The 55,055-nt window shown below is 66.6% G+C and carries 60 protein-coding genes, 1 tRNA gene, 2 pseudogenes and 1 riboswitch (1 of these 64 cut by a window edge); of the genes and pseudogenes, 36 read left to right on the top strand and 27 right to left on the bottom strand.

The annotated features are described in order from the left end of the window. The 6 genes from NS3_RS01340 to NS3_RS01320 all read left to right on the top strand — a co-directional run. A protein-coding gene (locus NS3_RS01340; protein WP_157101096.1) for a TY-Chap domain-containing protein crosses the window boundary here: on the top strand, positions 1 to 218 show its 3' portion. The gene continues 211 nt to the left of window position 1, outside the view; only the last 218 of its 429 coding nucleotides appear in the window; its start codon lies beyond the left edge, outside the window; its stop codon occupies positions 216 to 218. 24 nt (positions 219 to 242) lie between these two features. Then, entirely contained in the window at positions 243 to 1,061 is an 819-nt protein-coding gene (locus tag NS3_RS01335) for a hypothetical protein (RefSeq protein WP_067852416.1), read from the top strand. A 175-nt stretch (positions 1,062 to 1,236) separates the two neighbouring features. Beyond that, positions 1,237 to 1,935, top strand: a complete 699-nt coding sequence (locus NS3_RS01330) for a hypothetical protein (RefSeq protein WP_067852414.1) — start codon at positions 1,237 to 1,239, stop codon at positions 1,933 to 1,935. Positions 1,936 to 2,087: 152 nt separating this feature from the next. Next, complete coding sequence (locus NS3_RS30685; RefSeq protein ID WP_507762075.1) at positions 2,088 to 2,225, top strand: DUF6301 family protein; 138 nt, start codon at positions 2,088 to 2,090, stop codon at positions 2,223 to 2,225. Next, positions 2,218 to 2,898 (top strand): DUF5753 domain-containing protein, encoded by a 681-nt coding sequence (locus NS3_RS01325; RefSeq protein ID WP_157101095.1) that lies wholly within the window; start codon positions 2,218 to 2,220, stop codon positions 2,896 to 2,898. The genes NS3_RS30685 and NS3_RS01325 overlap by 8 nt, the downstream gene beginning before the upstream one ends. Next, on the top strand, positions 2,888 to 3,094 hold the full coding sequence (locus tag NS3_RS01320; RefSeq protein ID WP_067852410.1) for a DUF397 domain-containing protein: 207 nt from the start codon (positions 2,888 to 2,890) through the stop codon (positions 3,092 to 3,094). The genes NS3_RS01325 and NS3_RS01320 overlap by 11 nt, the downstream gene beginning before the upstream one ends. A gap of 104 nt (positions 3,095 to 3,198) precedes the next feature. On the opposite strand, the gene NS3_RS01315 is transcribed toward NS3_RS01320, so the two are convergent. Together NS3_RS01315 and NS3_RS01310 are read right to left on the bottom strand one after the other, a co-directional pair. Next, the gene (locus NS3_RS01315) at positions 3,199 to 4,284 is read right to left on the bottom strand and encodes a glycoside hydrolase family 183 protein (protein WP_067852408.1); all 1,086 of its coding nucleotides are present in this window, start codon (positions 4,282 to 4,284) and stop codon (positions 3,199 to 3,201) included. A 246-nt stretch (positions 4,285 to 4,530) separates the two neighbouring features. Further along, a complete protein-coding gene (locus NS3_RS01310; protein WP_084494937.1) occupies positions 4,531 to 5,085 on the bottom strand; it encodes a hypothetical protein in 555 nt (184 codons plus the stop codon). Between the two features lie 27 nt (positions 5,086 to 5,112). Between NS3_RS01310 and NS3_RS28190 the strand changes: the two genes are divergently transcribed. The 7 genes and pseudogenes from NS3_RS28190 (at position 5,113) to NS3_RS01280 (ending at position 10,720) form a co-directional block, all read left to right on the top strand. Next, positions 5,113 to 5,334 carry a FitA-like ribbon-helix-helix domain-containing protein gene (locus tag NS3_RS28190; RefSeq protein WP_084494936.1) on the top strand — a complete coding sequence of 74 codons (222 nt, stop codon included), beginning with the start codon at positions 5,113 to 5,115 and terminating at the stop codon, positions 5,332 to 5,334. Then, positions 5,331 to 5,741: a type II toxin-antitoxin system VapC family toxin gene (locus NS3_RS01305; RefSeq protein WP_067852404.1), complete on the top strand. Its 411-nt coding sequence runs from the start codon at positions 5,331 to 5,333 to the stop codon at positions 5,739 to 5,741. The genes NS3_RS28190 and NS3_RS01305 overlap by 4 nt, the downstream gene beginning before the upstream one ends. After that, positions 5,741 to 6,064 (top strand): type VII secretion target, encoded by a 324-nt coding sequence (locus NS3_RS01300; protein ID WP_067852402.1) that lies wholly within the window; start codon positions 5,741 to 5,743, stop codon positions 6,062 to 6,064. The genes NS3_RS01305 and NS3_RS01300 overlap by 1 nt, the downstream gene beginning before the upstream one ends. A gap of 51 nt (positions 6,065 to 6,115) precedes the next feature. Then, a riboswitch (cobalamin riboswitch) is annotated at positions 6,116 to 6,263 on the top strand. Positions 6,264 to 6,400: 137 nt separating this feature from the next. After that, a complete protein-coding gene (locus NS3_RS01295) occupies positions 6,401 to 7,312 on the top strand; it encodes an ABC transporter substrate-binding protein (protein ID WP_067852775.1) in 912 nt (303 codons plus the stop codon). Beyond that, on the top strand, positions 7,309 to 8,334 hold the full coding sequence (locus NS3_RS01290; protein ID WP_067852400.1) for a FecCD family ABC transporter permease: 1,026 nt from the start codon (positions 7,309 to 7,311) through the stop codon (positions 8,332 to 8,334). Before NS3_RS01295 ends, NS3_RS01290 begins: the two co-directional genes overlap by 4 nt. Next, a pseudogene (locus tag NS3_RS01285) lies at positions 8,331 to 9,116 on the top strand (ABC transporter ATP-binding protein); the annotation flags it as partial. The gene NS3_RS01290 and the pseudogene NS3_RS01285, both read left to right, overlap by 4 nt. A 263-nt stretch (positions 9,117 to 9,379) precedes the next feature. Further along, complete coding sequence (locus NS3_RS01280) at positions 9,380 to 10,720, top strand: bifunctional adenosylcobinamide kinase/adenosylcobinamide-phosphate guanylyltransferase (protein WP_067852398.1); 1,341 nt, start codon at positions 9,380 to 9,382, stop codon at positions 10,718 to 10,720. Positions 10,721 to 10,978: 258 nt separating this feature from the next. On the opposite strand, the gene NS3_RS01275 is transcribed toward NS3_RS01280, so the two are convergent. Beyond that, positions 10,979 to 11,734, bottom strand: a complete 756-nt coding sequence (locus tag NS3_RS01275) for an Rpn family recombination-promoting nuclease/putative transposase (protein WP_169811577.1) — start codon at positions 11,732 to 11,734, stop codon at positions 10,979 to 10,981. 101 nt (positions 11,735 to 11,835) lie between these two features. Beyond that, on the bottom strand, positions 11,836 to 13,659 hold the full coding sequence (locus NS3_RS01270; RefSeq protein ID WP_067852394.1) for an acyl-CoA dehydrogenase: 1,824 nt from the start codon (positions 13,657 to 13,659) through the stop codon (positions 11,836 to 11,838). A gap of 254 nt (positions 13,660 to 13,913) precedes the next feature. On the opposite strand from NS3_RS01270, the gene NS3_RS01265 reads away from it, so the two are divergent. After that, positions 13,914 to 14,516 (top strand): alpha/beta hydrolase family protein, encoded by a 603-nt coding sequence (locus tag NS3_RS01265; protein ID WP_067852392.1) that lies wholly within the window; start codon positions 13,914 to 13,916, stop codon positions 14,514 to 14,516. A gap of 3 nt (positions 14,517 to 14,519) precedes the next feature. Here NS3_RS01265 and NS3_RS01260 read toward each other — a convergent pair whose 3' ends face one another. After that, positions 14,520 to 15,170 (bottom strand): class I SAM-dependent methyltransferase, encoded by a 651-nt coding sequence (locus NS3_RS01260; protein ID WP_067852390.1) that lies wholly within the window; start codon positions 15,168 to 15,170, stop codon positions 14,520 to 14,522. A gap of 61 nt (positions 15,171 to 15,231) precedes the next feature. Further along, positions 15,232 to 16,338, bottom strand: coding sequence for a glycoside hydrolase family 183 protein (locus tag NS3_RS01255; protein WP_067852388.1), 1,107 nt, complete (start codon positions 16,336 to 16,338; stop codon positions 15,232 to 15,234). Positions 16,339 to 16,667: 329 nt separating this feature from the next. Here NS3_RS01255 and NS3_RS01250 point away from each other — a divergent pair, with 329 nt between their 5' ends. Genes NS3_RS01250 through NS3_RS01240 form a run of 3 tightly spaced genes read left to right on the top strand, consistent with a single transcriptional unit; the run spans position 16,668 to position 19,613 of the window. Next, complete coding sequence (locus tag NS3_RS01250) at positions 16,668 to 18,197, top strand: TLP1 C-terminal extension domain-containing protein (RefSeq protein ID WP_067852386.1); 1,530 nt, start codon at positions 16,668 to 16,670, stop codon at positions 18,195 to 18,197. Next, positions 18,194 to 18,958, top strand: coding sequence for a crotonase/enoyl-CoA hydratase family protein (locus tag NS3_RS01245; protein ID WP_067852384.1), 765 nt, complete (start codon positions 18,194 to 18,196; stop codon positions 18,956 to 18,958). The genes NS3_RS01250 and NS3_RS01245 overlap by 4 nt, the downstream gene beginning before the upstream one ends. Positions 18,959 to 18,977: 19 nt before the next feature. Further along, positions 18,978 to 19,613, top strand: coding sequence for a TetR/AcrR family transcriptional regulator (locus tag NS3_RS01240; RefSeq protein ID WP_067852382.1), 636 nt, complete (start codon positions 18,978 to 18,980; stop codon positions 19,611 to 19,613). A 77-nt stretch (positions 19,614 to 19,690) separates the two neighbouring features. On the opposite strand, the gene NS3_RS01235 is transcribed toward NS3_RS01240, so the two are convergent. Further along, positions 19,691 to 20,068 (bottom strand): DUF4267 domain-containing protein, encoded by a 378-nt coding sequence (locus NS3_RS01235; RefSeq protein ID WP_067852380.1) that lies wholly within the window; start codon positions 20,066 to 20,068, stop codon positions 19,691 to 19,693. Between the two features lie 107 nt (positions 20,069 to 20,175). Between NS3_RS01235 and NS3_RS01230 the strand changes: the two genes are divergently transcribed. After that, positions 20,176 to 20,751 carry a TetR/AcrR family transcriptional regulator gene (locus NS3_RS01230; RefSeq protein WP_067852378.1) on the top strand — a complete coding sequence of 192 codons (576 nt, stop codon included), beginning with the start codon at positions 20,176 to 20,178 and terminating at the stop codon, positions 20,749 to 20,751. Positions 20,752 to 20,773: 22 nt separating this feature from the next. Here NS3_RS01230 and NS3_RS01225 read toward each other — a convergent pair whose 3' ends face one another. Next, positions 20,774 to 21,580 carry an alpha/beta fold hydrolase gene (locus NS3_RS01225; RefSeq protein WP_067852376.1) on the bottom strand — a complete coding sequence of 269 codons (807 nt, stop codon included), beginning with the start codon at positions 21,578 to 21,580 and terminating at the stop codon, positions 20,774 to 20,776. Positions 21,581 to 21,682: 102 nt separating this feature from the next. On the opposite strand from NS3_RS01225, the gene NS3_RS01220 reads away from it, so the two are divergent. Further along, positions 21,683 to 21,916, top strand: coding sequence for a hypothetical protein (locus tag NS3_RS01220; protein ID WP_067852374.1), 234 nt, complete (start codon positions 21,683 to 21,685; stop codon positions 21,914 to 21,916). Then, positions 21,903 to 22,199 (top strand): type II toxin-antitoxin system PemK/MazF family toxin, encoded by a 297-nt coding sequence (locus tag NS3_RS01215; protein ID WP_067852372.1) that lies wholly within the window; start codon positions 21,903 to 21,905, stop codon positions 22,197 to 22,199. Before NS3_RS01220 ends, NS3_RS01215 begins: the two co-directional genes overlap by 14 nt. On the opposite strand, the gene NS3_RS01210 is transcribed toward NS3_RS01215, so the two are convergent. Beyond that, positions 22,196 to 22,498, bottom strand: coding sequence for a DUF1905 domain-containing protein (locus NS3_RS01210; protein ID WP_067852370.1), 303 nt, complete (start codon positions 22,496 to 22,498; stop codon positions 22,196 to 22,198). The two genes, NS3_RS01215 and NS3_RS01210, sit on opposite strands and share 4 nt — an antisense overlap. Positions 22,499 to 22,612: 114 nt before the next feature. Between NS3_RS01210 and NS3_RS01205 the strand changes: the two genes are divergently transcribed. Continuing rightward, entirely contained in the window at positions 22,613 to 23,047 is a 435-nt protein-coding gene (locus NS3_RS01205; protein WP_067852773.1) for a helix-turn-helix domain-containing protein, read from the top strand. 114 nt (positions 23,048 to 23,161) lie between these two features. Here NS3_RS01205 and NS3_RS01200 read toward each other — a convergent pair whose 3' ends face one another. From NS3_RS01200 to NS3_RS01190, 3 genes are all read right to left on the bottom strand, one after another. Then, positions 23,162 to 24,595, bottom strand: coding sequence for a phytoene desaturase family protein (locus NS3_RS01200; RefSeq protein WP_067852368.1), 1,434 nt, complete (start codon positions 24,593 to 24,595; stop codon positions 23,162 to 23,164). 28 nt (positions 24,596 to 24,623) lie between these two features. After that, positions 24,624 to 26,480 carry a DUF3556 domain-containing protein gene (locus NS3_RS01195; protein WP_084494932.1) on the bottom strand — a complete coding sequence of 619 codons (1,857 nt, stop codon included), beginning with the start codon at positions 26,478 to 26,480 and terminating at the stop codon, positions 24,624 to 24,626. Positions 26,481 to 26,606: 126 nt separating this feature from the next. Next, a complete protein-coding gene (locus NS3_RS01190) occupies positions 26,607 to 28,130 on the bottom strand; it encodes a class I adenylate-forming enzyme family protein (RefSeq protein WP_067852366.1) in 1,524 nt (507 codons plus the stop codon). Positions 28,131 to 28,300: 170 nt separating this feature from the next. On the opposite strand from NS3_RS01190, the gene NS3_RS01185 reads away from it, so the two are divergent. After that, positions 28,301 to 29,527, top strand: a complete 1,227-nt coding sequence (locus tag NS3_RS01185) for a PucR family transcriptional regulator (protein WP_067852364.1) — start codon at positions 28,301 to 28,303, stop codon at positions 29,525 to 29,527. A gap of 85 nt (positions 29,528 to 29,612) precedes the next feature. Here the strand turns inward: NS3_RS01185 and NS3_RS01180 are convergent, their stop codons facing one another. The 4 genes from NS3_RS01180 to NS3_RS28775 all read right to left on the bottom strand — a co-directional run bounded on the left by NS3_RS01180 (position 29,613) and on the right by NS3_RS28775 (position 31,413). Further along, positions 29,613 to 30,104 carry an SRPBCC family protein gene (locus NS3_RS01180; protein ID WP_067852362.1) on the bottom strand — a complete coding sequence of 164 codons (492 nt, stop codon included), beginning with the start codon at positions 30,102 to 30,104 and terminating at the stop codon, positions 29,613 to 29,615. Positions 30,105 to 30,334: 230 nt separating this feature from the next. Then, a complete protein-coding gene (locus NS3_RS01175; protein ID WP_157101094.1) occupies positions 30,335 to 30,739 on the bottom strand; it encodes a hypothetical protein in 405 nt (134 codons plus the stop codon). Between the two features lie 57 nt (positions 30,740 to 30,796). Further along, positions 30,797 to 31,033 (bottom strand): hypothetical protein, encoded by a 237-nt coding sequence (locus NS3_RS01170; protein ID WP_067852358.1) that lies wholly within the window; start codon positions 31,031 to 31,033, stop codon positions 30,797 to 30,799. 56 nt (positions 31,034 to 31,089) lie between these two features. After that, positions 31,090 to 31,413 carry a hypothetical protein gene (locus NS3_RS28775; RefSeq protein ID WP_157101093.1) on the bottom strand — a complete coding sequence of 108 codons (324 nt, stop codon included), beginning with the start codon at positions 31,411 to 31,413 and terminating at the stop codon, positions 31,090 to 31,092. A 203-nt stretch (positions 31,414 to 31,616) separates the two neighbouring features. On the opposite strand from NS3_RS28775, the gene NS3_RS01165 reads away from it, so the two are divergent. Further along, positions 31,617 to 31,916: a hypothetical protein gene (locus NS3_RS01165; protein WP_067852356.1), complete on the top strand. Its 300-nt coding sequence runs from the start codon at positions 31,617 to 31,619 to the stop codon at positions 31,914 to 31,916. Here NS3_RS01165 and NS3_RS29875 read toward each other — a convergent pair. Next, entirely contained in the window at positions 31,913 to 32,248 is a 336-nt protein-coding gene (locus tag NS3_RS29875) for a transposase (protein ID WP_245649397.1), read from the bottom strand. The two genes, NS3_RS01165 and NS3_RS29875, sit on opposite strands and share 4 nt — an antisense overlap. A gap of 2 nt (positions 32,249 to 32,250) precedes the next feature. Between NS3_RS29875 and NS3_RS29870 the strand changes: the two genes are divergently transcribed. Continuing rightward, positions 32,251 to 32,673 carry a hypothetical protein gene (locus tag NS3_RS29870; protein ID WP_067852354.1) on the top strand — a complete coding sequence of 141 codons (423 nt, stop codon included), beginning with the start codon at positions 32,251 to 32,253 and terminating at the stop codon, positions 32,671 to 32,673. Here the strand turns inward: NS3_RS29870 and NS3_RS29865 are convergent. The 3 genes and pseudogenes from NS3_RS29865 to NS3_RS01145 all read right to left on the bottom strand — a co-directional run. Beyond that, positions 32,661 to 33,047 (bottom strand): annotated as a pseudogene (locus NS3_RS29865) (hypothetical protein); the annotation flags it as partial. The gene NS3_RS29870 and the pseudogene NS3_RS29865 overlap by 13 nt on opposite strands. 267 nt (positions 33,048 to 33,314) lie before the next feature. Further along, on the bottom strand, positions 33,315 to 33,632 hold the full coding sequence (locus NS3_RS01150; RefSeq protein WP_067852350.1) for a hypothetical protein: 318 nt from the start codon (positions 33,630 to 33,632) through the stop codon (positions 33,315 to 33,317). Between the two features lie 11 nt (positions 33,633 to 33,643). Further along, entirely contained in the window at positions 33,644 to 33,868 is a 225-nt protein-coding gene (locus tag NS3_RS01145; protein ID WP_067852348.1) for a hypothetical protein, read from the bottom strand. 923 nt (positions 33,869 to 34,791) lie between these two features. On the opposite strand from NS3_RS01145, the gene NS3_RS01135 reads away from it, so the two are divergent. Continuing rightward, complete coding sequence (locus NS3_RS01135) at positions 34,792 to 35,490, top strand: helix-turn-helix domain-containing protein (RefSeq protein WP_157101092.1); 699 nt, start codon at positions 34,792 to 34,794, stop codon at positions 35,488 to 35,490. Positions 35,491 to 35,623: 133 nt separating this feature from the next. Continuing rightward, positions 35,624 to 36,742, top strand: coding sequence for an alpha/beta hydrolase (locus NS3_RS01130; protein ID WP_067852342.1), 1,119 nt, complete (start codon positions 35,624 to 35,626; stop codon positions 36,740 to 36,742). A gap of 35 nt (positions 36,743 to 36,777) precedes the next feature. Here the strand turns inward: NS3_RS01130 and NS3_RS01125 are convergent, their stop codons facing one another. Beyond that, the gene (locus tag NS3_RS01125; RefSeq protein ID WP_067852340.1) at positions 36,778 to 37,338 is read right to left on the bottom strand and encodes a TetR/AcrR family transcriptional regulator; all 561 of its coding nucleotides are present in this window, start codon (positions 37,336 to 37,338) and stop codon (positions 36,778 to 36,780) included. A gap of 103 nt (positions 37,339 to 37,441) precedes the next feature. Here NS3_RS01125 and NS3_RS01120 point away from each other — a divergent pair, with 103 nt between their 5' ends. Next, the gene (locus NS3_RS01120; protein ID WP_067852339.1) at positions 37,442 to 38,239 is read left to right on the top strand and encodes an SDR family NAD(P)-dependent oxidoreductase; all 798 of its coding nucleotides are present in this window, start codon (positions 37,442 to 37,444) and stop codon (positions 38,237 to 38,239) included. 776 nt (positions 38,240 to 39,015) lie between these two features. Here NS3_RS01120 and NS3_RS28180 read toward each other — a convergent pair. Next, positions 39,016 to 39,639, bottom strand: coding sequence for a DUF4276 family protein (locus NS3_RS28180; protein WP_084494931.1), 624 nt, complete (start codon positions 39,637 to 39,639; stop codon positions 39,016 to 39,018). A 2-nt stretch (positions 39,640 to 39,641) separates the two neighbouring features. Next, positions 39,642 to 40,937, bottom strand: coding sequence for an AAA family ATPase (locus NS3_RS28175; RefSeq protein ID WP_169811576.1), 1,296 nt, complete (start codon positions 40,935 to 40,937; stop codon positions 39,642 to 39,644). Between the two features lie 396 nt (positions 40,938 to 41,333). Between NS3_RS28175 and NS3_RS01110 the strand changes: the two genes are divergently transcribed. The 4 genes from NS3_RS01110 to NS3_RS01095 are packed head-to-tail and all read left to right on the top strand — an operon-like array spanning position 41,334 to position 45,009. Then, positions 41,334 to 41,960 carry a hypothetical protein gene (locus NS3_RS01110; protein ID WP_157101091.1) on the top strand — a complete coding sequence of 209 codons (627 nt, stop codon included), beginning with the start codon at positions 41,334 to 41,336 and terminating at the stop codon, positions 41,958 to 41,960. Next, positions 41,957 to 43,666, top strand: a complete 1,710-nt coding sequence (locus NS3_RS01105) for a replication initiator (protein ID WP_067852336.1) — start codon at positions 41,957 to 41,959, stop codon at positions 43,664 to 43,666. The genes NS3_RS01110 and NS3_RS01105 overlap by 4 nt, the downstream gene beginning before the upstream one ends. A 9-nt stretch (positions 43,667 to 43,675) precedes the next feature. Then, positions 43,676 to 43,882: a helix-turn-helix domain-containing protein gene (locus NS3_RS01100; protein WP_084494929.1), complete on the top strand. Its 207-nt coding sequence runs from the start codon at positions 43,676 to 43,678 to the stop codon at positions 43,880 to 43,882. A gap of 23 nt (positions 43,883 to 43,905) precedes the next feature. Further along, complete coding sequence (locus tag NS3_RS01095) at positions 43,906 to 45,009, top strand: tyrosine-type recombinase/integrase (protein ID WP_245649395.1); 1,104 nt, start codon at positions 43,906 to 43,908, stop codon at positions 45,007 to 45,009. A gap of 84 nt (positions 45,010 to 45,093) precedes the next feature. Here NS3_RS01095 and NS3_RS01090 read toward each other — a convergent pair. Beyond that, positions 45,094 to 45,164: transfer RNA gene (locus NS3_RS01090), tRNA-Gly, on the bottom strand. Between the two features lie 141 nt (positions 45,165 to 45,305). Beyond that, complete coding sequence (locus tag NS3_RS01085) at positions 45,306 to 46,562, bottom strand: PucR family transcriptional regulator (protein WP_067852332.1); 1,257 nt, start codon at positions 46,560 to 46,562, stop codon at positions 45,306 to 45,308. Between the two features lie 550 nt (positions 46,563 to 47,112). On the opposite strand from NS3_RS01085, the gene NS3_RS01080 reads away from it, so the two are divergent. Then, a complete protein-coding gene (locus NS3_RS01080) occupies positions 47,113 to 47,997 on the top strand; it encodes an esterase/lipase family protein (RefSeq protein WP_307608707.1) in 885 nt (294 codons plus the stop codon). Continuing rightward, positions 47,994 to 49,313: a lipase family protein gene (locus NS3_RS01075; RefSeq protein WP_245649394.1), complete on the top strand. Its 1,320-nt coding sequence runs from the start codon at positions 47,994 to 47,996 to the stop codon at positions 49,311 to 49,313. Before NS3_RS01080 ends, NS3_RS01075 begins: the two co-directional genes overlap by 4 nt. Here the strand turns inward: NS3_RS01075 and NS3_RS01070 are convergent. Together NS3_RS01070 and NS3_RS01065 are read right to left on the bottom strand one after the other, a co-directional pair. After that, positions 49,294 to 50,100: a phosphatase PAP2 family protein gene (locus NS3_RS01070; protein ID WP_067852327.1), complete on the bottom strand. Its 807-nt coding sequence runs from the start codon at positions 50,098 to 50,100 to the stop codon at positions 49,294 to 49,296. The two genes, NS3_RS01075 and NS3_RS01070, sit on opposite strands and share 20 nt — an antisense overlap. Before the next feature lie 55 nt (positions 50,101 to 50,155). Next, positions 50,156 to 50,929 (bottom strand): SDR family NAD(P)-dependent oxidoreductase, encoded by a 774-nt coding sequence (locus NS3_RS01065; RefSeq protein ID WP_067852325.1) that lies wholly within the window; start codon positions 50,927 to 50,929, stop codon positions 50,156 to 50,158. 100 nt (positions 50,930 to 51,029) lie between these two features. Here NS3_RS01065 and dcd point away from each other — a divergent pair, with 100 nt between their 5' ends. From dcd to NS3_RS01050, 3 genes are all read left to right on the top strand, one after another. Continuing rightward, positions 51,030 to 51,632, top strand: coding sequence for a dCTP deaminase (dcd, locus tag NS3_RS01060; RefSeq protein ID WP_067852323.1), 603 nt, complete (start codon positions 51,030 to 51,032; stop codon positions 51,630 to 51,632). 395 nt (positions 51,633 to 52,027) lie between these two features. Further along, the gene (locus tag NS3_RS01055) at positions 52,028 to 53,368 is read left to right on the top strand and encodes a helix-turn-helix domain-containing protein (protein WP_169811574.1); all 1,341 of its coding nucleotides are present in this window, start codon (positions 52,028 to 52,030) and stop codon (positions 53,366 to 53,368) included. A 50-nt stretch (positions 53,369 to 53,418) separates the two neighbouring features. After that, positions 53,419 to 54,672, top strand: coding sequence for a pyridoxal phosphate-dependent aminotransferase (locus NS3_RS01050; RefSeq protein ID WP_067852314.1), 1,254 nt, complete (start codon positions 53,419 to 53,421; stop codon positions 54,670 to 54,672). Positions 54,673 to 55,055: the final 383 nt, after the last annotated feature.

Raw genomic sequence — 55,055 nt, 5'->3', positions numbered from 1 at the left:
TGCTGGCCGACGGATGGACTCCTGCAGTGGAAGGCGGTTCGCCGAACTGGCACCGCGAACTCGGCTGGCCCGTTCGGTATCGCGAGTATGAACAGCTTGCCGATCTGGTCGTCGGCGCCTTGCACGGAGCGCTAGGCATCGGCAGCCCGAGCGAAATGTCGGTCGAGTCCTGGGTGAACTTCTCTGAAGAGGGATTCGACGACAGCGCTTTGCGTTGATGTCGGAAGAATCGAATGTGATCAGTGAGCCTTTTTCGGAGGAATTGTCAAAACCTGTGGTTCGGTCTGTTTCAGGCGACCTCCGTTTCGGTGGTGGCGGTCGGGTCGGGTGAGGATGCGGGGGTGAGCTCGCGGGGGCGTTCGATGGTCGCTGAGTTATCGGATGTAATGCGGGCCAGGGGATACGCGCCGACCAGTCCGCTGGTTGTCGACATTTCCGACGACGCCGTGTGGTTCGCAAGCGAGGTAGGAGAGGGTGTCGGTTTCACGCGGTCTGTAATTCGAATCGACATCGGTTGGCTGCCCGACGGTTCAGCGATAGTGAATGGTGAGGTCGCGCTCATGTCCGACGAGGTCGCTGAGGTGCTTCGAGCGGTACCGCAGACGGCTGAATTGCGTGGGGCGGGTGCGGATTACAAGTTCCATAGAATAGTAGATGGACAGCCGTTCATCGATTTCCCAGATGCTGAAGCGAGGGATCGGGCGCCGCGGGTGACTCGTGCGGAAGATGTCGCTATTGCCGCCGACTGGCTTATGCGCAAGACTGCGGGTCCCGCAGTAGACTGGTTGGCCGACCGTGATTCCATCACGAAATTGGTAGAGGTCGCGCGGACGCCGCTTTCCGGAGGCGTGTCTGTGCGGGTCGATCCGATGCGGTTTCGCGCTATCGTGGTGTTGTGCATCCTCAACGGGAGCTTCAAGGAGGCGGCCGCTCTGATGGCGGAACACCTGCGCCGCGATTACAGCCAGGTGAGTATGGAGTCTCGGGAGCGTGCGGCTGCTTTTGATGTCTACTTGCATCAATCGTTTCCTGCCTACGCTGCTCACGAGCGAATTCATTGAGTGGACTGGCATCTTGCCGCGAACACGTTCCATAGCTGTGACTCGATTGACCGTGCAGATAGCTATAATGTGATCGACACATAGGCCGATCGGCGTGCAAGGAAAGGTGACTCGATCCGTTTTTATGGTTGCGTCTTGGTGTAAGTATCGAATTGTCAAAAGGGATCTCGCGAAAATGGGTCAGGGACAAGACCAAAACTTAATTCGGCTGATTGTCGATGCGCTGTCTTCAGGCATTTCGGACGTCGGATTTGCCGTCGAAGAAATGGTTGATGGTCGAGATGGAATATGGTTCTATCGCGAGATGGATGCGTTTCCCTCGGCGAAGCAACGTATCTCGGCGCATATCGCCTCGCGTCGTGACGGGGGAGTAGCGATCCGCGGCCATGCCTATCTGGCTTCGGCGGCGATCGGCCAGGTCGCGGTTGGACTTCCTATAGACGCGCAGTTGGACGACGACCACGCGTTCATCGACTGCGTCGACCTCGTTGGATTCGGCACTTTGGCGCGACCGCGAGATTACTCGCTCGTCTTTCCGGTGCCCGATGAGTCCGGGTTCGATAGCGGTGTTGGGAAGTTCATGCAGTATGTCATAGGGCCGGTATCGACTTGGTTTTCTGAACGCGATTCGATCGACAGACTCATCGAGTTGGCCAGGACACCGACATCGGGTGTGACGCCGGAAAACATCCGTCCTGATCGACTCAGGGGAACGGTCATCATGTGTCTGGTGGAAGGGCGCCCGGACGACGCTGCCGCACTCATGCACTGGTACCTCGGCCGCGAACACTTCAATGTGGCGGATTCGCTCGAGCGGGCGCGAGCTTTCAACGCCGCTCTTGCAGAAAATTTTCCCCACTACGCGCCGATCTGAAGCCGGTAGAGTCAGTATTGCTGCCTGCCGTTGCCCGTCATGATCGGTCTCGTCGGGAATACGCTCACGGCCTGACATATGCTACTTCTATCCGCTGAGTGGGTCTGCGCTATGTCGCCAACTCGTGGGCGACCGCATGACAAGTTGGAGAGATGCAACATCTACGCATGCATACCGGCATCGGTGGTGCGATCCGAACCGCCTGTCTTGCAGCCGAGTTCGACTGGACCTGGCGCGTCGACGATATTCCACGCCTCTGTGATGCTGCGGGGTGGGAAGTGGTTGACTGATCACGGACAAGCGAAGGCCGCGATCGGCTTGGCGGATCAGGCGGCGACCAGGCCGGACATCACTCAGATCGGCGGACTGTTCTCCAATGCGTTCAACATGTACATAGGCATGGAGCGCTCCGCGCGGACACTGGTCACCTACCAGGAGCAGGTTCCGGGACTACTGCAGACCGCCGACTACGCGCGTGCCACATTCGCCGCGTTTCCCGGCTTCAAAGAACCAGAGGACATCGACCGAAGGGTAGATATCCGGCTGGGCAGGCAGGCGATCCTGACCCGCAAGCTGAGTCCCCTGAAAGCCGAAGTGCTACTTCATGAGTCGGCATTGCATCGCGTAGTCGGCGGCCCGAGCGTGATGGCGGTACAGCTCCGTCATCTGGCGGACTTCGGCACGCGACCCAACATCACGCTCCGGGTGCACCCCTACAGCGCCGGGATGACCTGGGGTTTCCTGCACGGCCACTTCGCGATCCTCGAATTCGCACCAGCGGACAAGGAGCCTCCGGTCGTGTACGTCGAAGGACGCCTGGCGAGCGACCTGTATGTCGAACGACCCGAAGAGGTGCGGCGATACCATGAGGTGGCCGCAGATATCCGGCGTACAGCGCTGGACGAGACAACGACGCGCGACCTGCTGCGGCGGGCAGCAAGGGAGTTCGAAAATGCACGCTGACCTATCCGGAGCGCACTGGTTCAAGTCCAGCTACAGCGATAGTGGTTCACAGTGCGTCGAAGTCGCTTACCTGGACGGTGGCATGGTCGGTGTGCGCGACTCGAAGAACCCCGCTGCGGGGGCATTGGTTTTCACGCCAGGCGAGTGGGACGCGTTCCTCGACGGCGCGCGTGGCGGTGAATTCGACCGTCCCTGAAATGCTCGGCTCGGGATTGCTTGGCTTCAGGCTCGGCGTGGTCGAGCGGGGACGGCGTGTTCGGGGGTTGTGACGTTCAGCCATGCCGGAGCATGGGGGCTTGCTCACAACGGAGTTCGCATGAGCAGCACGTTGTACTGACTGTGCACCGTGAGCAGGAAATACAGATCGTCTCCGGTCTGATACGGGAAGATCATCGGCGCGTAGGCGGTGGGTAGATCGCGGGTGTCCACCAGCACCCGAGGCGCGCTCCACGGACCTTCGGGCGCCGGGGCTGTGTGTAGGACAACCGAATTCGCCGGGTCGGTGGTCAGCATGACGTACTGGCCGAGGTGGTCGTTCCACTGCACCGACAGTTCACCGACATTGCCGACGATCGGCGCGGACGCCTTGGGATCGTTCAGCTTCCACCCGCCGCCGTCCCAGTACTCGTAGGCATCGATGTTCGCGATGTCGGCTTCGCGGACGCGGGAGAGGAAGCCCGGGTTGTCGCGGCCGGCCGGTGTGCCGTAGCGGTAGACGAAGCCGTCGTTCTTCACGAACGCGTTCTGCTGGAAGCGTTCGTGCCCGTCGACATTGGCGCGGCGGGTGGTGGGCAGTTGCACCCAGGTGCGGCCGCCGTCGCCGGAGGAGGCCAGGGTGGAGAAGTTGGTCTCCCACTTGCCGTTATCGCCCCAGTGGCGCACCGACATCATGCTCATGTACTGCACACCGCCCACCGAGATACCGGCGGTGGGGATGAAACTTATCTCGATGCCGGGGATCTTCGGGCTCGGCAGCGGGTTGGGGACCACGCTGTCGAAGTAGATCCCCTCCGAGGGGTCCCTGGTGGTGCTGCAGAACAACACGTTGGACGTCCACGCCCACATGCTGCCCGCCAGCAGATTCGGAAAGCCCAGCCCCGCGCTGTCGCCGAACGCGGTGATCATCCCGCCGCGGCCGTCGTCCCACATGATGCCGAGGTCGGTGCCGAGGACATTGACGGCGTGGGTTTTGTTGGGACTGTCCATCCCGGTCATCTGGAATACGGCCTCGGTGGGGCCGGGCAGCTGCGGCAGGCCGCGCCATCCGTTGAGCACCGGGATCGGGTTGACGTTGTTGGGGTCGGCCACCGCGGGCGCACCCAGCGCGACACAACAGGCGGCGGTGAGCACACCGATCTTGGCGAATGCGGACAGCGATCGTTTCATCCGGACGGTCCCTTCTGGTGGCGCGCGGTCTGCGGGAGTCATTGTGCCCGCATCGGGACCGGATATGGGGTAACCGCCGGGCGGTTGTCCCCAGTCGGTCATGGCTGCCCAGCTCCAAGAGTCGGGATCCGGTTCCGGACAGCTGCGATGGAGAGTCGCCGCTCCGCCGAGTGAGCACATCCGCAGGCATCGACACGGCTCGGACTGCCGGTCGCCACGGTGGCGGTCGGCGTCCGTGGTCAGGTGTCAGTCGGTGAAGATCTCCGCGGCGGTTTCGGCGGTCAGTGCACGGTCGAACCAGCGGGTGAGGGTGTCGGCGTCGGTGCAGCCGCGGATGCGGTCGCGGTCGTTGTCGGTGAGGGCGATGCGGCGGTGTTGGAGGATGCGCACGATGTCCTCCGCGCGTCCTTCCTGACGTCCTTCGTCGCGGATGCGCTGCGAGGTCTGCGAGCGGAAGAAGGAGAGATCCACGGACATCATCTGCCTCCAGGTGTCGGCGGCCGGGCTGGTGCCGAGGCCGAGTTCGGTGAGTTCGGCGACGATGGCGGCGTCTTCGTCGTCGATGCCCCGCAGGGCGGCGGCCAGCGATTTCAGTATCGCACCGATGCTGGGGTGGTGGGCATGGGTGATTGCCGAGAGTGCGGCGAGCGGGACGTCGGTGATCGCTTCGGCGGTGTCGGTGATGACGGGGACATTGTCGGGGCCGAGCACCAGCGGCCGCGCGACGAGGCTCGGCCATTGCCGGGGGCCGATGACGAAAGGTCCGCCTGCCCATCGTTCGGTGGTCTCGTCCTGGCACACGACGAAATCATTGATAGCATTGATTGCATGGCAGGAATCACCATCCGCGACCTGGATCCCGACGTCAAGGAACGCCTCCGTCGCCGAGCTGCGGCGCATGGCCGGAGCATGGAGGCCGAGGCGCGATCGATCCTGTCCGAAGCTGTCAAACCGAAACGGCTACTGCGCGAGCTGTATGAACGCAGTCGTCCGTACGCAGCGGATCTCGACCTTCCGGAGCAGCCCGAGGCCGGAGCCGCGCCGCTGTGATCATCGCCGATACCAATGTGGTGTCGGAGCTGTTCAGACCGACTCCGGAGCCGCGAGTAATCGCGTGGTTGGAGAATTCGTCCGACGTCGCGATCACGACGGTGACGGTTGGCGAAATCTGGGCGGGGATCGAGAACCTCCCGGATGGGCGACGAAAGACCGGTCTACGGGGGCTCGCGGAGGATCTGTTCGACGAATTCGGTTCCGAAGTCGAGTCTTTCGACTTCGAGGCAGCACGTTTCTACGGTCGGATCGTCTCGACACGCCGCCGCCTGGGCTGTCCGATCGGATATGCAGACGCGCAGATAGCCGCCATCTGTGCAGCCAACGGATGCCCTGTCGCCACCCGAAATGTCAAGGATTTCGCAGACATCGGCATCGACGTGATCAACCCCTGGGAATTGTGATGTCTGAATCGTTGAATATCGATCCGTCACTCGTTCGCATGCACGCGGGCAATGTCGAGAAGCTGGCCGAGCCGCTCGGGCAGGCATCGCGGGCCGCGCAGGCGGTTTCCGCGCCGACCGACGCTTTCGGCAAGATCTGCGCCTTCCTCCCGCCGCTTTTCGTGGACTCGGTGGAAACCGACGGGATCGCCGCGATCCAGGCGGCCGTCGACGCGGTCGGTGAGGACGGCGCCAAGCTCCGCGGTATCGTCGACGGCTTCACCACGGTCGACGACTCGAACGCGAGCAGGGTGAAGGCCGCCGAGGACGGTTTGTCCGTCTGAGATCCACCGGTTCGGACGTGTCGGGGCACAGCGAAGCCGGTCGGTTTCCGGCGTGAACTACGCTGCGAATGCCCTGCCGAACCCGGCCGGGTACCGCGGCGTCACGGTGAAGCCGGTGTGAATCCGGCACTGTCCCGCAACTGTGAGCTCGGCGTTTCGCCGGGTGAGTCAGGTCGGCCGCCGTCGCGGGAGGCGTACTTGTCCTCGGATGAAGGACGGTATGGACGGAGGATGGTCGTGCCACTCACTTCTCGCCGGCGGCTTATCGCTTCCCGACGGCCGGGCGCTGCCGGGCGGGCGGGTGCCGGACAACTCGACATGTACCGACGACTCGGCATGGCCGGACGGTCCGGCGGCATACGACGGTTGGGCACGACTTGGCGACTCGTCGCCGCAGGCACACTGATCCTGCTGAGCGCGGCGTGCGGCGCTTCCGACCCCGCGTCCTCGACCGGCGAGAACAACGCGGACGGGCCATCGCGGGCCATCGTCTCGCTGAGCCCCACCGCCACCGAGATGCTGTACGCGATCGGCGCGGGGGAGCAGGTGGTCGCGGTCGACGACCGCTCCGATCACCCGGCCGACGCCCCTGTCACCGACCTGTCCGGCTACACCCCGAACGTCGAGGCCGTCCTCGGCTACGACCCCGACCTCGTCGTCGCCAACGCCGACATCGGCGACCTGGTCGCCGGGCTCGAACGGGCGGGCGTCGAGACGCTGATCCTGCCCGCCGCGCGCACCCTCGACGACACCTACGCCCAGATCGAACAGCTCGGCTCCGCCACTGGGCAGGTCGGCGACGCGGCCGAACTCGTCGCCGAAATGCGCACCGAGATCGACCGCATCGTCGCCGGACTGCCCGACCGCGACGCCCCGCTGCGCTACTACCACGAGCTGGACAACACCTACTACACCGTCACCGACGACACCTATCTCGGCGCGATCTACGCCATGCTCGGCCTGCGATCCATCGCCTCCGGCGGCAACGGCTACCCGCAGCTGTCGGCGGAGTACCTGCTCGAGCAGAATCCCGATGTGATCTTCCTGGCCGACGGACAATGCTGCGGCGTCACCCCGGAGGTCGTCGCGCAGCGGGCGGGCTGGGGTGAGCTGACCGCCGTCCGCGACGGCCGCGTGTACGTCCTCGACGAGGACATCGCGAGTCGCTGGGGGCCGCGCGTTGTCGATCTGGTGCGTGAGATCGCCGCCGTCATCGCGGGCGCCCCGGCCGTCCGCCCCACCTCTTGATCGCGACCCGGCGTCGCGCCCTGGTGGTGACCGGCGCGGTGCTCGCGCTGCTGGCCGCCGTGCTCGTGAGCATCCTCGTGGGGCCGGCCGGTCTCACCCCGCGCGGCGTGCTGCTCGACATGGCCGATCGACTGCCGTTCGTGGATGTCGAGTCGGGTCTGTCGACGCGACAGCGGGCCATCCTGTGGGACATCCGGATGCCGCGCACCGTCCTCGGCGTGCTCGTCGGCGCGATGCTCGCCGTCGCCGGGGCCGCCTACCAGGGCGTCTTCCGCAACCCGCTCGCCGACCCGTACCTGCTGGGCGTCTCCAGCGGCGCGGGGCTCGGGGCGACGCTCGCCATCGTCCTCGGCGGCGCGGCCGGATTCGCCGGCGTCCCCGTCGCGGCCTTCGCGGGCGGCCTGCTCGCCGTCACCGCGACCTATGCCCTGGGCCGCACGGTCGGCGGCGTCCGGTCGGAGGTGGTGGTGATCCTGGCCGGAGTCGCGGTGGCCGCCTTCGCCAACGCCGTCCAGACCTTCTTCATGCAGCTGCGCGACGACACCCTGCGCCAGGTCTATTCCTGGATGCTCGGTCGGCTGAGCACCGACGGCTGGTCCGACGTGCTCGTAGTGCTGCCCTACGTCGTGGTGAGCGTCGCGATCATCGCACTGCATCGGCGCACCCTCGACGTGATGGCGGTCGGCGATGTGGAAGCCGCGAGCCTCGGCATCGATCCGGCGCGGGTGCGCCTGGTGCTGGTCGGCGTCGCCACGCTCGGCACCGCCGCCGTGGTCTCGGCGGGCGGCCTCATCGGCTTCGTCGGCATCGTGGTTCCACATGCCGTGCGACTGCTCGCCGGTCCCGGCCACCGGATGCTGTTGCCGTTGTCGCTGGTCGTGGGCGCGGCATTCCTGGTGTTCGCCGATGTGATCGCCCGGACCGTCATGGCTCCGGCCGAACTGCCGATCGGCGTGGTGACTGCGGCTGTCGGCGCGCCGTTCTTCCTGTTCGTACTGCGCCGTAGCCGGGGGGTGTCATGACCGACCCGCGTACCGAGGCGGTGACCTGTGCGCGGGTCAGCGCTGAACGCGGCGGAGTCGAGGTGCTACACGAGGTGAATCTGGTGGTCGCCGCGGGCACATGGGTTTCGCTGGTCGGTCCCAACGGCTCCGGCAAGACCACGCTGCTGCACGCACTCGCCGGACTCGTGCCCGCCACCGGTGCGATCCAGGTGGCGGGGGTGCGACCCGGCCGATCGTCGCGCCGCGCCACGGCCCGCGCGGTCGCGTTGATGCCGCAGCGTCCGGTGGTGCCCGAGGGCGTCACCGTGCGCGAACTCATCCACCTCGGCCGCACCCCGCACCTTCCCCGATTCGGCAGCGAGACTCTGCGCGACCGCGAGATCGTGGACCGGGTGATCGCGCGCCTCGACCTCGGGGAGTTCACCGCGCGCACGGCCACCGCACTGTCCGGCGGGGAACTGCAGCGCATCGTGCTGGCCCGCGCGCTCGCCCAGCAACCACGGGTCCTGCTGCTCGACGAACCCACCAGCGCGCTCGACATCGGCCACCAGCAGCAGGTGCTCGACCTCGTCGACGCGCTGCGCCGGGAAGAAGGACTGACCGTCATCGCCGCCATGCATGACCTCACCTCCGCCGCTCAATACGGCGAACGCCTGATCCTGCTGGACCGCGGCCGCATTGCCGCCGACGGCCCGCCTGCGGACGTGCTGACCGTGGCGCGTATCGCCGAGGTCTACGGCGCGCGCGTCGAAGTGCTCGACCGCCGCGACGGTCGCGCCGTATTGCCCGTGCGCGGCGAACCGCCCCTCGAACTCACCGCTGAAGTACCGCTCGGCCCGGTCTCGCAGGGGGACACCCAGCCTGGTGAATCACACACGGGCCGAACTCCATCCGGCGAATCGGAGGCAGGGAGATCTCTGTCCGGTGAGGCGCGGTCGGGTGGATGTCCGTCCGCGGGATCGCGGGCAGGTGGATCCCCTTCCGGCGATTCCCGGCGGGCCGATTCCCGGCCCGCCGACATCCCGCCGCCCGGATCTCGCCCTGATGGAACGGAGTCCCCCTGATGGAAATCGTGTTGCTCGGCACCGGAGCCGCGGACGGGTGGCCGTCTCCGTTCTGTCGCTGCGCGTCGTGCCGCGACGTCGCTGCCCGCGGCCAGATCCGCGGCCAGACCGCCGCCTTCGTCGACGACGTGCTTCTGCTCGACTGCGGTCCGGAAGTCCCTCGTGCCGCCGTGCGCCTCGGCCGTACTCTCGCCGACGTCCGCCACATCCTGCTCACCCACGCCCACCCCGACCATCTCGACCCGCAGGTTCTGTTGTTCCGATCCTGGATTGACACCGGTCACGACCTGGAGGTGATCGGCCCCGCCGATGCGCTCGACGCCTGCCGTCGGTGGGTGGGGCCGGACGACCCGGTGCGCTTCACCCCCGTCCGGGCGGGCGACCGAACATTCGCCGGGCCATACGAGGTCACCGTCCTGCCCGCCCGGCACCGGGTGTTCCATGACGGCGACACCGTCCTCTACGACATCACCGCCCCGGACGGCGCGCGCGTGCTGTGGGCATGCGACACAGGTCCGTGGCCTGAGTCCTGGTTCGAGGCGGTCCGCGGCGCGGCGTACGACGCAGTGTTCCTGGAGGAAACTTACGGCGACCGATCCGAACTGTCCGACCAGCATCTCGGGCTCCCCGAATTCGCCGACATGCTCACCGGATTACGTGACGCCGCCGCGGTCACCGAGAAGACCGACGTGGTCGCCGTGCACTTAAGCCACCACAATCCACCGATAGAAGAACTGGAGCGACGATTGCGTACGCACGGCGCACGACCGGGTCGCGACGGCGAAGTGGTGCATGCGGGCCTGCCCCCGCGACCGGCCGCCCACCGCACCCTCGTCCTCGGCGGTGTGCGCTCCGGCAAGTCCCGGCACGCCGAAGACCTGCTCGGTTCGCACCCGGCCGTCACCTACGTCGCCACCGGCGGCACCCGCGACGGCGACGCCGAATGGGCCCAGCGGGTCGCGGTGCACCGCGAACGCCGCCCCGCCTCCTGGGACACTCTCGAAACCGACGACGTGGCAACAGCACTCGCCACAGCCACGCGCCCCCTGCTCATCGACTGCCTCGGCACCTGGCTCACCGCGCGCCTCGACGCCCACAAGGTCTGGGAGGGAGCCGATCTCGCGCCCGTCCACACCGATATCGACGATCTCGTCGCCGCCTGGCGCGCCTGCGACGTTCCCGTGATCGCGGTGAGCAACGAAGTCGGCAGCGGGGTGGTACCCGCGTCCGTCTCGGGACGGCTGTTCCGAGATCTGTTGGGAACACTGAACAGTCGGATAGCCGCCGCGTCGGAGTCGGTAGTCCTCGTCGTCGCGGGAATTCCCGTTCCCTTGCGCTGAACGTTTCCTTGCCAGTGCCCAGGGTTGCGTCTCCTCCAAGGGGAGGCAGGGGCTCTTGCGCTTTCTACCAGAGCATGACCGCTGAACTGGTGCTGGAGCGGTCACTGAGCCCGACGGAGCGCGCTAGCTGTTCGAGAAACGCCGGACGGGCAACGGCCTACAGCGCGACCTGCTCATCGCGGCCACGCACAACCTGCTGCCGACGACCCTCCGGAATCTACTTCCTCGGCTCCCGACGGGCCGGGGCATGGGGTCGGGTCAGGCGTGGTCGAAGACCTCGTCGAGGGTTGTCGCGGTCAGCACACTTCGCAACCAGGTCCGCAGTTGTGTGACCTCGGCCTTTGCTATCTGATCGGTGACCTCGATGGGAAGCGGGCCGAACTTGATCGTCAGCAGATCGGTCAGCGCCTCGGCCTGCCCTTCGGCGAGCCCTTCGGCATGTCCCTTGGCCCGGAGTTGTTCGGCGGTTGTCATGACGACCTCCTTCGCTCGGGGTCCGAGCTGATCGATCACCGGGGCCAGATCGTCTTCGCTGGTCTCGCCCACAAGAAAAATGTACTTCACGAGACTGCGCAGGTCATCCAGGCTGCCGGGTGCCTCGATCACGGCCTGCAAGTCGGGGATCTGGGCTAGCAGGTCGGTGCCCAGGTGAGCGTTGCCCGGGACGATCTTGTGGAATACGAAAACCAGCCGTGCTGCGGGGGTGAGCGGGCGCTCGCGCAGGGTCTCCAGGTCGACGGTGGTCAGGTCGTCGAGGAACAGTCGCAGGCTGGGGACGTGATCGCCCAGGGTGGTGCGGGTGCCGGGATCCAGGTCGATCAACTCGGAGAGTTCCGTGGGTGTGTTCCACGGACGGCCGTGGGCAGCGCTGTGGACGACGAGCGGGACGATGGCGGGCAGTGTTCGGGTGTGCGGGTGTTCTTCGAGGTAGCGGTTCCAGATGGAGACCAGGTATTCGGTCATGCGCAGGGGCGCCCGGCGGGCGGGTCGGCGAGTGCTTGCTGTATGAGACATGAGCGACATCAAGGCGAAGCGAAAAACGAACCGGCCCCGGAGGATTGCTCCTCCGGGGCCGGCTCGTGCTCGTTCGGTTGTGCCTCAGCGGGCAGCGCTCATCAGAAGGCGGCTTCGTCCAGCTCCATGATGTCGTTGTCCAGGTTGGCCAGGATGGCGCGGGTCGCGGTCAGCTCCGGCAGCACGTTGCGGGCGAAGAACTGCGCGGTGGCGACCTTGCCCCGGTAGAACGCCTCGTCGGAGCCGTTGTCCTGGGCGGCGATGGCGACCTCGGCCTGGCGCAGCAGCTGCCAGCCGATCAGCAGGTCGCCGACCGAGAGCAGGAAGCGGACCGAGCCCAGGCCGACCTTGTAGAGCTCCTGCGGGTTCTCCTGGGCGCCCATCAGGTGGCCGGTGAGGGTGGCGGCCATGGCCTGCACGTCCTCGAGGGCGGTGGCCAGCAGCTTGCGCTCGGCCTTCAGGCGACCGTTGCCCGCCTCCGCGTCGATGAACTTCTGCACCTGGCCGGCCACGTGGCCCAGGGCCACGCCGCGGTCGCGGGCGATCTTGCGGAAGAAGAAGTCCTGCGCCTGGATCGCGGTGGTGCCCTCGTAGAGGGAGTCGATCTTGGCGTCGCGGATGTACTGCTCGATCGGGTAGTCCTGCAGGAAGCCGGAGCCACCGAAGGTCTGCAGCGACTCGGTCAGGTACTGGTAGGCGCGCTCGGAGCCGACGCCCTTGACGATGGGCAGCAGCAGGTCGTTGACGCGGGCGGCCATGTCGGCGTCCGCGCCGGAGACCTGGGCGGCCACGTCGGCGTCCTGGTGGGCGGCGGTGTAGAGGTACACCGCGCGCAGGCCCTCGGCGTAAGCCTTCTGGGTGGCCAGGCTGCGGCGCACGTCCGGGTGGTGGGTGATGGTGACGCGCGGGGCGTCCTTGGCGTTGGCGGTGAGGTCGGCGCCCTGCACGCGGTTCTTGGCGTAGTCCAGCGCGTTCAGGTAGCCGGTCGACAGGGTGGCGATCGCCTTGGTGCCGACCATCATGCGGGCGTGCTCGATGACCTCGAACATCTGCGCGATGCCGTTGTGCACCTCGCCGACCAGCCAGCCCTGGGCAGGGACGCCGTGGCCGCCGAAGGTGAGCTCACAGGTGGCCGAGACCTTCAGACCCATCTTGTGCTCGACATTGGTGACGAAGACGCCGTTGCGCTCGCCCAGCGCGCCGGTCTCCGGGTCGAAGTGGAACTTGGGCACGAAGAACAGCGACAGGCCCTTGGTGCCCGGGCCCGCGCCCTCGGGACGCGCCAGCACCAGGTGCATGATGTTCGGGAACAGGTCGTCGGAGTCGGCGGAGGTGATGAACCGCTTGACGCCCTCGATGTGCCAGGAGCCGTCTTCCTGCTTGACCGCCTTGGTGCGGCCGGCGCCCACGTCGGAGCCGGCGTCGGGCTCGGTCAGCACCATGGTGGCGCCCCAGCCCTGCTCGACGGCGATCTCGGCCCACTTCTTCTGCTCGTCGGTGGCGTTGTTCCAGAAGATGTTGGCGAAGCCGGGGCCCGCGGCGTACATGAAGGCGGCGGGCTGCGCGCCCAGGATCAGCTCGGCGATGGCCCAGTAGGCCGCGCGCGGGAACTGGATGCCGCCGAGCTCCTCGGATACGGAGAACTTGTCCCAGCCGCCCTCTTCGAGGGTCTTGTAGCTCTTCTTGAAGGACTCGGGGAGCGAGACGGTGTGGGTCTCGGGATCGAAGACCGGCGGGTTGCGGTCGGCGTCGGCGAAGGACTCGCCCAGCGGGCCCTCGGCCAGGCGACGCACCTCGTTGAGCATCTCCTTGACGGTGTCGGTGTCCAGGTCGCCGTAGGCGCCGCTGTCGAGGAGGTTGCCCAGTCCGAGGACCTCGAAGAGGTTGAACTCCAGGTCGCGAACGTTGCTCTTGTAGTGACCCATGTCTGTGTACTCACTCTCCGTTGAGTTGGTGCGGTCGGTGTGTCATGCCGTTCCCGCCCGTTGTCGTCACCGGACCCGTTGCCGGGCAGCCGCATGCTACTCGCGGGTAACTTTCACCTATATTACCGCCGGGTAATGCCTGAGCAAAAGCCCTCGAGGGCAATGTGACCTGAAAAACACGGGCCTGAGGTCCGGGTGAACCCGCAGGTCGGCGCGGTGTGGAGATCACTTCGGGCGCGCGGCTACGGTGAGCTGTGCGCATCGAGACCAGTGCCGGCCCCGCCGACGTCGAGGTGGACATGCCGGGCGAACCGCGATTCCTGCTGCTGCTCACGCACGGCTCCGGCGGCGGCGTGGAGGCGAAAGACATACTGGCCGTTCGTGATTCGGCGGTCGATCTGGGCGCCGTGGTGGCCAGGGTGATGCAGCCCTATCGGGTCGCCGGACGACGCGCCCCCGGCTCGGCGGACAAGCAGGACGCGGCCTGGCTGGAGATCGTCGCCGAGCTACGGGACCGCTATCCGGTCGGGCCGCTGGTGCAGGGCGGGCGCAGCAACGGCGCGCGAGTGGCCTGCCGCACGGCGGTCGCCGCCGGGGCGCGCGGAGTGCTCGCACTGTCGTTTCCGCTGCATCCGCCCGGGAAGCCGGAGAAGACACGACGCGAGGAACTGCTCGCGACCGGCGACATCGAGGTCGTCGTGGTCAACGGGGCGAAGGACCCGTTCGGGGTCCCCGAGGCCGCCGACGCCGCGCAGGTGGGGGTGATCCCGGGGCAGCCGCACTCGTTCCGGACCGGATTCGGCCTGATCGTCGAGATCGTGGAGCCCTGGTTGCGACGCTGGTCGGGGCAGGACTGACCCTTACACCGGTGCGCGGTTGGCCACGATCAGGGCGTCGATCGCGTCGTTGTGCTCGGTGGGCCGCAGCACGCGGTCGGCGATCCGGATATGCATGTCCGGGCTGGTGGCAGCGAGATCGGCCACGATGTCGTCGGGAGTGAACAGGATGGAGGGGTCCTGCGGCCCGCCGTGACCGTCCTCGATGTTGGTGCGGTCGTGGCCGAGGACCAGCAACGTGCCCTCGGGAGCCAGGCGGCTCGCGGCCGCGGCCAGCACCGCGCGGCGCTGCTCGGCGGGGAGGTGCAGGAAGACCATCAGGACCAGCTCGAACGGACCCTGCACCCCGGCCGCGTCCAGATCGGTGACATCGCCGCACTGCCAGGTGATGCGGCTGCGCACCGACCGGGACAGCCGGGTCGCCACGGTCTTGCCCTTGTCCACGGCGACTTGGGAGAAGTCGATGGCATGGACCTTCCACCCGTGGGTGGCCAGCCAGAGCGCATTGCGACCCTCGCCGCAGGCCAAGTCGAGCGCGCGGGGCAGTCCGCTCTCGTCCTGGGCGGAGGCGTGCCGGTGCAGGCTGTAGACGAATTCCACCACCGTGTCGTTGGGCGGCGCGCCCCAGACCAACTCGCTCTGCGCGTAGCGCTCGTCCCAGTCGGTGGCATCCATGTGCGCGAGTCTATTGACTCGCCGACCTGCGTCGAGTCTCGGAACGGGCTGGAGCCCCGTGCTAGAGCCTCGTGTGCATGAGGACCACGTTGTACTGGCTGTGCACCGTGGTGAGGAAGTACAGGTCGCGACCGGTCTGGTACGGGAAGATCGACGGCGCGTACGCGGTGGGCAGTTCGCGGGTGTCGATCAGGGTTTCCGGCGGGCTCCACGGGCCTTCCGGCGACGAGGCGCGTCGCATGACGACCGAGTTGAACGGATCGGTGGTCAGCGAGATGTATTGGCCGAGATAGTCGTTGTACATGACCGACAGCTCGCCGACCCCGTGCATGACCGGAGCGGCCGCGTTCACGTCGTTCTTGCGCCAGCCGTTGCCGTCCCAGTACTCGTACTCGGCGAGATTCTCGATGTGCTGCTCGGGCACGCGCGCGACGAAAGCGGCGTTGTTGCGCCCGGCTCTGGTGCCGTATTCGTAGACGAAGCCACCGCTTTTCAGGAAAGCGTTCATCTGGAAGTTGGCGTTGCCGCCTTCATCGGGTCTGCGGGTGTGGCCCAGGTCGGCCCAGGTCTCGCCGTTGTCGGCGGAAGCGGCCAGGCCGGAGAAATTGGTGGTCCACTGGCCGACGTTGTCCCAGCTCTTGACCGACATCATCGACAGGTATTGCACGCCGTTGGCGGAGATGCCCGCGGTGGGGATGCGGCTGATCTCGACGAACGGGATCTTCGGGCTGGGAATGAGATCCCTGGCCTGGCCGAACACGTCGCGCACGACGCTGTCGAAGTAGATGCCGTGCGCGGGGTTCTTGCTGTGGCTGCGCACCAGGATGTTGGAGCGCCACGCCCACATGCTGCCCGCCAGCAGGTTGGGGAAGCCGATGCCCGCGGTGTCGCCGAACGCGGTGAGCATCTCACCGTGGCCGTTGTCCCACATGATGCCCAGGTCGGTGCCGAAGACGTTGTAGTTGTGCGTGTTGTTGGGGCTGGCCATGCCGGTCACCTGGAACACCGCCTTGGTGCGGCCGGGCAGATTCGGCAGGCCGTTGGTGCCGTTGAGCACCGGAATCGGGTTGATCGCGTTCGGGTTTGCCGTGGCGGGCGTGGTCGCCGACAGAAGCAAGGCCGTAGTACCCGCCAAGGTGGACAGCAGGATGGAGGCGGTCTTCTTCAAGGTTATGGGGCCCTCCGGGTCGCGCCGGAATGGCGCACGACACTCAGCCCCCTCTCTGTGTCCCGAACCACATTCCGACTGGCTGGCAAATCGACGGGAATGTTAGCAGCGAACTCCGCGAAATAGGGACGTTGCAAAACTCATTGGGCAGATGCCCAACCCGGACCCCGATTCTTCGGTCGAGGCGATGATCGTTGTTGTTCTGATGCCGGTCGGCATCCGGTCCGCAACAAAACCGCGTCCGCGATTGTGCGGCTCGCGGGCCTCTGCTCTAATCGTGTACTGCGGTTACCGTCAACAGTGACGGTAATTGAGGAAGCGGAGGAAGAATGCTGCCAGCCGGAATGGACCCACGCACACCCGTGCTCGTCGGCGTCGGGCAGTCGGTGCACCGTAGTGGTGAACCGGGGCTGCCCGGCCCGGTCGAACTCGCCGCCGAAGCGCTGCGCCGCGCGGGCGCCGACAGCGGCGCGGGGGACAAACTGCTGCGCGCCGCGGACGCGATCGCCGCGGTCGCCCCGGTCAGCAAGCCGTACAACGATCTCGGCGCGGCAGTCGCCGCCGCGCTCGGCGCCTCACCCAAGCACACCGTGCAGTCCGCCCGCTTCGGTGGCGACGGCCCGCAGCGCCTGGTCAACTGGGCCGCGCAGGCCATCGCCGACGGCCGCGCCGAAGTCGTGCTCGTCACCGGCGCGGAGGCGGTCGCCTCGGGCAATGCCGCCAAGCGCGCCGGCCTCGCGCCGGACTGGGCCGAGGAGGCCGCCGACGCCGCGCCGAACGAACTGCTCGGCTCCGACAAGGGCCCGAATTCCGATATGGAGACCGCCGCCGGTCTGTGGGGGCCGATCCACTTCTACGCGCTGATGGAGAACGCCCTGCGCGGGCGGCTCGGCCTGAGCGAGGCCGAGCATCTGCAGCGCATCGGCGGGCTCTGGTCGCGGTTCTCCGAGATCGCCGCCGCCAACCCCTACGCCTGGCAGCCGCAGGCCCACACGGTCGAGCAGATCGTCACGGCCACCCGCGACAACCGCATGGTCACCAGCCCCTACCGCAAGCTGATGGTCGCCAATCTCTCCGTCGACCAGGGCGCGGGCCTGATCCTGTGCAGCGCCGCGGCCGCCGACGCCGCGGGCGTCCCGCGCGACAAGTGGGTCTTCCCGCACGGTGGCGCGACCGCCAACGAGGTCTGGTACGTCTCCGAGCGCGCCGACATGGCGGCCTCGCCCGCCATCGCCGCGGCGGGCCGGGAAGCGCTGGCGGGTGCCGGCGTCGGCATCGACGACGTCGCGCACATCGACCTCTACTCGTGCTTCCCGATCGCCGTCGAGGTGGGCGCGGAGGCCTTCGGCCTGCCGATCGACGACCCGAGCCGCCCGCTCTCGCTGACCGGTGGCCTCACCTTCGGCGGCGGCCCCGGCAACAATTACGGCACGCACGGCATCGCCGCCGTCGCCGAGAAGCTGCGCACCGATCCGGGCTCCTACGGCCTGTCCACCTCGCTGGGCTGGTACATCACCAAGCACGGCGTCGGCGTCTACTCCACGCGCCCGCCCGCCCAGCTCTTCCGTGCCGTCGAGGTGCCCACCCCGGACGCCACCCGCGCCACCGCCCCCGGCTACACCGGACCCGCGCGGATCGAATCCTTCACCGTCCCTTACAACAAGGGACACGGCCCCGATCCGGTCGACGAGCCGGACGCGGTCATCATCAGTGCGCTGACCCCCGAAGGCGCCCGTACTCTGGTGCGCGTCACCGATCCCGAAACCGTGGCGGCCTTCATCGAATCGGACCCGATCGGCGCCGCGGTCGATATCGCCGACGGCCGGGTCACCCTGAACACCGAGAGGACTGCCGAATGAGCCAGAGCGTGCTGGTCGAACGTCGTGACGCGATCACCGTTCTCACCATCGACCGCCCCGAAGCCCGCAATGCCGTCGATCTGGCGACCGCGCAGGCGATCGAGGCAGCCGTCGACGCCTTCGAGGAGGACGCCGAGGCCCGCGTGCTGGTGCTGACCGGCGCGGGCGGCAGCTTCTGCGCCGGCATGGATCTCGTCGCCGCGTCCAAGGGCGAGATGCCGATGACGCAGAAGCGCGGCCCGCTCGGCATCACCGCCAAGCCGCCTGCCAAGCCCATGATCTCGGCCGTCGAAGGTTTCGCGCTGGCCGGTGGTTTCGAGCTCGCGCTCGCCGGTGATCTCATCGTCGCCGCGAGCGACGCGCAGTTCGGCATCCCCGAGGTCAAGCGCGGTCTGGTGGCCGCGGGCGGCGGCGTGCTGCGGCTGACCCAGCGGCTGCCGCGTCCGATCGCCGCCGAACTGGCCCTGACCGGCGGCCGGATCTCCGCCGAGCGGCTGTATCAGCTCGGCCTGATCAACCGGGTCACCGAGCCCGGCGGCGCGCTGGACGTGGCGCTGGAACTGGCCGCGGAGATCGTCGCGGCGGCGCCGCTGTCGGTCGCGGCGAGCAAGCGCATCATCGACGAGTCGCCGGACTGGACGCAGGCCGAGGGCTTCGCCAAGCAGGGCGAGATCGCGCTGCCCGCGCTGTTCTCCAAGGATGCCGCCGAGGGCGCGCTCGCCTTCGCAGAGAAGCGCGAGCCCAAGTGGCAGGGTCGCTGAGCGGTAAGGGCGAGATCAGATGACCGAACGCCTCCGGGAGACGCAGGCGCAGCGCCGCGCGCGCACTCGCGCGCGGCTCCTGGACGCGGCCGTCGAGAGCCTGGTGGAGGTCGGCTACGCCGGCACCACCACTCTGGAGGTGCAGAGCCGCGCGGGGGTGCCGCGCGGCACCCTGCAACATCATTTCCCGACCAAGCCGGATCTGCTGGCCGGCGCGGTCGAACACCTCGCCCAGCGTCGATTCGATCAGCTGACAACGGAATTCGCCGCCATCCCGCCCGGCGGCGACCGGCTGTCGGCGGCGGTCGAGCTGACCATGGACATGTTCTCCGGGCCGTCGTTCCTCGCGGCACTGGAGATCTGGGTGGGCGCGCGCACCGATCCCGAACTGCGCGCGGCTTTCCTGCCCTACGAGCACCGGCTGCTGGAGCAGATGCACATCGCCGTGCGCGACCTGTTCCGCGCCGAATTCCCCGACGACCCGCGGGTGCCGACGATCACCGAGTTCACCATCGAGATCGTCACCGGACTGGCGATGCGCGCCCTGCTCACCGGTTACGCCGAGGCCAACCGCCTGTCGCGCGAGCGCTGGGTGAACGCGGTGCGCGTGCTGCTCGGCGGCGCGCCGGCGAACACCCTGCTCGACCCCCGCTGATCGGCGGCTCCATCCGGGCGAGAGTCGCCCGACCATCAGGCGAGATGCGATATCGGAATCGGCTCGCGGTCAGGCGATTACGCGAGAAGCAGCAACGCGCTGATCGCCGCCATCGTGACCGCGGTGGCTCCGTGGATGCCGTAGGCGGCCGCCTTGGGTCCGTTGCTGCGCAGAACGGTCAGTGTGTCGCCGACCGGGATGATGACGGCGACCAGCAGGAACCAGCCCAGCACTTGTGGTGTCGTCCCGGCCAGCAGGACGAAGATGAACAGCCCTGTGGCTGTGTCGCGAATCCCCTTGACCTGCAGCCAGGCTCGGAAGACAGGATCGTCGGTCGGTGTGCCGGGGATGCCGAAGCCGGTCGCGGCCTGCGGTGCCCAGAAGGCGCGCGCCCCCAGGAAGACGACGGCTGCGCCGATCAGTGCGGCGAGTACGCAGGCGATGTTGGTGAGCACGGTGGGTTCCTCCCTCGGAACAGCGTCGCCCAGATCTAGCGGCGCTAGCAGTGAGATCGACGCTAGCGTTTCATCGAAAGAATGTCTAGCACTGCTAGGATTCGGTCATGTCCGCCCTCAGTGATCGCCGCGAACGCGAGCGCGTCCACCGCCATCAGCTGATCATCGCTGCCGCGCGCGAACTCGCGGAGACCGAAGGCTGGGAGGCGGTGACGACACGGCGGCTGGCCGAACGCGTCGAGTACAGCCAGCCGGTGCTCTACAGCCATTTCCACGGCAAGGACGCCATCGTGAGCGCCGTCGCGATGGACGGCTTCGGGGAACTCGCCACCCATCTGCGCCTGGCGCGGCGAGCCGACGCTGATTCCGGTCAGGCTCTGCGCGCCGTCTGCCGCGCCTATCTCGGCTTCGCGGCCGAACGGCCCGCCCTGTATCAGGCCATGTTCATCCTGCCCACCGACCTGAAATTCGCGAGCGCCCAGACGCCGCCTCCGCTGCGCGCCGCGTTCGATGAGTTCGTCCACTGCTTCCCGCCGGACAATCCTCGACGGGAACTGTTCGCCGAAGTCGTCTGGAGTGCATTGCACGGCATGGTGGTGCTGGCGGACAGCGGACGCATTCCCGCGGAAGGTCAGCAGGAGCGGCTCGACTTTCTCGTCACCCGTGTCGCGGGCGTCCGATGAGGCGAGGTTTCGTGCGGAGTCGCTAGTTCGCCTCCGCCTGACCCTCGACGGTGTCGAATTGTTCGAGCAGGACCCGCACGCACGCCTCCGGGTCGTCGTAGAAGGGGGTGTGCCCGCTGCCGAACAGCGTGCGGTGCCGCGCGGTCGGCAGCGCCAGGCGGGCGCGCTTGCTCTGCGTGGCGTAGGTCAGCAGGATGTCGCGATTGCCCCAGGCGACGGTGACCGGGATGTCCGCCAGCGCGCCGATCGCGCCGAACCGCACATCGGCGAACGAGGCCAGCGCCTCCCGGAATCCCGGAGCTCCCGCGGCGCCCTGCGCGGTCTCCAGCGCGGTCTGCCCGTCGAGCGCCCACGGCCGGCCGAAGACCAGGTAGAGGAAGGCGGTGCGGCCCGCCGCGGTGTCGAGCAGGCGCGGAATCACCGGCCGCAGCACCGACATCAGCACCAGCGATTTGCCCAGCGTCTGCTGGCACCAGACCCGGCCGGGAGTGTCCCAGAAGCCGATCGGGGAGTAAGCGGTCACCGAGCGGGCCAAGCCGCGCGCGCCCAGTTGCAGGGTGATGTAGCCGCCCATGGAATTGCCTGCCAGATGCGGCTTCTCGATGCCCTCCTCGGCGAGAAAGTCCGCGAGCGCGTCGGTGAGCGTGGCGACCGTGGTGTGCGGCAAGGGATCCGAGCCTCCGAAGCCGGGCAGGTCCACCGCGATCACCTCGAACCGCTCGGCGAGCGCGGGAATGACCGGTTCCCAGACCTGCCAGCGGCTGCCGATGCCGTGGACCAGGACCAGGGGTTCCCCCGATCCGACGCGATGATGGTTCAACCTGGTCATATCTGTCCCCATACTCCGTTGTTGGCGCTGCGCCGAACGCTAGCAGCCCGTGAGCACGTTTTCGTCCGACCGCGCGGGCCGATCGCGAGTAGGATAAAAGGTATGGCAACCCGTAAGGTCACCCTCTCGCTGGACGAGGCGGCCTGGTCGTACGCCGAACAGGCGGCGGCGCGGGCAGGCATGTCGCCCTCGGCGTGGATATCGCGCGCCGCCAGGCGGGAAGCGGTGCGCATCGGCGTCGGGCCCGCTCCCGATCTCGCCATGGTGATGGCCGAGGCGGCCGCCGACGACGCGGAAATGGCCGCCGCGGAGAAGGCCATGCGTGCGCAGGGGTGAACTGTGGAGCTACCATCCGCACGGCTCGGCCCGGCAGCGCACCGTGGTGATCATCAGCAGTGACGGCATCAACGAGTCGTCGCGGCAGTGGTTGATCGCCGCCGAAGTGCTCGACCGGAATCCGGAGGACATTCTCGCCGTCGCGGTCCCCGACCGCGGCTGGGTGCACGCGGGCAATATCGGCCGCATCTACCGGGGCTGGCTCGCCGACCACATCGACACCATGGACGCCGAGGTGCTCGACCGTGTCGACACCGCCCTGCGCGCCGCGATGGACCTCTAGATCGCCACCGCGATCTCCACTTCCGGCTCCGACCCCGCACCGAGCCCCTCGGCGACCCGCACCGCCTTCTTCAGCGGCAGGATGTAGGTCCCGCGCTTCTTGTCCGGGAACAGCGAGGTCGACCAATCGCTCCCGCCGATGCGCACCCGTACCTTCACCGACCCGAACCCGCCCGCGCGGTGGGCGTAGCGATCATCGATCTCGTCGGCCACCTCCTCCGGCACGGCGAGGAAGAACCAGGCGCCCTCCCCGTCGTGCTCCCACACCCGCGCCGTGAACGAAAACCGCGACTCAGCCACGCCGCGACACTAGCCGCGGGCACCGACAACTCAGGGCAGGGTTCCGAATCGTTAGCCGCCGACCATTGCGTTTATTGCGTTTGTCTCATAATTTTGCCAGTGGAGGTGGTGGCCATGTCCGCCCGTGCGAATCCGAGTGGCGGGGAACTGGAACAGGCCGAGCAAGCTCTGGAAGCGCTGCGCGCCGTAGCCCCGGGCGCCGACACTGTCGACATCACCATCGCCGGAACGGCCGAACCGGTGCACCTCCCGCCCGCAGCTCTGGAGCCACTCCGCGAAGTACTGGCGAACCTGGCGGCCGGCCGAGGCGTCACCGTGATTCCCGCGAACGCGGAACTGACCACCCAACAGGCCGCCGAACTCCTCGGCGTCTCCCGCCCGCACCTCATCAAGCTGCTGCACGAAGGGCGTATCCGATACCGATTGGTGGGCAGGCATCGCCGTATCCTGGCCGCTTCCCTGCTCGAATACCGGCGCACCCAGCAGGGGGAGGCGCGCCGGACGGCCGATCATCTCCCAGGACTGTCCGAAGGCTTCGGATTGTCCTGATAGTTGCCTCCGACGCGCCCGGCGGTGGGCGGGGTCTCCGTGCGGAGCGTTCGGATGCCGCCTTTGCTCCCTGCCGGAATGCAGGCTTTCCGCCGAGGTAGGCGGAGGTTCGGGTCAGCGCGGCGGGGTTGCCGTGATGCCCGCCCGGCGCAGCGCTCGGTGCGCGGCGTTCGCTCCGCACATCCCGTGCGCGCCGGGGCCGGGTGGTGTGGCGGCCGAGCAGAGATAGTTCCCGGGCAGGCCGATGTCGTAGGGCTGCAAGGTCGTTCGCGGGCCGAACATCAACTGGGGAATGTCCTTCGCGCCCGTCATGATGTTGCCGCCGACGTAGTTCGGGTTGTACCGGGCGAACTCCGTGGTGCTGCGCACGGCGGTGCCGACGACCCGATCGCGGAAGCCGGGGGCGAAGCGCTCGATCTGGTCGATGATGGCCGCTGTCGCGTCGCCGGTGTAGCCGTGCGGGACGTGGGCGTAGGTCCACACCGGGTGGATGTCGCCTGCCGAACGCTGCGGATCGGCCAGATACTGCTGCCCGACCAGCACGAAGGGACGTTCGGGCATGCGTCCGCGATGGATGTCGCGTTCGGTCGCCGCGATCTCGGCGAACCCGCCGCCGAGGTGGACCGTGCCCGCCCGCCGCGCGGCGTGTGCGCTCCACGGCACGCCGCCCTCGACCGCGAAGTCGACCTTGAAGGCGCCGGGTCCGTAGCGGAACCTGTGATACGCCTTGCTGGTCCGAGACGGCAGACGGTCGCCGAGGATGTCGGCGACCGCGGTCGGCGACAGGTCCCACATGGTCAGATCCGCCGGGGGCAGATCCGACATCGACCGCACGGGCACGCCGGTCTCGATCTTCCCGCCCAGGTCGCCGAGCGCGGCCGCCATCGCGTCGGCGATCCGCTGCGACCCGCCGCGGGCGACGGCCCAGCCGTAGGTGTGACCCGCGGTGAGGATGCCGAGCCCGATGCTCGCGCTCAGCGGCCGGTGCAGCGGATGGAACGCGTGCGCCGCGACCCCGCCGAACAGGGCTCTCGCCTGCTCGGTCCGGAACGTCTTGGCCAGGGTCGTGGCCGGGGCCAGCGCGGGGAGTCCGAAGCGGGCCAGCGCGATCGGGTGACGAGGGACGCGGAGCAAGGGTCGCATGATGTCGGCACTCATCCGGTCGTAGTTCGCGGCCGGGCGTTCGAACAGCAGCCGCCAGGCGCGGGCGTCGCGGCCCAGGCCGTCCGCGGTCTCGCCGACGGATCGGACCAGCACGCCGGCGCTGTGATCGTCGAGCGGATGAGCGCAGTCGACCTCCGGCCAGGCCCAGGACAATCCGTAGCGCTCGAGGTCGAGGCCGCGCAGGAAGGGAGAACCCACCGCCATCGGGTGGATGGCCGAGCAGTGATCGTGCAGCAGTCCCGGCACGATGGCTTCGCCGCTGCGGGTGCCGCCGCCGATCTCGTCGGCACCCTCCAGCACGGTGACCGCTACCCCGGCCCGGGCCAAGACGACGGCCGACGCCAGACCATTGGGGCCGCTGCCGACCACGATCGCGGTGCTCATGGGTTCTCCCTTCCTCCGTCGGATGGAATCAGCTGACGGTCTGCGGCGCTGGAGCCGGAGCCGGAGCCGGAGCCGGAGCCGGAGCCGGAGCCGGAGCCGGAGCCGGAGCCGCGACCAGCCCGCTGTAGTTCGGCGACCGCCAGGTCACCTGCAGCGGAATGGGGCCGTCGGGCAGCCACGGCTGCGCATCGACCGCGTCGGCGACCTGCCAGGTGCCGCGCTCGACGACGCCGAGCGCCGCGTCGATGACCTGGTAGCGCTGGATGCCCTCGTGGATGGCCTGCGACTCCACCCAGACGACGATCCACTCACCCGGCGCGAAGCCGACCCGCCGCTGCACCGCCTCGATCAGGTCGATGTTGTGCAGATGACCGTCACCGAAGTTGAAGCCGATGAGCGAGTTGCAGGCGAACTCCGCTTCCCGCACGGTCCAGCGGTCGAGATCGGGAATGTGGGTGTACAGCGCGGAGAACAGGCCGCGGCCCTGGCTGTGCATCGACCGCCACGCGATGGTCTGCTGCATGGTCATCTCGGCGACCTCGCGCGGATAGCCCATGGCCAGCAGTTGATCGATCTGGTTCTGCGTCGGGCGGTGCTCCAGGGTGTTCAGCTTCTCCTCGGCGCCGGGCGCGAAGGCCCACAGAGCCGAGGCCCAGTTGCCCGCGTACTGCCGCATGGACGGCAGGAACGACACCAGATCGGGGCGCAGATTGCCGAGCACGGGGAAGAAGACCAGCGCCACGGCGATCAGCGCGAGCAACCACGGCGACGAGAAATCGGCCAGACCGTAACCGCTTTCGTTCGGGAAGCCCAGGAACAGGAACACCGAGAGGTAACCGAACAGCACATTCCATTCCAGCGGCACCGCCAGCGGGAAGGTGGAGGTGATGAAGGCGTGGAAGATCACCATCATGATCACCCCGGCCACGCTCAGCCAGTGGTTGGTGGAGAACAGCAGTACCAGCGGGGTGATGATCTCGACGGTCGTGCCGCCGACGTGGGCGAGGAACGAGGCCGTCTTCGACGGGCGCAGGTCGCGCGGGACGTCGCGGTAGTTCAGCCGCTTGAGCCACTTGCCCGGCACGACCGGGCCGTTGGAGACCATCGGCGGCACCACATTGCTGAAGTGCTTGCCGAACTTGGACACACCCGCGCCGATCCACACCACGCAGATCAGCAGCTTCGCGGCGATGATCATGTCCACGAACGGCAGCGTCGCGAAGAAGACCAGCGCGGGCAGGTACTGCTCGCCGCGCGCGGTGAGGAAGATGGTCTTGTCACGCAGGCCCAACAGCACGTAGAGCACGATCGGGGCGATCAGCAGCGCCGGGTTCACCAGGCCGGAGGTGTTGTCCGGCAGCGCCTCCGACAGCGACGCGCTGCTCACGCCGGGCGCCACGATCGCCGCGACCAGCGTCGTCAGGAACGCCACGTACAACACCGCGTCGAGCACGGTGCGGGTGTCGCCGCTGGTGAACGGCATCCACCGCCACGGCCGCAGCCGGATCGTGCCCGGCCGGGCGAAGAACAGGACGCCGCCGGTCATCGGCTTGAACTTGCCCGCGAGCGGCCCCCACGAGCCGGCGATACCGAGCCCTTCCAGCAGCACCGTCCACAGCACCAGCTTCTGGTAGACCACCGGCTGGTTCCACCACGCCGCGACATCCCAGAACGGGCCGACCCCGGAGGTCCAGGTCGCCAGCGCGACGCCGGCGAGCACCGAGATCAGCGCGACCTTGAGCACATAGATCAGCTGGATCATCCTGGCCGAGCCGAACCCGTAGTCCACCCAGTGCAACGCGAGTATCCGCATGCGCTCGGTGAGTGGTTTCTTCAGGAATTCCCCCGGATCGACGGGAGGAAGTTCTGCTGTTGTGAACCCCATTGTCCGGCCCTTTCTGTCGGATGAAATAGAGCTGTGGAATGAATTGCGCCGACGGGCAAATCGGGCGCAGCATTCACCTGCCCGAAAATTCATTTCGGGTGGGATGCGGTCTGTGTCGAGGGTTTTCTATCCTCCGGCGACGGCGATTGTCGTCTCTGCCGTGGCGGCTGTGGCATCTGCCGTGGCGGCTGTGGCATCTGCCGTGGCGGCGAGGGCCCTCAGCTTCTTCTTGTCGATCTTCCCCACCGCGTTGCGTGGCAGCGCCTCGGTGATGTCGAGCGACACCGGCACCTTGGTGCGGGTCAGCGAAGCCCGGCAGTGCGCGAGGAGTTCGGCGGCATCGACCGTCGTCTCGGGCATCGTCACCACGTACGCCACCGGCACCTCGCCGAGCACCGGGTCCGGCGCGCCGACCACCGCGGATTCCAACACCGCGGGATGCGTGTGCAGGACGTTCTCGATCTCCTTGGGATAGATGTTCTCGCCGCCGCGGATGATCATGTCCTTGATCCGGTCGACCAACACGAGGTAGCCGTCCTCGTCGAGGTAGCCGACGTCGCCGGTGTGCAGCCAGCCGTCGATCACCGTCTGCGCGGTGGCCTCCGGCCTGCCGAGGTAGCCGCGCATCACATTGGCACCGCGGATCACCACCTCGCCGCGTTCGCCGTCGGCCACGAGGCGGCCCTCGGGGTCCATGATCGCCACGGTCTGACCGGGCAGCGCGACGCCGACGGTGCCCGGTTTGCGCGGTCCGGCGGGCGGGTTGAGCGTGGAGGCGCAGGTGCCCTCGGACAATCCGTACCCCTCGACGATCGGGACGCCGAACCGGGATTCGAAGCGGCCGATCAGCTCCGCGGGCATCGGGGCGGCGCCGCAGACCACCCGCCTCAGCGAGGACATGTCGGGCACGGCGCTCGTCGGCTGGGCGACCAGCATGGCGTAGATCGAGGGCACCGCTGAGAAGTAGGTCGGCCGGACTCGTTCGACCACGTCGAAGAAGGCCGACGCCGAGAACCGCCCGGCGATCGTGACGCGGCCGCCCGCCAGCAGCGGCGACAGAATGCTCACGACGATGCCGTTGACGTGGAACAGCGGCAGGATCAGCAGGCTGTGGTCGGTGTTGTCCAGGCCGAACGCCTCCACCACCATGTCGCACATGGCCGCGACGTTGCCGTGCTCGAGTACCACGCCCTTCGGCTGCCCGGTGGTGCCGCTGGTGTAGATGATCAGCGCGGGTGCGTCCGACTCCGGCGTGACGGCCTCGTGCACGCCCTCCTCGACGCCGGCGCCCGCCACCTCGGCCATGGCCAGCGTCCCCGCCTCCTCGCCGGTCACGGTGACCACCACCGAGGCAGCGCTGTCGCGCACCTGGTAGCCGATCTCCTCGGCGGTGGAGTCCGGCCGCACCGGCGTGACCGCCGCGCCCAGCCGCCACGCGGCGAACATGATCACGGCGAATTCGAGACGATTCGGAAGAACCACCGCGACGACATCGCCCTGTCGAATTCCGTGGGCGTAGAGAATGGTCGCTGCCGCCCGCACCCGGCGGGCGAAAGATTGGTTGTCCAGTTGTTCGCGATCGTCTGCGATGCACGCGCCGCTGGGATGCCACGTGGCGCGGAACTCCGGCAAACCGACAATATGGTGCACGATTCCCTCACCGGGTCGATGTGATGCGGATTACATCGCAAAGGTATGCCCGGCGACGGGGCAGCGGCTACGGGCCCGCGCCCCAGAGTCTTCATCCGGCTTTGTGCCGACAGCACAACAAGCTGGGGAAAGCACCCGAACCACAGCAAACCCTCCGGTACGGTCCGGGCATGAGTACGGACGTCGACGAGGCCACCCGCGCGGTCGCCGAACGTCTCAGGGCTGATTTCGATCCGATCATCGCCGAGATCACCACGATGTTCATCGACCGGATTCCGGAGTTCCACCACGACGACGAAGTGCGGCGGCTGATGATCGCCAGCACCGCGTCCAACCTCGCCGCCATCATCGACATGCTCGCGCTCAGCGCCTCCCGCGACGACATCACCGTGCCGCTGGCCGCCGCCGAATACGCCCGCCGCGTCGCCCAGCAGGGCATGGCCCCCGAGGCGTTGCTGCGCGCCTACCGTCTCGGCGAGCACTGGCTCACCCAGCGGATCATCGGTGAACTCCGCACCTGCGAGCTGCCCGCCGAACTCGCGCTGGAGACCGCGGGCCGCGGCGCGACGGTGGTCAACACCTACATCGACCGCGTCATCGAAGGCATCGTCGACATCTACGAAAGCGAGCGCAGGCGCTGGGACATGCGCTCGGACACCATGCGGGCCGCGCAGATCCGCGCGGTGCTCGACACCGAGAACCTGGACCTGGCGTCGGCCGAACACATGCTGGCCACCTCCCTGCGCGGATGGCACCTGGCCGCCATCGTCTCGGTCCGCAAGGCTGCTGTCCCCGCGAGCGACCTGCTGCGCGCGGGCGTCGCGATGCTCACCGCCGCCACCGGCAAGGAACCGCTCACCGCGCTCATCGACGAACAGAACTGCTGGGTGTGGATCTCCTCGGCGGGCAAACCGTCCCTCGACGTCGAACGACTCGAACGAGACCTCACCCGCCGGAGAGGCATTCACGTCGCGGTCGGCGACCTGGGCGCCGGCCTCGACGGCTTCCGTCAGACCTTCCGCGACGCCCAGCGCGCCCGCAACCTCGCCCTGCTCGCCGACAGCGGCTCACCCCTGACCCTGCACACCCGAGTGGCACTGACCGGCCTGCTGATGGACCACCTGCCCGACACCAGAGCCTGGGTGCACCGCGTTCTCGGCGAACTCATGCGCGAGGACGAGACCACCGCCCGCCTGCGCGAAACCGTGCGCACCTATCTGGACTGCCGTGGCAGCCTCACCGACGCCGCCGCCCGCATGCACATCCACAAGAACACCGTCCACTACCGCATCCGCCGCGCGGAGGAAGTGCTCGGCCACTCGTTGACCGTGGACCGGCTCGATGTCGAAGTCGCGCTGCGGGTATCCGAACAACTGGGTATGGCCCGCCCGAGCTGACCCCCCGCCTACCGCCGCCGCACGCCCGCCGTCCTCGCGGCCCGTGAGCAGTCCGGGAACTCGCCGAGCAGCGAGGTCGGCGGGATCAGTCCGCGAGTTGCGCGAGTACCGCCAGGTTGGCTGCCATACCGTCCCGCCAGACCGCCAGCCGGTGAGCGAGAATCCTGCCCTCTTTCTCCGGATGCTGGTCGATGAACGCCGAAAGCGGTGACCGTCCCGTACCCACCTTCGCCCACTGCCGAACGACAGCGCCGCCGTCACTCGCGGACTCGACCTCGAAGCCCCAGACGGCCACCGGCGCTTCCGCCGGCCCCACCCGCCACACCCAGCGGCGCCCCTCTTCGACCTCGATGATCTCCGGCTCGGTGTACCACTCGCCCATTTGGTCGCTGGCGTTGTAGCCACGGAATCGGGCACCGACGGCGACCCCGGTCGCGCCGTCCAACCACTCCACCTTCTGCAACTCGCCATCGGCTCGCGTGGGCAACTCGATGTCGGTGACCAGTTCCCAGGCCCGCTCGGGACTGCAGGCCAGACGCTCGGTGACCTCGACGGTGGGGGTATCGCGCAGACGCATAGGGTTCCTTCGGATCTCGGCCGGTGTTCGACGCGGTGCGACACCGATACCGGCATCTCCGCCATTCCAGTTTCCATCGCGGACAGGAGAAGTGGAAGCCGCTGTCACGCCCGAGGTACCAAGCCCGAGTCGGCAACGCGACCAGACCGACGGCACCACCGTCGCCCGTCATCGAGCCGGAAGCGCGACAAGATCGCGTACGAGGTGATGCGAACTCAGCGCCGAATCTCCTACCTGGCTACGAAGTCGACGGCCGTCTCAACATTGCCCGGCTGCATTCCGGTGTCGGTCAAGACCTTGAAATCGCACCTGCTCCGCAAACCGTACCAGCGCCCTCTGTCGATTCGGATACTCGAGTGAAGGAGATAGTCGGGAGGAATGTTGGCATGGTTGTCGGAGTATCCCGCAATGCCGTTGATCGTAGTGCGGCAACTCATCGAACCGTAGACAACGCTACGAGTGGTCGGCGTCATCTTCAGCGCCCAGGCGAAGGTGGCGGTGCCATAGTCCATCTGTCCGGTGAACCGAGCGACGGCGTTCTCGTACTCTTTGTACGGTGAGCTCGCAGTGAACTCGAGATTTGCGGGATTGGGCACCGCGCCAGCAAATGCCGCCGTGACCGTCAGGACGGTCACGGACGCGCACAGTGCAGAAACCAACCTCTTCATTTGTTCCCCCCGTTGATATTGCGCCTAGATCTCCACCCAGGATATTGCCACGGCGCGCCGATCGTGCGAATCCTGCTGAGCAAGCTCGTAATCTACATCGACGACATCTCCGATCCGGATTTCGTCGAAACTTCTTCCCCGGAGAGAGTCCAAGCCGAACCAGATGTGGTCACCGGTTTCGCACTCGATGATCCCGGTAGCCCGCTTCCTGTTCCAGCGCCAAATCGTGCCGCGCGCATGGTGAACCCCCTCATTCTGCATTCAATAGAGTCTACGACGCCGACGGGCCCCCTGCAAGGCCTCCCTGTGCGACAGCGTCATCCGGGGCGGGTGGCGATCCGAACCTTATGTGGCTCAGCGCGTCCACGCGTCTTTCCCGGTTCTGATACCGCGCCTTTGTAATCGTCTTGATAACCGGCATATTCGCGCAGTGCTGACGTGAAGTACGAGAACGGCTCGGATGGGATGCGCTTCAATCCGGCATAGTGTGCACGAAATCCGGGGAGCTTCAGGGTTTCAGATTGCCCCTCGTTGACCGAATTTCGTGGCATGTATGTGGCACGCCGGTCCTTGGCCGGCTTCCCCGCCCCTACCCAGGGCCTGCCTGTCCCGCGCGGCGGCCAATCGGTCAGAGTCAGCACGCCTACTCCCTTCCCTTGGTGGGTGCTCCACAGTGCGTCAGCCGCCGACAAGTCGGCCATCGCTGACCGTGTGCAGTGCGGTGATCACACGTATACAGCAGCTACTCGCGGATTAATTTGCGCCAGTTGGATTTTCGGCGATCACAGAGTTAGGTTGAAAGGTTCACTGGCACTCGGCCGGTGACTCGATCACAGGAGACGACTTGTCCCTCAGTACCCGTATCGCCGCGTCCGTTCTCGCCGCGGGCGCGATTACCGCACTCACGGCCGGGCTGGGCGCGGGCACCGCGAGCGCGGCCACGTATCTGGGCCACTACTCCGGCTACAACGCCGAGTGGGCGTGCAACGCCGACAAGCTCGCCGTCGGCTACGTGCCTGATGCGGTGGTGCTGTGCGACGAGCTCAGCGGCAACCGGTTCCGACTGTCGGTGGTGCCGCATTCGGAGCTCCCGCTGCACCTGCTCACGCTGACCGCGACCGGCAGCTTCGACGGCCTCTTCTAGCTAGTAGGGCGCGTGTCGAAGTGAGGGCGGACTGCCAGCCTGCCCTCACTGGTGGTGTAGGAACCTGGCCTAGCATCCATCTCTAGGAGAGATCTCTTCGTCCCGAAGGATGAACCCTCGGTCCGGTGGGTGTGGCCCAGTGCCGCTGAGCTGCAAGGACAGGGCATCCTGTTTCGGGCGAGACCCTTCACGCACAAGTCCTCCACGTACACCGCTTGGTTCTCGCGAATGATCCGTGTGGAGTGCTTGTGCGCCCAGTCCCGCCGCGTATCCGCCACCCTGGCGTGCGCGCGAGCGACTTTCAGCCGGGCCTTGGCCCGGTTCTTCCGCATCCTTGATCACCGTCACCGACGAAGGGTCCGAGGGAAGTTCCCGCGACCACGCGACCTTCGCCTCCCCGATCTTCGGCAGGCGCAACTTGCAGCCAAACGTGACCGCGAACCGAGAGTTCTTCGTGAACCTGATCGCCTGCCGCGTGTCTCGCCGAGACCTGAACCGAGGCGGGCCGATTCGTGCGCCCTTCAGCTTCCCCGTCACCGGGGCGAAGAAGTTCCGATACGCGGTGTTCACGTCAGCTAACGCCGGCTGCAACACCACGCTCGACACTTCGCCCAGCCAAGCCCGTTCCGGGGTTGCCTTGGAGGCGGTGAGCCGCTTCGACAACTCGGCGTCGCTGAGACGTTCGCTCTTCTCGAACGCTTCCATTCGAGCGGCGAGGGCATCGTTGTACTCCACACGCGCACAACCGAACGCCTGAGCCGGCTTGATCTGCTGGCCGGGTGTCGGGTAAGCGCGGTAACTGAACCGAAGCTGCACCCCCTTGACTCTGCTATGGGGAAAGTCCAATCTTGTTGCTGAGCAGTGTGATTCACGGTTCGCTGTAGAGCATGCTCGGGCCTTAGCGGCCCTTTCGTGTGGGCCTTCACCCCCGCCCTGAAGGGCGAAGCACCAGACCACATTTTGGTAGCCGATCAGGTCCAGCCGCCCATCATCGAGGCGTTGTCGTCGTTGTGGAACCGGGCGATACGCTCGCGGACCGCCGCGTCGGCGGTCTCGGTGTCGTCGTCGACCCGCTGGAGGGCGCCGGCGATGGTCGTGCCTCCCTCTACCTCTACTTCGATTTCCTTTCATCGAGCGATTTCCGGGTTCCCTGGCCGGGGCTCGAGAGCGCGCTCCTGTGGCCCGCAAGGGTCTTCAGCGTGGCTGGAAGCAACTGGTGGTGCGTGTCCGCTCACGGTGTCGGCGGGCATGGGAGTGTGGTCGAGTTCGGGCCAGGCTTTCCGCATGGCCTCGTGGGTGCGCTCGATGACCGAGAGCGGTGCTGGCTGGATCGGGTACGGGCGGATGTCGGTGTTCTTCTCGCGTTTGGGCAGCATGGTTGCTTCTGCTCCTCGGGGTTCACCACACAGGCTTGCGTCGCGGGGTGATGCGGCCGGATTCGCGCAGGGTCTGCGTCGCGGCGGCTTTCATTCCGCACAGCCAGGGTGGGCAGTCGATGTGGTCTTGCATCACTTGGTGTGCCTGGGTGATGGACAGGGGCCGGGTCGGTGTCGTGTGCACCCATGGAGGGATCGGCCGTGTGTCGGTGCGGGTGGGCTCGCGGGGCGTGAACTCCTCCTGCGGCCGGTCCTGGAGGTGGTCTGCTGGAGAGACGAGGCAGAACGCGAGTGTGGCGGCACCGGTCACGACGGTGAACGCGACGATGGTGTCCCACATGTGGGCACCGCCTATGCCTTGTCGTTTTGCGGTGGTTCGGGGTCGGGTTCGGTCTCCCCGTGTGAGTCCGCGAGATAGCGCAGGGCCGTCGCCTTGCGCGGGCAGGCCGGTTCGCAGCCGTCGTGGATCGCGATGATCCCGCGCGCCCATTTCTCGGTGATGCCGGGCACGGACCCGTTCTCGCAGCCCTCGTTGACGGGCGGCTTCTTGCGTGGCCTCAGTTCATGAACGCTCACCGGTGCCCCCTCCTCGCGCAGGTGAGTCCCGCTGCGGTGAGCACGCTCACCGCGGAGGCTTTGGCGCCGCATCGGCTGTGCGGGCAGTCGGCGTGTTCGATGGCTATCGCTCTGGCGACTTCGAGGCTGTAGGGGTGGAACGGTGTGTAGTGCGATGTCCGAATCCGGGTTGTCGGTTCGATGATCGGGACACGATGTCGACGGGATCGGAAATCGATGAAGAACGGGACGAGGACGAGCAGCGACGACAAGGGCGCTACCGCCAGGACTATCCAGGCATCATTGACAAACATGTCGAATTCCTTCCGTGTCAGATGAATTGGACAAGCGCGACGAAGCAGCGGATGATCAGACCGCCACCAGCCAGATGTGCGGATCAGCGGGGAAAAATGCTCGGGATCGTGCAATATCCTCAGAGCGGTCCAGCATCCGATCGCCGAGGTCGCCGAAGCGAGCCCCACCGGTGCCGGCGACCCGAACCGTTTCCGCATCACTGTGTAGGCGCCGTGCGGGTCAGCGGCGAATCATCCTTGCAGATCGGGACATGAGATCCGTTGTCAGTCAGGAGGAGTGAGCTGTGGTTGGCAGGACACCGAACGGATGCCCCGGACTGTGTTGTAGGCAAAGCTGACTCCGAATCGAATCCAGGCGCTCGCACGCGCATTGTTTGGTTGGCGCCCACTGCCCGGATGTAGCGAACGGCCGACGCGCTCCCGGGATCGCCAACCACGCGGTTCTTCGAGGAGCATCGACCCGGCACTGGGGCTGCATCGAGCATCGCCCGAATGGCGATGACCGAACGACGACACAACTGGCGTCAATAGCCACCTATTCGGGGCGACATTCCGGCGTCATTGGGTTAGCGTTGCCCAATGGGGCCCACACCGAACACCGCACTCCGCGCAGCACGGTCCGCACGGCGAATGAGCCAAGACGATCTGGCCAGAGCGCTACGCGAGGCTGGTTGCCTCAGCGCGACGAAGCGGCTCGTCCAGCGGTGGGAAGCGGGAACCACCCTCAACCCCAGGGCCTCGCATGTTCGCGCACTGGAGAAGGTGATGGGATTGCCGATCGAGACACTGGGATTCGGCGCGGTCGAGCCGGGCCGATCCTTGTCCCCCGACGACGAGAAGGGTCACATGGTGGATTCCCCCATCGGCCGACTCGCGCACGACTCGAAGCCGGTCGGGAACGGCGGGCCGAACCTCGGCAACTATTCCGGTATCTGGCTCTCGCGCTACGAGTACTACTCGAGCGGCCGAGACGCCACGTTCACCGCGGTCCACCATGTCGTCCTGCTCCAGCACGACGACGCGCTGACGGTGCGCAGCCTGCCGGGGTCGGCGGTGTCGAGTATGGCGATGGACCTCAGCGTCGATGGCAATGTCGCGACGGGCACGTGGACCGAGCGCACAGCCCAGGACGGCTACTACCGGGGCGCGAAGTACCACGGCGCGATCCAACTGCTCGTCGACCTGACAGGTACCCGGATGGCAGGCAAGTGGATCGGTTTCGGGAAATCGTTCGATATCAACTCCGGCCCGTGGGAACTGATCTTGCAGGACCGATCTACCGCCAAAGCCGCGATCGAGGCGTACGACCGGCCGCCTGCGCTGCCCTGAACCGCCCATTACATGGTTGCCGTAGTGCGCGACCACTCCAATTTCTTGACTGACGTCCAAGAAGTCTTTACCGTAATCGCCGTGCCTTCTTGGACGCCGTCCAAGAAGATGGTGAGGCGGAGAGGCGCACGTCATGCGAACTAGTGATCCGGCCGATCGGCGCGGGGAGGCAGTGGTCCGTCGGCGCGAAATATCTTTCGCCTCTGGCCAGGACGAATGTGCGGCGTGGCTGTACGCCGCACCTGACCTGGTAGGGCCGCGCCCGATGGTGATCATGGGCCACGGGCTGGGAGCGGTGCGGGAGATGCGCCTGGATGCCTACGCGGAACGGTTCGCCGACGCGGGGTGGTCGGTGTTGGTGTTCGATTACCGTCATCTCGGCGCCAGCGGCGGAACACCGCGTCAGCTCCTGGATATCGGCAAACAACGCGCCGACTGGCATGCGGCTCTGGCCTTCGCGCGGACACTGCCGAATGTCGATGCGGATCGGATCGCGTTGTGGGGTAGCTCTTTCGGTGGCGGACACGTAGTGCAAGTCGCCTCCGAAGACGCCCGCGTCGCGGCGGTCGTGGCCCAATGTCCCTTCACCGACGGACCGGCGTCCGTGCTCTCCCGCGTTCGCACCGGGCCGCTTAGCGCCGTGGCGTTGATGGTTGCGGGCATACTGGACACCGTTGGGTCCTGGCTCGGTGCGAAACCGATTCTGCTGCCGATGGCGGGGACGCCCTGGATGCCCGCGTTTGTGGCCTCACCCGACGCCCTCGCCGGCGCATCGGCGCTCCTACCTGCTGGGACTCGGCTTTCGTGGCGCACCAGCGCGTTACTGAATCGGCTGCCGTCTGTTCGGGCTCAGGTGTCGAAGAACATCGAGCTGACCGAGTTTGACAGCGGAGAACCCGCGACTGGTGTGGGTCGCGACAGCATGTGGGGTGTATTGCGTGGTCCGAACGGCGAATTCGGCGCCGCCAACGCGCTGGCCGCACGTCTGGTCCTTCACCTTCCTCTCTATCGGCCCGGCCGCGCTCTGGCCCGCTCCAGCACTCCGACACTGCTGTGCGTGTGTGACAACGACGCGGCCGCGCCCGCGAAGACCACGCGGCGTCGCGCGCAGGGGCTGGCACATGTCCACGTCCAGAACTACCCGTGCGACCACTTCGACATCTACGTGGGCGACCATTTCGAACACGCTATCTGCGACCAGATCGCTTTTCTGACAACACAATTCGATGAAGCCTCAGGCAACACGCAGTAGAATCGCCAGTGTTTGTGCACGCGCCGGCCGAGGAATCAGCCGGCGGCCGCGGCAAGACTACGAGCGCTTGCCAACAACGTTTCGATCACCGCGCGCCGGTGGGCCTGCTCGGCAGGATGGGTCAACAAACCTTCGACAACGAAGACCCCGATCGCGACCAGCGGACCCACCTCGTTCTCGGGCACGCCGAGCTCGATCAGCTCCGCCCCGAACAATCCCTCGGCCAGCGCGTGGAACTGCTCGTGCCATTGATGAATCGCCTCGGATTCCTTGGCGCGCGCGTGCACCGTGCTCACCAACCTGCCCAACTGCTCCAACTCCCCGACCAGCCACAACAGCCGATCAGCGAGCCCCGAGTCCAGGATTTCACGGTAGGCGGCCATCGAGTCGGCCAGCACCGCGTCCAGGACCGCGATCAATACCGCGTCCTTGTCCCGGAAATACCAATACAGCGTGTTCGACACCACGCCGGCTTCTCGGGCGATCCGGGTCATCGACGACGCGTCGTAGCCCTCCTCGGAGAACAACCGCCGAGCAGCCACCACGATCTCTGCGCGTTTCTCTTCCCGATCGCGGGGACGTCTGTTGCGAGGCATCTCCAGTCCTGACTCATCACTCGGTGTTCACCCACCCTATCTTGGGCGGTAACCAAGACGCATTTGTCCAGCAGCTCTTCCGCCAACCGACCGAAGGAACCTCATGCCCGCATCCACTCGGACAGCGCTCGTCACCGGAGCCTCCGCCGGCATCGGCGCGAGCTTCGCGCGCCATCTCGCGCAGCAGGGGCACGACCTACTGCTGGTTGCTCGCCGCGCCGACCGCCTCGAAGCCCTCGCCGCGGAACTGCGCGCCGCACACAACATCCGGTGCCAGATATTTGCCGCCGACCTCGCCGACCGTGGTACGCCCGAAGCCATCATCGGCTACGCCGCCGGCGAGGGAATCGAGATCGATATCCTCATCAACAATGCGGGCCTGTCCGGCAAGACCGCTTTCGCCGACACGCCATGGGACACGCTCGCCGCAGAGATCCAGCTCATGGTCACCGCGGTGACCGAGTTGACACATCGGGTGGTCCCGGGCATGAAGGAACGGCGGTGGGGCCGCATCGTCAATCTCTCGTCCCTGGCCGCCTTCTCCCCGCCCGGCGCAAGCCTGCTCTACACCGGCATCAAGAGCTACATCCTCAATATCTCCCAGTCCCTCGATATGGAACTCAAACCGCACGGCGTTCACGTCACAGCCCTGTGCCCCGGCTTCACCCACAGCGAGTTCCACGACGTGATGGGCACTCGGCGCACAGCCGATCACCTGCCTGCCATCCTTTGGCAACAGCCTGAGGAGGTAGTGCGGGAAGGCTGGCAGGCAGTCATGAAGGGCAAACCGGTGTGTGTGCCCGGGACCGTCAACAAGCTCACCGCCGCCGCAATGCGCCCGATTCCCACGAACGTCGGATACTTCCTCGGCAACAGGCTGAACCCCTTCAAAAACGGATAGCGCGCACAGCCTTCGGCCAGGGCATCGCGGGATCTATGTCTGGGCCGAGTCGCCCGGCCGGCTCGGCGCATCGAACCTCGTGGGAGAAGAACGATGACCAGGACAAAAGTCCTGGTCATTGTGGTGGAGCCGATGACGGGAATCGAACCCGCGCTGTCTGCTTGGGAATCTGAAGAAGGGGGATGGTTCACCTTCTGAGCTGCGGCGATGCCTGTACCAACGAGTGCCCAGATTGGCCCTCGTTGACCGGCTTGTGTGGCACGCGTGTGGCACGCCGGTCCTCTGGCTGGCTCTGAGCTGAGACCGCTTCATTACGAGTCGAGCCGTTGCCGTCCCGGCGTGTGCCAGGATCGTCCGCCTTCCTCCGTGAGGTGCTGAAATGCCTCCGTGGGGGTTTCGTCGCGTCCGGGGTCGTTCGTGTGAGATGTGACAACGTGGTGACAACATTGGGCCCTGCTTGGTGGTGGGATGCGCTCATCGGGGGCTGGTTCCCCGCCTGCCCCGTAGGGCCTGCCCGTCACGCGCAGAGGCTCACAGGTCAAGAGTCGGCGGATGCCGATCACGTAGTGACGCCGATAGGCGCTCTTGAGGTGTGAGGGGCGTGGGATCACAATGCAGGCCATCACCGAGCAGGGCACGCGGCCGGAGGCCGCGCAGTATCAGCAGTGCGCTCGATTGCTAATCCTGATAGATTCACCGCGCCGCCTTATGTGTACATTCGCGATAGATGCCGCGACACAATCAACGAAATTTCACCCTACGCGCTGCCTGAAAAACTAACACGGCCGTAGGCATTGCTCTCGATAGGCCTCGTATCCGAGGAGATGCAAAAAATGACGAAAACTTCGGCTATGCTTCGCCATAAGCTCTACCTGCGCTCTGGTCGAAATGCGCTCGCCATCAATAATTTTGTCGTAGTCCCTTCCGGGCGCGACAGTTTTTTTCAACAGCTCCAACGCATTTACCGAATCCGCCTTGTTTGGCTCGACCTTGTTTACTAGCGCGGGGGTCACTGTAAAACGAGCGGGTTGCGCCCTAAGAGCGTTTAGATCCGAAATAAGCCAATTCTCGAACATTCTATCCTTGATCGCCACGTCCACCTGGAGATCGGTAACCTTCCGAAGTGCCGCCTGGATTTCGGCTGCGATCTCCCCTGGGCGCTCTGCTTGCTGCTCCCTGTCAATAAGAAGAATGGCTTTATCCGCCTTTTCCGCAATGGCGAGCTTAAGTGGCGTGCGGCACGCCGTAACCAACTGACCAACAGGCCCGTCTGGCGCAGCATGGACCATCATTGGTTTCATAACTTGAGTCTTTTTCGGCAACCTGGACTTTATCTGCGGATAGAGATTTGGCAAAGTTTTAAATTCTCCTTTACCCTCCGTAAGTATTGCGATTTTCATGCTCACTCACCTCTAGGGGCGTAAATCTCGGGGAGATATTCCGCAACTATTCCAGAGTCGTAGATCTCAAAGGTCTTCAAGTCTCCAGCCTTCCACATATCAACCACCGCTGGATTGAGGTCTCCGATATGCGCTATCCGACTTTGCCCGTCCTTACTCCACAACAGTCGGATATATTCCGGACTCATCGCATCCAGAAGAACTGGCGAATGCGTCGTCAGCACGATCTGCTTTTCAAATTGCTCCCGACAAAGATCCAAGAAGTGCCGGAGAATCCATGGATGTAGAGCGTTCTCCGGCTCTTCCACGATCAAAACCGGCAAACGCCGATCGAACAGCGCTACGAACAGCGCCAACATCTGTACCGTCCCGTCGGACATCTCGTTCGAGTTCCATGGTCGCTCCCGGTCCGTTTCATGAAACTGGAGGGCCAGCTGACGATCGGTGGTGAATGTTGTGTCGATCGATTCTAGCTGTGGAATGACGGCCCGCATCGCACTTTCGATCTTCAACCAAGAATCCGGCTGATGCCTACGCAGGTAATCTGCGACCGCTGGTAAGTTTTCTCCATGCCTGTCGAGTCGAGCATTCGGTGTAGATACACCTGACAAGCGGCATTGGTGCGGCGACAATTGAAATACGCGAGCGTCGCCGAGCAGCCTAGCCACCGAATCAAAAATGTCGCCGCTACCCACAAATCTAATCGTGCTTATCATCAGGACCGTAGGATTCTTGTTCCTCTTGATGAAATGGATGAAGCCATCATCCGACAGCGGATATAAAATGTCGGAGTACTGAGAGCTACGATCTGTCATACGATGCGATCGCCAGAATTTCAGCCGGTTTCCCCTTCGATCAAGTTGAAGAATTCTACCCTCTTTATCCCGCAATTGAAGGTACTCGCTCGATACATGGAAGTCGAACTCTTCTGCGCTTTCAGCAGATAATGTGAACTCGTATATTACGTAGAAAGTGGTCGGCTTTGGCATCTCCGACTGATGGTTTCTGCGCGGGAACATTCGACGTAGGTCAGGGTAATCTATCTCAAGGGTCAGGGAGATCTTTACAGGCGGCGCATCGTCGGTCGCCCCTCTATGCGCGATGTTGGCATACCCGCCTGCCCTAGCTACCGCAATTTCAAGGCCAAATTCAAAGCACTCGGAGAGAAAGTTCAAACCGTCGACTAAGTTGGTTTTACCTGCACCGTTCGGGCCGGTAATAACAGTCAGTTGTTCAAGCTCACAAGTGACGTCGAGCAATGACTTGAACCCACGAAACCGCACCTCAGTGATCCGCATCAGACGAGGGTACCCACCAGACAGGCATGAAGAGGTACTTCCGCTCATGAAGTGTGAGGGGCACGGATCAGGATGCAGGCCAACCTAGAGGAGAGCCACACAGCCAGAGGGCGCGCGATAGTTCACCATGCGCTTGAGGTGAGGTTGGTGTTTGGCCGGCCGAACGGTGGCAGGACCACAGCCGGTCGCCTGGACAGTGTGCCGGTGGATCGGTGATCGGCTGCGGGAGGTAAGTCCGGTAGGGCTCTCGTCGCGCCCCGCCCTGCTCAGTTGATGGAGAAGGCAGCCAGATAGGAACGGTCGGCGTGCTACCCCGCCGCAAAAGCGGTGCCGACGCGCCCAACGGACCCCGGCCTGCCGGAGCTTGCGGAGGCCGGCCGGGCTGTGCGGTGCCGCGTGGCGGCACCGCTGGGCGGCGCGCCAGCGCCGCCCCTTGGCCTGGCCTTGCTCGAATTCGGCGCCGGATTCCTCGTCGGCGTCGCGGTCACGGCGCGGTGGCTGGTGCTGTTCCCGATGGTCTCGCTCCCGCTCGGCTTGGCCGTGGCCGCCGGTGTGTGGGTGCATCCGCTGGCCGGGGTCGGTCTGGTTGGTGTGCAGCTCGCAGGTTTGGCGGGGTGGCGGCTCAAGCACCCGGCCAGCTTCCGCCGCTGGATCACCGCCCGAGCTCGTGCCCGGTTCCTGGCCTGGTTCCGCTACCGCCGTCGCTGGGTGCGCCTGCTGACCGCCTGCGGCCTGGTCGTCGCTGACGGTGACCGCGTGCGGGTGCCTCGTCTGCACGACGTGTGGATCGGTGACTGTGACGACCTGGTTCACGTGCGAATGGTGGCCGGCCACCGACCCGACGACTACAGCAACCGGGCCGAGCAACTCGCCCACGCCTTCGGCGCCGAAGAGTGCCGGGTCCGCGTCCTCGGCCCGGGCCTGGTCGAACTGAACTTCCGCTACCACGATGCCCTCGCCGAACCGGTGAACCTGCCGCAGATCATCGACGGGGGCGACTGGACGAAGGACGCTGCCGCATGAGCGCCGACACCACCGAACCGACGACGGAAGCGACCCCGGCATCAGCTCGGCAGACTGCGGCCCAGCGTCGCGCCCTGCCGGACTTCACCGACGTCGCCCAGGCCACCGCCGAGAAGTTCGGCGTCTGCGTCCGGCCGATCACCATGCGCGCCTTCGACCCGACCACCGGCAACGTCACCTACGTCGGGTCGCCCTGCAAGTCCACGGTCGCCAGCGTGTGCAAGCCATGTGCGGACAAAGCCCGCTGGCTGCGCATGACTCAATGCCGGGAAGGTTGGCACGCCGAGACCGAACCGGTGGACGAGACCCGCGAACCCTCGGAGAAGCAGACCGAACTGCTGGCGTACCGCGCCGACCTGGTGGCCGACTACCGGACCGCCCGGGGCGACGGTGACGACGAGTTGGCCGGTGAACTCGCCCAGCTCGTCGCCGACACCGACGCCGAACTCCGTGAGTCCGGATTCCGCGGGCCGCTCCCGCCTCTCGATCCGGCCCCAAGGGCTCGGCGGGTGCGTTCGACCAAGCGCCGCCAGGACGTGCCGAACCTGCCCCGTAAGAAGGTCTCCAAGACCACGGTCGGCAAGGTGATCGGCGGCTACCGGTCTTCGATGATGGTCACCCTCACTATGCCGTCCTACGGGGCGATGAACCGCGACGGCGCCACCGACAAGGACGGCAAGGTCTGCGGGGACGGTTCGCCGCGTGATCCGGAGTCCTACGACTACGCCAGCGCCGCCCGCGACATCGTGTTCTTCTCCAAGCTCGTGGACCGCTGGATTCAGAACCTGCGCCGGGTCGTCGGCTATGACGTGCAGTACTTCGCCACCGTCGAACCCCAACGTCGGGGTGCCCCGCATCTGCATCTGCTGCTGCGTGGCGCGATCTCCCGCGAGATTCTGCGGATGGTGACCGCGGCGACTTACCACCAGGTGTGGTGGCCCTACTTCGACCCCCAGGACGAACGCTACTCGGGCGAGAAGATGCCGGTCTGGGACTACAAGGCGTTGACGTTCGTGGACCCGGACACGGGTAAGCCGTTGACCACCTGGGACGAAGCCCTCGATGTCCTCGACTCGGTGGACGACCTCGAACCCGCGTACACAGTGCGGTTCGGGGAGCGCATGGACCCCGGCGACATGAAGGGCTTCATCTCCGGCGAGAAGGCCGACCGCGCGATCGGCTACGTCACCAAGTACCTCACCAAGTCGATCAGCGAAGTCCTGGAGACCGACTCGGCCCGCACGGCCGCGCACTACGACCGATTGCACGCCGAGCTGCAACACACCCCGTGCTCACCGCGCTGCCCGGTGTGGCTGCGCTACGGGATCGTGCCGAAGGGCGCCAGCGACAAGACCATCCCCGGCCGCTGCAAGGGCAAAGCCCACCGCCGAGACACCCTCGGCCTGCCCGGTCGTCGGGTGCTGGTTTCGCGACGCTGGTCGGGCAAGACCCTCCCCGACCACAAGGCCGACCGCGCCGACTTCGTTCGGCAACTGCTCGCCCAGGCCGGGATCGTCAAACCCGACACCTCGCACTGGGTCGTGAAGCCGGTCGAGCCCGGCGACCATTCGGCACCACCACGGGACCACGTCATCCTCGCCGCTATCGCTCAGCGCACGACCTGGCGGGCCGAGTACACACGCGCCCTCCTGGCAGCGGGGCCAGTGGCAGCACAACAACATTCAGTGAATCAGGAAGCAGCGTAAGGGGGAAAGGTGGACATTCGACCCGAGTACTTGGACGTTCCGGGGGCGGCTGCCTATCTCGGGACGGGACAGCGGTTCATTCGCCGCCTGGTCGCCGAGCGGCGGGTGGTGTTCTACAAGGTCGGCGGGCACGTGCGGTTCAAGGTCGGGGACCTGGAGGCGTACGCCCAAGCTGGTCGGGTGGAAGTCGCTCCGTGCTACCGGCAGTCTGCCTGATGGGGAAGCGTGGATTCGGCAGTGTGCGCAAGCTGCCTTCGGGGCGTTGGCAGGCGCGCTATCGCGGTCCGGATGGCCAGATGCGGCCTGCGCCTAGAACTTTCGCGACCAGGAAATCGGCAGAGCAGTGGTTGTCGACCACGGAAGTGCAGATCTTGCAGGGGGATTGGATCGATCCCGAGCGCAGCAAGGTTCGGGTCGCGGCATACATGGAACGGTGGATTGATCAGCGGCCGGGGCTTCGTCCGAAGACGGTGCAGCTCTATCGCTGGTTGCTGCGAGCGCACGTCGAAGGAACTGCGCTCGGTGGTGTGGAGGTCGGCAAGTTGACGACTCCGATGGTTCGGCAGTGGCGGGCGGATCGGCTGGCTGCGGGTGCGTCCGAGATTGCGACTGCCAAGGCGTATCGGCTGATTCGTGCGGCGATGAACACGGCGGTGGATGAGGACAAGCTCATTCCGCGTAACCCTTGCCGTGTGCGTGGTGCGGACAAGGAGAGCAGTCCTGAGCGGCCTGTGTTGACCATCGCCCAGGTGTTCGGGCTGGCGGCTGCGATGCCGGAGCGGTATCGGGTGCTGATTCTGCTGACTGCCTTTTGTTCGCTTCGTTGGGGCGAGGTGACGGCGCTGACCCGGGCGGACTTCGGTACCGGCGCCGCCTCGGTGCGGATCGCGAAGGCGCTGGTGGAGTTGCCCGGTAAGGGGCTCGTTGTGGCGGCTCCGAAGTCGCGGGCGGGTGTTCGGACTCTGACGGTTCCCGAGGCCATCCGCTCCGACGTTCTCGCGCACCTGGACGAGTTCGTTCGCGCCGACCCGGACTCGTACGTGTTCACCGGTCTGCGTGGGAACCCGCTGCGGCGCTCGAACTTCACTCAGATCGTGAAGTGGTCGAAGGTGACCGCGGCGGCGGGAGTGGCCGGCACTCACTTCCACGATCTGCGCCATGCGGGGAACCTGTGGGCGTCGAAGTCGGGGATGTCGACCAAGGACCTGATGGCACGTATGGGGCACGACGACATGCGGGCGGCGCTGATCTACCAGCGGGCCACTGACGACGCGGAACGGCGGATCGCTGACGATTTGTCGCGGATGGCGACGGCGTATCGGGAAGGTCGTTCCGGCGAGTAAGTGGCACGTGTGTGGCACGCGGGGGTTTCCGACCGTGCCGGAAAAGCGCAATGACCAGGACAAAAGTCCTGGTCATTGCCTTTGAGCCGATGACGGGAATCGAACCCGCGCTGTCTGCTTGGGAAGCAGAAGTTCTACCATTGAACTACATCGGCGTGCGTCGCAGACGCGATCGCGAGCCTAGCAGACCAGGCACTATATCGGTCAACTCTCGTGCTCCGGAGCCCGGGGCCGGGCCTTGTCGAGGCTCGGGTCCCAACTTACCCTCCACTGTCCTCAGGCCTCGGCGAAGTCCTTCACGGTCGAGAATCGTCGCTCATCCCAGCCTGCGTGCCGGCAGGTGGGTAGAGCCGGTGGATCGTGACGGCGGCTGCCAGGAGGCGGGAGTTGTTCGGCTCGTTCGGGTCGATGCCGGTGAGGTCACCGACACGACGGAGGCGGTAGCTGAGGGTGTTGGGATGCACGTGGAGGTGGGCCGCGGCGGCCTTGCGGTCGCCGAGGCGTAGGTGTGCTTCCAGTGCCTCGAGCAGGTGGGGAGCGCGTAGCAGCGGGACGATGCGTGCTGCCAGGCGGTCGCGTGCGGCGCCGGGGCGGGTGAGCTGGTATTCCAGGAGGAGGTCGTCGAGTCGGTAGAGGCCGGGGGGATGCCCCAGGAGCCTTGCGAGGGTGGCCAGTTCCGCGGCCTCGGACGCGGCGCGTGGCAGATCCGCGCGTGCCACGGTCTCGCGCTCCGCGAGATAGGTTGCGCCGCTCAACTTGTCGGCGAGATCGGCGGCCACGCCTGCGCCGCGTAGGTCGGGGCCGGATTCGGAATATATCGGTATGAGTGCGATTCCGGACGTCCCGTCGAAGGAGACCAGCGCCGTGCCGTGGGTGAGCGTGTCGAGGGCGCGGTGCAGGATTCGAATTCGCCTGCGTGCCATGAGATCGGCTGCGGCGGTGGATGGTTCTTCGGGCGCTGTCTGGATCGCGACCACGGTGTAGTGGTCGGTCAACGGCATGTCGGCCCGTGCGGAGAGGTCATCGGCGGGTTGGCCGAGCAGCAGTGCCGAGCACAGTTCGCGACGGGCCTCACGTTCGGCGTGGTGGATGGACTGGTTGACCTCGATGTAGGTCTCCATCACGGTGATGTTGATGTTCATCAGCAGATCGAGCAGGCCCGCGCCGACCACCACCAGCTGGTCGGTTTCGTCGGGCCTGGCGATGGCGGCTGCCTCGGCCAGCACCGACTGGGCCGAGGCGTGGATGGCCTCGATGAGGATGGCCAAGGGGAAGCGGTCTTCGGCGTGGCGTTCGGCGACCGGCGCGACGAAGGTGATGACTTCGTCCCGGGTGAGCTTGCGGTTCTCGCCGAGGGCATGCAGCACTGCGCGCCCGCAGGCGTAGATGGCGGGCAGTACCTCCGGTCGGAAGTGGCCTTCCGGTAGATCGGCGGCGGGTGTCGTCGCTCCGAGTCCATCAGCAAGCAGTCGTTCGGCTATCTGTGGCCATCGGGTGAGCATGCGGGCGAGTAGCGGAGGATCGGCGGTGGACGACGGCGGAGCGGCTGGCATAGCGCGATTGTTGCCGAGAACGCCGACGGGGAACAGCGCTCAGGCCGCCGTCGCCGATACTTTGTCACTCCGACAATTCGAGGGTGCCGAACTTCGTTCGCCAGTGCAGTGACGCCGGCCCTCGGCCGGGACAGACTTCGGATACCGCAGCGGCGCAGCGGTGGCCATCACGTTCTCTCTGCAATGTGCTCTGGGGCATACCGATTCGGTAGTGCTGTGCCGACCGAACGGATGGGAAGTACGGGAAATGTTTGCAATGAGGCAACAGATGGGCCGGATCGTCGCGTGTGCGACCCTGGTCGCCGGCATAGGTCTCGCACAGGGAGTGGGACTCGGGGGCGCCGCGAGCGCATCGCCCTCACCTGAGGCCGAGCTGGCGGCGTTCGCCGACACCGTGTCCGCCGGACTCGCACCGGCACCGGACGGAAGGCAGCCGAAAGCCGTGGTCGATACCGGCGGCGACTTCGGAAGTGGATCGGGGAGCGGGTCGGGTAGCGGTTCCGCGTGGGGGCGAAGCAGCGCGGCGGCGGCGGTCGGCGAAGGTCCCGAGATGACGGCGCCGCTGGCGGCGTTCGCCTACGGGCTGACGAATCCGAATTCGGCTCCGGCCGGAGCCAATCGGTGGGACTGTGAGCCGAGTGATCGGCATCCGCGTCCGGTGGTGCTGTTGCACGGCACGTGGCTCAACGCCTACGACACCTTCTCCTACCTCTCGCCGCGGCTGGCCCGCGCGGGGTATTGCGTGTTCGCGCTCAACTTCGGCCGGTCCGGACTCGCGGAGGGCGGCGGCCTCGGCGCGGTGCTGCCGGGACGCTACGGGGTCGGTCCCATGGAGGAATCCGCACTCCAGGTCGCGCAATTCGTCGACCGGGTACGTGCGGCCACCGGGGCGGACAAGGTCGACATCGTGGGTCACTCGCAGGGCGGCACGGTCGCCAACCGGTATCTGAAGTTCGACGGCGGCGCGGACAAGGTCGGCAGGCTGGTGACCTTCGGGGCCACCCACCACGGCACCTCGCTGATGGGGATCGCCTCGTTGGGGCGGGCTGTCAACAATCTCGGGGTGAACATCCTGGGGTTCGTGGAACCGATCGTCGGGATGTCCAATATCCAGCAGGCGGTCGGTTCCCCGTTCTACGCCGCGCTCAACGCCGACGGCGACACCGTGCCCGGCGTGGAGTACACCGCGGTGGCCTCGCGCTACGACGAGGTCACCAATCCCTACGACTGGGCATTCCTGCGGGCGGGTGCGGGTGCGACGGTCCACAACATCACCTTGCAGGACGGCTGCGATCAGGACCTGTCCGATCACCTCACCCTCATGTACTCCCCGCGCGCGGCGAGCATCACGCTGAACGCGCTCGATCCGGCGACCGCGACGACGCCGGTCTGCGCGTTCAACCCGTGGCTGATCGGTGGAGGCGGTGGTCTGTGAGCCTGCACCTGGAATCGGAGCCCGCCGAGCCGGTCCCGGTCTCCGACCTGGACACCGACGGCACGCTGCGACCGGAGGACGATGAATTCTGCCGCCCGCCCGAGGGATTCGAGCAGCGTGCGCCCGGCGCTGTCCTGCGGGCCCGCGGTATCAGGGTCGCGCTGTTCGGCGTGATCCCGCAACGGCTCTCGGCATGGCAACTGCTCTATCGCACCAGCGATCTGCACGGGGTCCCGGATGTCGCGGTGACGACCGTACTGCTGCCCGCGGGGGCCGATCCCACGGTGCGGCGGCCTCTGCTGTCGTTCCAGTGCGCGATCGACGGCGTCAGCTCGAACTGTTTCCCCTCCTACGCACTGCGGCACGGCGCGCGCGCACTCGGCGCCATCCCGCAGTTGGAACTGCCGGTCATCGCCGAGGCACTGGCTCGGGGTTGGGCGGTCACTGTGCCGGACCACGGTGGCATGGGCGGTCACTTCGGAGTCGCGCGTGAACCCGGATATCGGGCGCTCGACGCCATCCGCGCGGCGCTCGGCTTCCGGCCCTTGGGACTGGATGCCGCCACCGATGTCGGACTGTGGGGCTATTCCGGTGGGGGACTGGCCACGGCCTGGGCTGCGGAAATGGCAGCGGGTTACGCACCGGAGCTCAATATCGTCGGTGCGGTGGCCGGTTCACCCGTCGGCGACCCCGGAGCCGCTTTCCTGCGGCTCAACGGATCGCTGCTCTCCGGGTTCTCCACCGTCTGTGTGGCCGCGCTGCGGCGGGCGTACCCGGAGTTGGACAGCGTCCTTCGTGCCCACGCCGGACCCGCATTCCACACCCTGCTCGCGGACGCGGCGTCTCGCACCACGTTGGCCCTGCTGCCACGGTTCGCGGGGAAGAACCTCGACGAGTACAGCGAATCCAGCTTCGCCGACCTGCTGAACGGCGCTCAGATGCGGCGTGTTCTGGACGATATCCGTCCGGGTGGACAGGCCCCGTCCATGCCGGTTCTGATCATCCAGGGTGTCAACGACGAACTCATCGCCGTCGACGACGTGGATCGGCATGTGGACAGATACCGCCGCGCCGGCGCGCACATCCACTATGTGCGCGACCGGCTCAGCTTCCACCTCGCGCTGCTCTACCTCGGCACTCCGGCCACCATGAACTGGATGGCCGACCGATTCGACCGGAAGGATCTACCGCCCGACACGACCCGGACCGTGTGGTCGATCGCCTGGACCAGGCGAGAAGCGAGGGGTCACCTTCGGGGTATGGCTCTGCTCGTCCGCATGTTCTGCGGCAGGCCGATTACGGCACGTCATGATTGACGGGAGGAGTGCGCTCGGCGCGCACTCGCGTGCTCAGCAGACCGGCCGCGGCGGGTCGACTCGTGGCGGGGAGCGCGGCGTCGGGGTGGTCGGGGCCCGGTATTCGCTGTCGATAGTGGAACACCGCCAGGCAGAACGAGACCCAGGCGATGCTCGCGCACCACGCGCCCAGCACGTCGGTCGGCCAGTGCACCCCCAGATACACCCGCGACCATCCGACCGAGAGGACGAAGGCCGCCGCGAGCAGCCCGGCGACGATCCGGACGGCGAGACGGGTGATTCGGGGCAGGAAGACCGCCGCGCAGATCGCGATGACGACGCAGCTGGCTACGGCGTGGCCGGAGGGGTAGGAGAGGCTGGGTTCGTAGGTGAGGCGGTCGGCGGCGGGTGGGCGTTCGCGGCCGATCAGGCGTTTGCCGCCGAAGACGATGACGGCGGCGCCGAGGCCCGCGGCGGCGACGAGGGCGGCCCTGGCGCGGTCGCCCGAGCGCAGCAGGAGAGCGCAGACGATCGTGGCGAGGATGGTCATGGACAGGGTGTCGCCCACGGTGCTGACGATGCGCGCCAGCGTGGTGAGAACGGTGGTGCGCTGCTCGATCGCCCAGCCGGAGATCTGCGGGTCGGCGGCGAGGATTCCGCTGTGGTCCTCGGCGCCGTGAGCGCGGACGTCGTGGACGACGACATTGACGGTGAGCACGCCGAAGCAGGCCGCGAGCAGGGCGGCGGTGAGGGCGAGCGCGCGGACTATCGGGGGCCCGGGCTTCGTGGAGGGCGACGGAGAGCTCACCCCTCCACGATGACATCCCCGCGCCGGTGACCGGCGCGGGGATGAGCTCAGCGGGTCAGAACTTGCTGTAGCCGCCGTCGATGAGCAGGGAGTCGCCGGTGTGGAAGGCGCTGGCAGGGCTGGCCAGGTAGACGGCCACCGACTCGAAGTCCTCGGCGCGGCCCCAGCGGCCGACGGGCATGCGGGGCAGGACGCGGTCGCGGAAGCGGTCCCAGTGGAAGATGCCGTCGGTCATGGGGGTTTCCACCCAGCCGGGGAGCACGGAGTTGGCGCGGATGCGGTGCTTGGCGAGCTCGACGGCGATGGAGTTCATCACGGCGATGATGCCCGCCTTGCTGGCTGCATAGGACTGGCCGCGGGGGACGCCCTGCTGGGAGGCGAGGCTGGCGGTGGCGACCAGGCTGCCGCCGTCGCCCTGGGCGACCATCACCTTGGCGGCCTCGCGCAGGGTGACGAAGGCGGCGTCGAGGTTGACCGAGGTGACGCGGCGGAACTCGGCGAGATCGGTCTCCAGGAACGGGACGGTGCCCTGGGGGACGCCCGCGTTGACGAAGCAGGAGTCGATGCGGCCCAGTTCGGCGGCGGCCCGGCCGATGGTGTCGGCGACCTGCTGCTCGTCGGCGACGTCGCAGGCCAGGGTCAGCACGCGGTGGCCGAATTCGCTCAGTTCCTTGGCCGCGGCCTCGTTGCGCTCGACGTTGCGGCCGACGATGCACACGTCCGCGCCCGCGCGGGCCAGACCGCGGGCGAAGCCGAGGCCGATGCCGGAATTGCCGCCGGTGACGACGGAGACGTGACCGGTGAGGTCGAACGGGGAGGCGTCGGTCATGGTGTGAGGTCCTTCCGTGGTGAGTCAACGAGAGGTTATCTGTCGCGGCCTGTCACTGTGCGGGCGATGACCGAATGAGGCCGACCGCTACGCTCATGGCGTGCTGCTTTCCGATCGTGACATCCGTGCGGAGATCGCCGCTGGGCGTCTCGGGGTCGAGCCGCTCCTGGACAACCTGATCCAGCCGTCCAGCATCGACGTGCGCCTGGACCGCATGTTCCGGGTCTTCGACAACTCCCGCTACACCCATATCGACCCGGCCCAGCGCCAGGACGAGCTGACCAGCCTGGTGGAACCGGGCGAGGGCGAGCCGTTCGTGCTGCACCCCGGCGAGTTCGTGCTCGGGTCCACGCTGGAGATCTGCACTCTGCCCGACGATCTGGCAGGTCGGTTGGAGGGCAAGTCCAGCCTCGGCCGCCTCGGACTGCTGACGCACTCGACCGCCGGGTTCATCGATCCGGGGTTCAGCGGTCACATCACGCTGGAACTGTCGAACGTGGCGAACCTGCCGATCACCCTGTGGCCGGGGATGAAGATCGGCCAGCTGTGCTTGTTCCGGCTGAGCAGTCCCGCCGAGCACCCCTACGGCAGTGCCGCCGCGGGCTCGAAGTATCAGGGGCAGCGCGGGCCGACACCTTCGCGGTCGTATCTCAACTTCCCCTTGCCGACCGAAGCGATCGACGCCGTCGAAGCCGAGCTGTAATTCGTTCGAGCCGAACGGCTTTCGACCGACGGGGACCGGCGACGCACTTCCGGTCCCCGCCGCCGAACTCCCGCCGCTTCCCCGGCGATCGGCGGGAGCTCGCCGTCCCGGCGCGCGGATCACCTTCCGGGAGCACCCATCCCGGCGGCTCGCCCGCTCGGGCGGCGACATCGCCGTACCTTTCGAGGGTGCCCCGACACGCCCCTTGAGGGTGAGTTCGCCACGCGCGCCTTCTGCTGCCCATCCACTGCCCTCCGCGCCTTTGCCGAATTGACTGTGGCCGGGGACACATCGGGAAACGTACTCTGATAAGGGAGTTCGGTCGGGGAAGGGATGTCATCGTGGTCCGGCAGTGGTCAGGGAGAGAGACCCGGGCCCTTCGCGATGCCAAGCGGATGAGCATTCGGGAGTTCGCCGCACACCTCGGTGTGCACGAGAGGCTCGTATCCAAATGGGAGGCGGGGGGCAGCCGGGTGCATCCGCGTCCGGTGAACCAAGCCGCCCTCGACACTTCCCTGGCCAGGTCCGACGAGGTTGTGCGGGCGCGGTTCGCGGCTCTCATCGATCAGCCGTTGCTGGATCGAAAGCCCGCGGCCGACACGGGGGCGAGCCCGACAGGGCCGTCCAGTAGTACGAGCGACGCGGATCTGCTGGCTCTCATCGGCTCCGGTGCGATCAGGGGTGATGCGTTGGCGTCGATTTCGGAGAGGGATCTGATCATGGCGGCTGCCCACGAGGCCAGCGATCACGTCGGCCGGGCCGAGAGCACCAATGTCGGTGCGACCACGTTGGAGCAGCTCGACGCGGATGTCGTGCGGATCGCCAACGACTACGTGCACATTCCGCCGGTGCCGATGACCGTCGAGATGCTGCGGGTGCGCCGTCGCGTCTACCGGTTGCTGGAAGGCCATCAGCGGCCCGCCGACACCAGACACCTCTATCTGCTGGCGGGCACGCTGACCGGTCTGCTCGCCAATGCCAGCACCGATCTCGGCTATCTCGACGCCGCCGCCGAGCAGGTCAGGGCCGCCTGGGCCTATGCCGAGCTCTGCGATCACAACGGGTTGCGGGCCTGGACGCGCGGGATGCACGCGTTGATCGAGTGCCGCTCGCAGCGTCCGCGCCGGGCGGTGCTGCTGGCCCAGAGCGGGCAGGAGTACGCCGAGTCCGCGACCGCGCGGGTGCGGCTGTTCAATATCGAGGCCAGGATGTGGGCGACTCTGGGCAACGCCGCCGACACCGACCGGTGCGTGCGAGCCGCCGACGAGGCGAGCGCCCACGGCGCCGCCGACGACCTGCACGACGAGATCGGCGGGGTGTTCGGCTTCCCCGACGCCAAGGCGCAGTACTACGCGGGTGCCACCTATATCCACCTCGGTCAGGCCGAGCAGGCGCTGGCCGCGACCAGCCGGGCCATCGAGCTGTATGCCAGCGGTCCGCTGGAGAAGCGCTCCTACGGCGCGGAGGCGCTCACCCGAGTGGACAGCGCCGCCGCGCACCTGATGAACGGCAGCCTCGACGGCGCGGCGGAGGTGCTCGCCCCGGTACTGGCGCTGGACGAGGATCGGCGCATCGCCCAGCTTCCCGAGCGGCTGGCGGGGGTGCGCCGCCGGATCGCCACGCCGCGCTTCCGGGACTCCGCCCGAGCCCGTGAGCTGGACGAACGCATCGAGGAGTTCTGCGAGGGGCCCTCGGCCAAGGGTATGTCGGCCGGTGGGCATTCGATCGGCGCCTGAATCGCGGCGCGGGCGACGCGGCAGATAATCGGTTTGCCGGTGGTGGCACCATGGGACGGGTGAGTCCTCATCTACCGCATCACCCGCCACGTGTGCTCGAGCAGTCCACCAAGCTGCAGAACGTCGTCTACGAAATCCGTGGACCGGTACACGCACACGCGGCACGGCTGGAGGCGGAGGGGCATCGCATCCTCAAGCTCAACATCGGCAATCCCGCGCCGTTCGGGTTCGACGCCCCCGATGTGATCATGCGCGACATCATCGCCGCGCTGCCGCACGCGCAGGGCTACTCCGAGTCCAAGGGCATACTGTCCGCGCGCCGGGCGATCGTCACCCGCTACGAGCTGGTGCCCGGCTTCCCTCAGGTCGACGTCGACGACGTCTATCTGGGCAACGGCGTCTCCGAACTGATCACCCTGACCATGCAGGCGCTGCTGGACAACGGCGACGAGGTGCTGATCCCGGCCCCGGACTACCCGCTGTGGACGGCGATGACCAGCCTGGCCGGCGGCACGCCCGTGCACTACCTGTGCGACGAGTCCAACGGCTGGCAGCCCGACATCGCCGACATCGAAGCCAAGATCACCGACAAGACCAAGGCGCTGCTGGTCATCAACCCGAACAACCCGACGGGCGCGGTGTACTCGGCGGAGGTGCTGCAGCAGATCGTCGACCTGGCGCGCAAGTACCGGCTGCTGCTGCTGGCCGACGAGATCTACGACAAGATCCTCTACGACGACGCCAAGCACACCTCGCTGGCGACCCTCGCGCCGGATCTGCTGTGCCTGACCTACAACGGCCTGTCCAAGGCCTATCGGGTGGCGGGCTATCGCTCGGGCTGGATGGTCATCACCGGCCCCAAGGATCACGCGCGCGGGTTCCTGGAGGGCATCGACCTGCTGGCCTCGTCGAGGCTGTGCCCGAATGTCCCCGCGCAGCACGCGATCCAGGTCGCGCTCGGCGGGTACCAGAGCATCGAGGATCTGATCCTGCCGGGCGGGCGGCTGCTGGAACAGCGCGATGTCGCCTGGGAGCGGTTGAACATGATCCCCGGGGTGTCGTGCGTGAAGCCGAAGGGCGCGCTGTACGCGTTCCCGCGGCTGGACCCGAACGTCTATGAGATCCAGGACGATTCGAAGCTGATCCTGGATCTGCTGCTGCAGGAGAAGATCCTGATGGTGCAGGGCACCGGCTTCAACTGGCCCGACCACGATCATCTGCGCATCGTGACCCTGCCCTGGGCACGCGACCTCGCGGTGGCGATCGAGCGGTTCGGCAACTTCTTGGCGAGTTACCGGCAATAACCGGCATATACGGCCGACAGGGGCGATCGGTGCAAAATCGCCCCGCTTCCGGGCTCAAAACATACCTAATGTTCGGATATAGGCGAGTTTTGAAGATCGGCTAGCGCAAAACGAGAAGTTTTGTGTACAGTGGCTCTCGGCACTTCAAGTGCCCGGTCGGGTTGCCTACCCCCCCTGGGCAACCTGTACCTCGGGTTCCGGCCGCCTACCCCCCTGGGCCGCCGACCCTGCGGGCGGCGGAGACATCCCCCTGCTCTCCGCCGCCCCCTTCCCGAACTTCTGCCCTCAGCCGCTCGACTCCGCGGCGATCTCGGTGCGTGCCGTTTCGCCACCTCAGCGCAACTCCGGCAGCCGAGCAGGGATTGCTCATCCTTTAAGCTCGG

This window comes from Nocardia shimofusensis NBRC 100134 (assembly GCF_001613125.1).
GTDB lineage: Bacteria > Actinomycetota > Actinomycetes > Mycobacteriales > Mycobacteriaceae > Nocardia > Nocardia shimofusensis.
The sequence above is the reverse complement of the archived record's forward strand: the minus strand, read 5'-3'. Positions and strand labels throughout refer to the sequence as shown.

Bases quoted from the DNA above. Each gene is read 5' to 3' on its own strand.
- NS3_RS01330 (WP_067852414.1), top strand. From the start codon at position 1,237: ATGGGTCAGGGACAAGACCAAAACTTAATTCGGCTGATTGTCGATGCG.
- NS3_RS30685 (WP_507762075.1), top strand. From the start codon at position 2,088: ATGCAACATCTACGCATGCATACCGGCATCGGTGGTGCGATCCGAACC.
- NS3_RS01320 (WP_067852410.1), top strand. From the start codon at position 2,888: ATGCACGCTGACCTATCCGGAGCGCACTGGTTCAAGTCCAGCTACAGC.
- NS3_RS01315 (WP_067852408.1), bottom strand. From the start codon at position 4,284: ATGAAACGATCGCTGTCCGCATTCGCCAAGATCGGTGTGCTCACCGCC.
- NS3_RS28190 (WP_084494936.1), top strand. From the start codon at position 5,113: ATGGCAGGAATCACCATCCGCGACCTGGATCCCGACGTCAAGGAACGC.
- NS3_RS01300 (WP_067852402.1), top strand. From the start codon at position 5,741: ATGTCTGAATCGTTGAATATCGATCCGTCACTCGTTCGCATGCACGCG.
- NS3_RS01295 (WP_067852775.1), top strand. From the start codon at position 6,401: ATGGCCGGACGGTCCGGCGGCATACGACGGTTGGGCACGACTTGGCGA.
- NS3_RS01280 (WP_067852398.1), top strand. From the start codon at position 9,380: ATGGAAATCGTGTTGCTCGGCACCGGAGCCGCGGACGGGTGGCCGTCT.
- NS3_RS01275 (WP_169811577.1), bottom strand. From the start codon at position 11,734: ATGTCTCATACAGCAAGCACTCGCCGACCCGCCCGCCGGGCGCCCCTG.
- NS3_RS01270 (WP_067852394.1), bottom strand. From the start codon at position 13,659: ATGGGTCACTACAAGAGCAACGTTCGCGACCTGGAGTTCAACCTCTTC.
- NS3_RS01260 (WP_067852390.1), bottom strand. From the start codon at position 15,170: ATGGATGCCACCGACTGGGACGAGCGCTACGCGCAGAGCGAGTTGGTC.
- NS3_RS01250 (WP_067852386.1), top strand. From the start codon at position 16,668: ATGCTGCCAGCCGGAATGGACCCACGCACACCCGTGCTCGTCGGCGTC.
- NS3_RS01245 (WP_067852384.1), top strand. From the start codon at position 18,194: ATGAGCCAGAGCGTGCTGGTCGAACGTCGTGACGCGATCACCGTTCTC.
- NS3_RS01240 (WP_067852382.1), top strand. From the start codon at position 18,978: ATGACCGAACGCCTCCGGGAGACGCAGGCGCAGCGCCGCGCGCGCACT.
- NS3_RS01230 (WP_067852378.1), top strand. From the start codon at position 20,176: ATGTCCGCCCTCAGTGATCGCCGCGAACGCGAGCGCGTCCACCGCCAT.
- NS3_RS01225 (WP_067852376.1), bottom strand. From the start codon at position 21,580: ATGACCAGGTTGAACCATCATCGCGTCGGATCGGGGGAACCCCTGGTC.
- NS3_RS01220 (WP_067852374.1), top strand. From the start codon at position 21,683: ATGGCAACCCGTAAGGTCACCCTCTCGCTGGACGAGGCGGCCTGGTCG.
- NS3_RS01205 (WP_067852773.1), top strand. From the start codon at position 22,613: ATGTCCGCCCGTGCGAATCCGAGTGGCGGGGAACTGGAACAGGCCGAG.
- NS3_RS01200 (WP_067852368.1), bottom strand. From the start codon at position 24,595: ATGAGCACCGCGATCGTGGTCGGCAGCGGCCCCAATGGTCTGGCGTCG.
- NS3_RS01195 (WP_084494932.1), bottom strand. From the start codon at position 26,480: ATGGGGTTCACAACAGCAGAACTTCCTCCCGTCGATCCGGGGGAATTC.
- NS3_RS01185 (WP_067852364.1), top strand. From the start codon at position 28,301: ATGAGTACGGACGTCGACGAGGCCACCCGCGCGGTCGCCGAACGTCTC.
- NS3_RS01180 (WP_067852362.1), bottom strand. From the start codon at position 30,104: ATGCGTCTGCGCGATACCCCCACCGTCGAGGTCACCGAGCGTCTGGCC.
- NS3_RS01170 (WP_067852358.1), bottom strand. From the start codon at position 31,033: ATGCAGAATGAGGGGGTTCACCATGCGCGCGGCACGATTTGGCGCTGG.
- NS3_RS29875 (WP_245649397.1), bottom strand. From the start codon at position 32,248: ATGCGGAAGAACCGGGCCAAGGCCCGGCTGAAAGTCGCTCGCGCGCAC.
- NS3_RS01150 (WP_067852350.1), bottom strand. From the start codon at position 33,632: ATGTGGGACACCATCGTCGCGTTCACCGTCGTGACCGGTGCCGCCACA.
- NS3_RS01135 (WP_157101092.1), top strand. From the start codon at position 34,792: ATGAGCCAAGACGATCTGGCCAGAGCGCTACGCGAGGCTGGTTGCCTC.
- NS3_RS01130 (WP_067852342.1), top strand. From the start codon at position 35,624: ATGCGAACTAGTGATCCGGCCGATCGGCGCGGGGAGGCAGTGGTCCGT.
- NS3_RS01125 (WP_067852340.1), bottom strand. From the start codon at position 37,338: ATGCCTCGCAACAGACGTCCCCGCGATCGGGAAGAGAAACGCGCAGAG.
- NS3_RS01120 (WP_067852339.1), top strand. From the start codon at position 37,442: ATGCCCGCATCCACTCGGACAGCGCTCGTCACCGGAGCCTCCGCCGGC.
- NS3_RS28180 (WP_084494931.1), bottom strand. From the start codon at position 39,639: ATGAAAATCGCAATACTTACGGAGGGTAAAGGAGAATTTAAAACTTTG.
- NS3_RS28175 (WP_169811576.1), bottom strand. From the start codon at position 40,937: ATGCGGATCACTGAGGTGCGGTTTCGTGGGTTCAAGTCATTGCTCGAC.
- NS3_RS01105 (WP_067852336.1), top strand. From the start codon at position 41,957: ATGAGCGCCGACACCACCGAACCGACGACGGAAGCGACCCCGGCATCA.
- NS3_RS01085 (WP_067852332.1), bottom strand. From the start codon at position 46,562: ATGCCAGCCGCTCCGCCGTCGTCCACCGCCGATCCTCCGCTACTCGCC.
- NS3_RS01080 (WP_307608707.1), top strand. From the start codon at position 47,113: ATGACGGCGCCGCTGGCGGCGTTCGCCTACGGGCTGACGAATCCGAAT.
- NS3_RS01065 (WP_067852325.1), bottom strand. From the start codon at position 50,929: ATGACCGACGCCTCCCCGTTCGACCTCACCGGTCACGTCTCCGTCGTC.
- NS3_RS01055 (WP_169811574.1), top strand. From the start codon at position 52,028: ATGAGCATTCGGGAGTTCGCCGCACACCTCGGTGTGCACGAGAGGCTC.
- NS3_RS01050 (WP_067852314.1), top strand. From the start codon at position 53,419: ATGGGACGGGTGAGTCCTCATCTACCGCATCACCCGCCACGTGTGCTC.